Here is a 57671-nt window from a genome sequence, read left to right on the forward strand (position 1 = left end):
GCGCTCATCCAGCTCCGGCCCGGCAGCCTGTGGCCGTTCGGCGAAGATCCCCCGAGCCGCCATGCCTGCAACCCCTGAGACCGGCACCCCAGAGCCCGGCGCCACCCCAGCTCTGCCCAAGTCAGGGGCAGCAACAGGCGATACCTTTAACACCCCGGGCCTGTCCAGAGCCTCCAGCAGGGCCTGATCCAGGGGCGCCTGCTGGCTGTGGCCCATAATTTCGGTCCCCGCCAGTCCCAGCTCGTCCAGATAGGCTTGCAGCTGCAGCAGTTCATCCCGGCAATAGAGATCTGTCTTGCTTGCCAGAATGAGATCCGCCGCCTGCAGCTGCTGCATGAAGTTGTCATTGCCGCGATAACGCTCATCGCTCACCTTGCGGGCATCTATGAGGCAGAGGGTGCTGCGCAGGGATAAGACATTGTGATAGTGGGGAGCGGACAAGAGCTTGATGATTTCCAGCGGATGCCCTAGCCCGGTAGGTTCGATCAGCAACCTGTCTGGCCTGGCCCTGGCGATCAGCTGATTGATGGCCACCTGGGTCGGTACCCCGGCGGCGCAGCAGATGCAGCCCCCTGCAACCTCGCGGATCTCTATGCCTGCGCCCCCGGCATCGAGCAGCCCGGCATCTATGCCCACCTCACCGAACTCATTGACCAGCACGGCCCAGCGTTCCCCACCCGGCTTGTTGGCCAGCAGCCGGGTGATGAGTGAGGTCTTGCCGACACCGAGGAAACCTGTGATCACATTGGTGGCTATGGCTTGAACTATCATGGTGCGCTTACTCGCTTGGGATCGCTAACAGAGCTCAGGATTGGGTTTTGTTGCCGCCTTTGGCGCCATTGCCTCTCTTGCCGGCGGCGCCCTTGGCTTTGGCATATTTGCCCGCCCGTGCCGGGGCCTTGGCATCCATCACCCCCTTTCGGCTCCTCTGGACGTAAGCATTGGGGCCGGCGTATTTCTTGGTCGGCGGTGCATCCCGGTAGCGGGCAGGCAGGGGGGCCCCTTCCTCGTAGCCCGGGATCACTGAGACCGGCAGAGGCATGCCTATCAGCGCCTCTATCTCGGCCAACATGGCATCATCCGAGGGCGAGACGAAGGAAATCGCCCGCCCCTCGAGGCCGGCGCGGCCGGTACGGCCTATCCTGTGGACATAATCTTCGGCGGCGAAGGGCAACTCCAGGTTGATCACCAAGGGCAGCGCCTGAATGTCCAGGCCACGGGCGGCGACATCTGTCGCCACCAGCAGGCGTATCTTGCCGCTCTTGAAATCCTCCAGCGCCCTGTTGCGGGCCCCCTGGGTCTTGTCGCCATGGAACACGGCGCACTTGATGCCATCGAGTTTCAATTCCTGCAGCAGGTGCTCGGCGCTTTCCTTGGTGCTGACAAACACCAGCAGCTGTTGCCAATTGTGTCGCCCCACCAGCTCGGATAACAACTCGGCCTTGCGGCGCTGATCCACCCGGTACACTTCCTGGGTCACGCCGCTGGCGGTGCTGCTCTGCGCCACATTCACCCACTGGGCCTGAACGAGCATTTTCTCCGCCAGGCGTTTGACCTCATCGCTATAGGTCGCGGAAAACAACAGGGTCTGGTGCTTGGCCGCGATCAGGCGTTTCACTTTTTCTATGTCGCGCACGAAGCCGAGATCCAGCATACGGTCGGCTTCATCTATCACCAGGGCCGTCACGCCGGACAGGTCCAGACCGAATTGCCCTATGATGTCGAACAGCCTTCCCGGGGTCGCCACCAGGATATCGACGCCTTGTTCGACGCCTTTGCGCTGGGGATTCATGTTGGCGCCGCCATACACAGCCAGGGTCTTGAACGGCAGAAATTGACTGTAGCGCTTGATATTGTCGGCCACCTGAATGGCGAGCTCCCGGGTCGGGGTCAACACCAGCACCCGCAAGCTGGCTGTCCTGGCATTCGCCCCGGACGACTCGTGCTCCGCCTCGAGCAACTGCTGCAGCAGAGGCAGGGCGAAGGCCGCGGTCTTGCCCGTTCCTGTCTGGGCGCAGGCCATGACATCCTTGGCATCCAGGGCCAGGGGGAGCACCTCCTGCTGCACCTGAGTCAGCTCCTGATAACCACACTCGGCTACCGCATTGAGGATAAGGGGAGACAGAGCGAGTGTTTCAAATTTCATAGTGGGCTCATAGGCTAATTGGCAGAGTATCGATAGTTGCCGGCTGTTGGCTTGGGTTACCGAGTCAGGGACGGGATCTGGGCTGCGGAGTCTATCAAAATAGCCCCCTGCTTTATAGGTAATTTTGTTGCTTGCAGTCCAGCGCCTGGGGCTGCAGATAGCTTTGTGCGAATACCGTTGCCGTCACCACCCGGGAAAACAGGTAGCCCTGGGCATAATCACAGCCGATGGCGACCAGCCGCTGGCGCTGGGCCTCTGTCTCGACCCCTTCGGCCGTGACCTTGATGTCCAGCTTATGGGCCATGAGGATGATGGCCTCGCAGAGCTTCATCTCATCGTCACTGCCGGTCAAGTTGTTGGTGAGGCACTTGTCTATCTTGAGGTAATCTATATGACACTGCTGCAGATAAGCCAGGGAAGAATAGCCAGTACCGAAATTATCCAGCGACAACTGAATGCCTGCATCCCGATACGCCTTCAGCTGAGCTCTTACCCCTATGTCGGCATCCTGCAACAGGCCTTCCGTGACCTCGATACAGAGGTCGGCCCCCTTCAGATTCAGCTCATGGAGCAGGGCTATGGCATCCTTGCAGCCATGTTTATTGTCGCGAAATTGCACCTGTGATTCGTTGATGCTGATCTGCACTTCCACCCCCAGGGTGTCCCGCCAGTAGGCACTCTGTTTCGCGGCCTGCTCGAATACCCAGTTGCCTATGTCGAGGATCAAGCCTGTGTCTTCGGCGATGGGAATGAATTCCGACGGCGATACCATGCCGCGCACCGGATGACACCAGCGCACCAGGGCTTCGGCCTTGGTGACCCTGCCTGTCTTCAGCTCGACTATGGGTTGATAGTGCAGCTCCAGCTCCTGGTTCTGCAATGCCTGGCGCAGGTCCTGGATCAAGCGCATGCGATACTTGGCATAGACCTGCATCGAAGGGGTGAAATAGTTGAAGCGATTGCGTCCCAGGTTCTTGGCGGCATACATGGCCTGATCCGCATGCTTGAGCAGCTCCTCCGTGCTGGTCGCATCGTCCGGATACAAGGTGATGCCTACGCTGGCACTGATATAGGCGGTCTCATCGTCCAGTATGTAGGGCGCGGCGATACAATTGAGCACCTGATTGGCGAGCCGCTCCAATCTGCCCTGGCTGTCGATATCCATCAGCACCAGGGTGAATTCATCTCCCCCGAGGCGGGCCACCATGTCAGATTCGCGCACACAGGATTTGAGTCGCTTGGCGGTTTCCACCAGCAACCTGTCGCCCATGTCATGCCCCAAGTTGTCGTTCACCTCCTTGAACAGGTCCAGATCCAGGAACAGCAGCGCAAATCCCTGCTGACTCAGCTGTGACGTGCGGATGCCGGCATCCAGGTATTCCAGCAGCATATGCCGGTTCGGCAGCCCGGTTAAGGCATCGTAATTGGCCTGGCGCCAGATCAGGCGCTCGTTTTCTTTCTGTGCCGTGATATCCGAGAAGAGTGCCACCCAAAGATAAGGCCTGCCCTCCTTGTCCCTGATGGTATTCACCGTCAGGCGGATCATATAAGCCTCGCCATTCTTGCGCGTCTGCCACAGCTCTCCCTGCCAATGGCCCGTCTGTTCTATGGTCGAGCCCATCTGCTGGTAGAATAGCTGACTGTTGAGATCGCATTGCAGGATCCGGATTGGCTTATTGCGCACCTCCTCGGCCGTATAACCTGTCATCTCACAGAAGGCCGCGTTGGTGGTGATTATGCTGCCGTTTTCGTCCAGCACGCTCATGGCTTCGCTGCTGTTGTTATACACAGAGGCCGCCAGGGAGAGGGATTCCTCGGCCAGTTTGCGCTCGGTAATATCCGAATGTATGCCACACATGCGCAGCGCCCGCCCCCTGGAGTCCCGTGCCACTATCCTGCCGGTATCCAGCACCCAGCGCACCGCGCCCGACTCGTGTCTCAGGCGGTATTCCACCTTGTATTGGCAGCTTCTGCCCTGCAGATGCGCCGCCAACGCCTCGAGGATCCGCGGCCTGTCGTCCGGGTGAATGGCATCAGTCCACAGACAGGCGTCGGCATTGAGGCTGTCGACTGGGACCCCGAGGATCTGGGCACTGCACTGATTGCGCTCTACCCTGTTGGACAGCACATCCCAGTCCCACAGGCCGAGATCGCTGCTGTTCAACACCAATGCCAGCTGCTGCTGGCTGGCCCTGAGCTCAGACTCGGCCTGCTTCTGACGGCCTATGTCCAGCAGGCCGGCAATCACCAGCTGCACCTTGCCATGGACACGCTTACAGGCCACAGTCAGATGAACGTAGACCAGACTGCCATCTTTGGCATGGAAGCGCTTGTCCAATTCATACTCATCTATCTCACCGGCCAGCATACGGTTGAATTCCACCAGCTCAGCCGCCAGATCTGCCTTATAGGTCATTTCCGTCCAGGTCATGCGCAGCAGGGCCTGCTCGTCATACTGCAGCATCTGGCACAGGCGCGGATTGACCTTGATCCAGCGCTGGGACACAGAGCTGATGGCCAGGCCCAGGTTGCCCGAGGTAAATTGATTGCGGAACAGGAAGTCATCCTGCAAACGTATCTGCTCGTCCCGCTCCAGATCGAAGCGCCGGGAAATCAACCTGCCTATGAGCACAGTGGCGCCCGGATAGATGAGCATCACAGGCAGCGCCACCTGACGCAAGAGGGTCAGGGCCTGCTCCAGGGGCAGCACAAATAGGCAGCTGAGCATCACCAGATGCACCGTCAGGCCGAAGAAAAACAATTCCTTGAAGCTGATATCCGTCAGTATGGCGCGCCGGTAATGGCGCCATAGGCCGCCGACGAAACCACTGGCGATGAGGATGCTCACGCCCAGCCAGAGGTGGTCTCCCCCCATGCCTATGCGGTAGGCCGAGGTCATCAGCACGGCGACCAGGGTCGGCAGCCCGCCGAAGAAGAGCCCGGAAATACTCAGCAATATGGAGGTCGAATCGAAAACAGCCCCGGGTTGGTATTCCCATGGGCTGCTCATTATGGTCATGCCTATGCCACCTATGATCAGCCCCAGGACCAGGCCCCATGGTGGAAAATAGCTTTGCTGTCGCTTGGGGATCGCATCGTAGAGCAGCACCAATGCCAGTAACAGCGCGGTGTTTTGGGCCAATGAGAAAAAAATGCTGTCAGTCATGATGAAGTTAACAGTCCCTTAGCTAGTCCCTTGAGCAATGCGTCATACCGCGACGACAAGCAGGTTAAGGATCCTCGGCCGACTCTGCTCGGCATTCCCAGACTAACAAAGTGTAGCAGAAGCCCTGTCGCCGTCGCCGTAAACTCACACAGACACAGAAATGGCCCAGGGCCCGCATTCATAGAGACAGGCAACAGCCTCAGTCGTTCGCGAGGCGATACAGCTCCCGACGGTAGATGCCGGCGATGGCATGCCAATCAAACCTCTGGCCGGCGGCGGCCTTGGCCAGCCTATGCCAGGCCGGGGAGCCAAACCCGGCCAGCGCCTGTTCCAGCTTGCCGAGCAGCTCCTGGCCCTGCTCCCTGAGATCCCTGCCGTTGAACACCAGACCAGTTTCGCCGTCCGTCACAGTATCCTTGAGGCCACCGACGCCATGCACCAGACACACCTGCCCCGCCCGCATCGCCAGCATCTGGCTGATGCCACAGGGTTCGAAGGAACTCGGCATCAGAAACAGATCTCCGGCCCGATAGAGGTGTTCCGCCAGCGCCTCGTCATAACCGTTGAGGAACAGGAAGTTGTCGAAACCGGCCGCCTGGCGGCGAAACTCGGCGGCGATGGCCGCATCGCCGCTGCCGAGCATGATGAACAGGGCGCCGGGCCTGAGCGCCCGCAGCCGGGTCAGCAGGCATTGCAGCAGGTTCTGCCCCTCCGCCCATGCCTGTCTGAGGATCAGCACCTTCTGATCCGTCAGGCGACCGACTGAGGTCAGCAGGAAGTCAGGGGCCCGGCCCCTGTCCAAGGCACGCCATAGGCCGGCGATGCGGCATAGGGCCAAGGTATCGAGTGCCGGCGTCAACTGGCGCGGCCCCTGCCACAGCATCAGCGCTTGCTCGGCGGCGCTCAATACCAGGCTTAAATCCCGGGAAGTGGCCGCGGCCGTCCCGCCATAGTGGCAGCCGTTGAGTATCCCCAGCAAACGCCCCTGCTGCGACTTGAGGCGCAGATCCGCCTCCAGGCCCTCGCCGCCAAAGAAACCTTTCTCGCTGCAGGAGGCCTGCAATACTTCCCTGGCATAGCTGGGCGAGACCAGATGTACCCTGTCGCTCAATACTATGCCGGCGCGCATGGGATTGACGCATTGGGGGTAGCGGGGATCCAGGATCTGCGCCAGCTGTTCGCTGTCAAGGTCTTGGAGTAACCCGGGGAACCAGGCCGCCAGTGAAGACGCCTCCTGGCGCACTGGCCTTATGCCCTGCAGCGCCAGATTATGTATGGTAAACACACAGGGGACGGCTCTCAGGCTGCGGTATTCGGGCGCAAATGCCCTGAGCATGGCAAAAAGCCCGGCGTGCCAGTCGTGCAGGTGCAGCACCTCGGGCATGGGGATGAGCCCATCCAGCAAGGCACCGGCGACGGCGGCGCACCAGAGGGCAAACTTGGTGGCATCTTCGGCGAAGGGCCTATCCGGACTGCCATCGCAGTAAATCCCGCCATGCTCGGTGACAAACAACCCATGTTCCAGCAGGTAGATATGCGCGCCTTCGAGCAGCGGATGCGCGGCGCGATAGACCTCGACCCTTTCCCGGCGGCCACCGAAGGCGACGCTCAGCTCGGCCATGAGCTCGGCCCCGGCCATGGCTGGCAGGAAACCATAACCCGGCATCACCACATCGACCAGCAGCCCCTGCTCCGCCAGCGCCGGCGGCAGGTCGCGGATCACATCCGCCATGCCGCCGACCTTGGCATGCTCCAGGGCGGCGTTCTCCGCCGCCAACATCAACACACGTTTAGGGCTCACTGTGACGCTTCTCCCATGTTGCTCTATTCCCATGATTCGCTCTTGGCTCAGGCCTGGCTCGGGCCGGCGCCTCATTCATAACCGACCGGCAAACCCAGCATGTCGCGGGTCACCAACACCACTCCCTTTTCAGAGACCCTGAAGCCCTTGGCCCTGTCATGCTCGTGGTTGTAGCCTATCTCCATGCCCTCGGGGATGATGCAGCCGCGATCCAGGATGGCGTTCCTGATGCGGCAATGGCGCAGCACCACCACATCGGGCAAGATCACCGAATCTTCCACCAGGGAATAGGAGCAGACCCTGACCTCGTTGAAGAGCACGCTGCGACGCACAGTGGCGCCGGAAATGATGCAGCCGCCCGAGACTATCGAGTCCAGCGCCATGCCGCGCCTGTCGTCATCGTCGAAGACGAACTTGGCCGGCGGCAATTGCTCCTGGAAGGTCCAGATGGGCCACTTGGCATCGTAGAGATTCAGTGCAGGGGTCGGCGACAAGAGTTCCATGTTGGCCAGCCAGAAGGAGTCCAGGGTCCCCACATCGCGCCAGTAGGCCTTCTCGTTGGCGAAGGCGCTCTTGAAGGGATAGGCGAACACCTTATGATGGGCGATGATCGACGGAATTATGTCCTTGCCGAAGTCGCGATCCGAGTCGGCATTCTGGGCGTCTTTCTTCAATTGATCGAACAGGAATTCGGTATTGAATACATAGTTGCCCATGGAGGCCAGGCACAGCTCGGGATCTTCGGGCAGGGGCTTGGGCAGGGCGGGTTTCTCCTCGAAACCGAGAATGCGCATGCTCTGATCCACTTCCATCACCCCGAAGGCACCGGCCGCCTCGGCCACAGGCACCTCGAGACAGGAAACCGTCATGTCGGCCCCGGACTCGGCATGGGCCGCCAACAGGCCGGCGTAGTCCATGCGGTAGACATGATCCCCGGACAGCACCATGACGTACTTGGGCAACTCGTGGCGTATTATGTCTATGTTCTGGAATACCGCATCCGCCGTGCCCTGATACCAGTTGTCCGAGAAGCGTTGCGAGGCGGGCAAGATTTCCACCGACTCTCCCAGCTCCTTCTTGAAATGACCCCAGCCGCGCATCACATGGCGGATCAGCGAGTGCGACTTGTACTGAGTCACCACCCCTACCCTGCGTATGCCCGAATTGATGCAGTTGGACAGGGGGAAATCTATGATGCGGAACTTGCCGCCGAAATAGAGTGCCGGCTTGGCGCGCCAGTCGGTCAGCTCATGCAGGCGTGAGCCCCGACCACCCGCCAAGATCAAGGCATAGGTTTCACGGGTTAAATTACTGATGTAACGTGGATTCTTGTTGGACATAGGCGCTGACTCCATAAAGATAACTTCCATTTAAGTGGGACTTCCATGCAATTTCTATAAGCCCTTTGGTACTCTGTGCTGCAGGCGACTCAGAGCCGCCATATTTCATCACGATAGCCGGCGATGGTGTTATCGCTGGAGAAGCGACCGCTGGCAGCCGTGTTGCGTATGCTCTTCTGGGTCCATTGGCGTTGATCCAGATACAGGCGGGCGACATTCTCCTGGGCCAGGCGATAGGCCTCGAAGTCGGCCGCCGTCATCCACTGATCGTCGCTGCTCTCGATAGCCGCAATTATGCTGTCGAAGATCCCCGGCTCCAGCAGGTTGAAATGGCCGCTCTTGAGCAAGGCCATCACCTGGGTCAATGCCGGCGACAGGGCGATGGCCTCCCCGGGGCGATAATGGTTACGCATGTCACTCACCTCTGCGGCGCTGAGGCCGAATAGAAAGATGTTGTCCTCGCCCACGGCCTCGAGCATCTCTATGTTGGCGCCGTCGTGGGTGCCTATGGTCAGGGCGCCGTTCATCATGAATTTCATGTTGCCCGTGCCCGAGGCTTCCTTGCCGGCGGTGGAGATCTGCTCCGACAGATCCGCCGCCGGGCAGATCTGCTCCATGGCGCTGACGTTGTAGTTGGGCAGGAAGGCGAAGCGCAGATAGGGGCTCACCAGGGGATCCGAATTGACCATGTGGGCCACATTGGCCGCCAGCTTGATGATGAGCTTGGCCATGGCATAGCCGGGGGCCGCCTTGCCGCCGATCAGCACACAGCGCGGCACCATGCCGGCCGTGTTGCCCGCCTGGATCTGATGGTAGAGATGGATCACATGCAGTATGTTCAGCAGCTGGCGCTTGTACTCGTGGATGCGTTTGACCTGCACATCGAACAGCATATCGACATCGAAGCTGACCCCGGATTCCCGCTTGACCAGGGCCACCAGCTCGGCCTTGTTGGCCTGCTTGACCTCGCGCCAGCGGCCGAGAAAGGGTTCGTCATGTATGAGGTCCTTCAAGCGGCTCAACTGGCTCAGATCCGTGATCCAACCCTCCCCCAGATGTTCGCTCAGGAGGCCGGTCAACCTGGGGTTGGCATGGGCCAGCCAGCGCCTGGGGGTCACGCCATTGGTTCTGTTGTTGAACTTATGGGGCCACAGGGAAAAGAAGTCCCTGAACAGGCCTTCCTTCAGCAGCTGGGTATGGAGCGCCGCCACGCCGTTCACCGAGAAGCTCGCCACTATCGCCAGATAGGCCATGCGCACATGGGCCACAGGCCCCTCTTCTATGATGGACATGGCGGCGAGCTTGGCGCCGTCACCCGGCCAGTGATGGGCCACCAGCTCCAGGTACCTGGCGTTGATCTCATAGATGATCTCCAGCAGGCGTGGCAGCATGTGGGCGAACAGGGGCACGGGCCAGCGCTCCAGCGCCTCGGGCAAGAGGGTATGATTCGTGTAGGCCAGGCTGTTGCAGGTGATATCCCAGGCGGCGTCCCACTCGAGTCCGTAATGATCCAGCAGCAGGCGCATCAACTCGGCCACGGCTATGCTGGGGTGAGTGTCGTTCAGTTGCAGCACATTCTTGGCGGCGAACTGGCTGAAGTCTTCGCCATGGTGCGCCACATAGCGCCTGAGCAAGTCCTGCAGACTGGCGGAGGAGAGAAAGTATTGCTGCCGCAGCCGCAGTTCCTTGCCATTTTCACTGGCATCGTTGGGATAGAGCACCATGGTGATCTGCTCGGCGAGGTTCTTACTCGCCACCGCCTCGCTGTAGTCGCCCTGGTTGAATTCATCCAGATCGAAATCATCTGTCGCCTCGGCCTTCCAGAGCCTCAGGGTATTGATGCGGCCATTGCGGTAACCTGGCACTGGCATGTCGTAGGCGACGGCGAGCACGTCGTGGGTATCGTTCCAGGTCATGTGTCTGCGGCCATGTTTGTCGACATGGGACTCGGTATGGCCGAAGAAAGGCACAGTCACATTGTGGCTCGGCAACCGCACTTCCCAGGGGTTGCCATCGCGCAGCCAGCGGTCCGGCCGCTCTATCTGGTAGCCATCGCTGATCTTCTGGGCGAACATGCCATATTCGTATCTGATGCCATAACCTGTGACCGCCAGATCCATGCTGGCGCAGCTGTCGAGGAAACAGGCCGCCAGGCGTCCCAAACCGCCATTCCCCAAGCCGGCGTCGTGCTCGGCCTCCTGCAGCTGCTCGAAGCTGACCGCATAGTCGCTCAACGCCTCACGGCTCTGGGCGGTGAGATCCAGGTTCAGCAAGGCATTGCCCAATGCCCGTCCCATGAGGAACTCCAGCGACAGATACGCCACCTGTTTGGTGTCGAAGCCATTGTCTTTGCTGCGGGTCGCCAGCCAAGCGTCCAGCATCTGCTCCTTGACGCTCAGGGCCAGGGCGTGAAACAGCTCACTCTCGGCGCCTTCTATGTAACTCAGACCGTAGCGTACATGGCGCTCGAAGGCCGCCGCCAGGGAATCACAGGGTTCACATGGGGGTAACTTACCGGCCGCTCGTTGCTGCGTAATCATATCTGTGGCTGCATCACTCATGGTTGGCTCCTGGCTGGCTCTGGGTTGACTCTGGGTTGGATAGTTCTGGATTGGTTAGCTCTGTGTGAAACAGGATCAGGCTGCGATCCAGCAATAGATAATCGCCGTCCCAGGCCGCATGTATCTGGGTGTCATCGCTATGCTGGGTATGCAGCAGGCAACGCCAGGCGCCCAGGCCTGCGGGCCTGGGGGGATGAAACCTCAGCTCTGTGTCGTCGGCATTGACCATCAGCAACAGAGCCTGCTGCTTACCGTCGCCGCACAGGTCCCCCTGCAGCACCAGGGAAAGGCTGCGGCTATGGACCTCGCTCCACAGGGACTTGGTCATTTCTTCCCCCTGGCGGTTGTACCACTTGAGGCCGGCACTGTCCGACGCCCTGGGCTCGTGGATGAAGCGGCTATGGCAGAGGAGCGGGAAGGCCCGGCGCAGGGCGATCAGCCTACGGGTAAAGTCCAACAACTCCCCATCCAGATGGCGCCAGTCACACCAGTTGAGTTCGTTATCCTGGCAATAGGCGTTGTTGTTGCCCTGCTGGCTGCGGCCCATCTCATCGCCGGCCAGCAGCATGGGCACTCCCTGGGACAGGAACAGACTGGTCAACAGGTTGCGGCACTGGCGCTGGCGCAGCGCCACTACGGCGCCGTCGTCGCTCGGGCCTTCGACGCCATGGTTATGGCTGAAATTTTCCTGATGGCCATCGCGATTATCTTCGCCATTGGCCAGGTTGTGGCGCTTGTCATAGCTGACCAGATCCCTGAGGCTGAAACCGTCATGACTCGTGATGAAATTGATGCTGGCGGCGGGAGTCCTGCCATTGTGCTCGAACAGGTCTCCCGAGCCATGGAAGCGTCTGGCAAACTCCGGCAATATGCCGTTGTCGCCACGCCAGAAGCGCCGCATAGTGTCCCTGTACCTGTCGTTCCACTCGCTGAAGGCCAGGGGGAAATTTCCCAGCTGATAGCCGCCCGGCCCTATGTCCCAGGGCTCGGCGATGAGCTTCACCTGGCAGAGCACAGGATCCTGCAACAGGGCATCGAAGAAGCCGGCACCGGCATCGAAACCATAACTTTCCCGCCCGAGACAGGAAGCCAGATCGAACCTGAAGCCATCTACCCCCATCACTTCGACCCAGTAGCGCAATGAGTCGAGCACCAGCTGCAGCACCCTGGGGTGGCTCAGGTTGAGGGTGTTGCCGCAACCGGTGTCGTTGATGTAATGGCGCTGGATGTTGGGGTGCAAGCGGTAATAGCTGACGTTGTCTATGCCACGAAAGCTCAGGGTCGGACCGAGCCGGTTGCCCTCGGCGCTGTGGTTATAGACCACATCCAGGATAACTTCGATACCGGCCGAGTGCAGGGTATCGACCATGTCACGGAATTCGCTCACGTCATCGCCCTGCAAGTAACTTGGATGGGGAGCGAAGAAACCTATGCTGTTATAGCCCCAGTAGTTGCTCAGCTGTTTTTCCGCCAGGAAAGGCTCGGTAACAAATGCCTGCACCGGCATCAGCTCGACACAGGTCACCCCCAGACGCTGCAGGTAGGAGACTATCTCCGCCGAAGCCAAGGCGGCGAAGCGGCCCCTGGCGGCGGGAGACACCCCTGGATGCAGCTGGGTGAATCCCTTGGGGTGCAGCTCATAGATGATGCTCTTCGCCATGGGATGACGGGGCGAGTTATTGGGTCTCCGGCGTAAGTGACGCACGTCCAGCACCCGGCACTTGGGCATGAAAGCGGCGTTATCCCGGATGTCGAACGACAGGTCCAGCTCCTCATGGCCCAGCTGGTAGCCGTAATGGGTCTCGCTGGGCACATAATTGCCCACCAGCTGGCGGGCATAGGGGTCGAGCAGCAGTTTGTTGGGATTAAACCTATGCCCCAGGTGCGGCAGATAGGGGCCATGGACCCGGTAGCCATAGAGCTGGCCTGCCCCTATTCCCGGCAGATAGCCATGCCAGACCTGCTGGGTCCTGTGGGTCAGCGGGATCCTCCGGCTCTCCCGGCCGGCCGCATCGAACAGACATAGCTCGACCCCAGTGGCGTTGGCAGAAAACAGGGCGAAATTCACCCCGCCATCGTCCGGCGTCGCCCCCAGGGGATAAGGCATACCCGCCAACGGCTCCATGCTAGGCCTCTGTGTCCGCAGCACAGGCCACACCGCCAGGCGTGGCACCGGCAATCACGGGCGTCAGCACTATGCAGGCCAGCGGCGGCACAGTGATCAGCGCGCTGCAGGCCTGCCCCTGCCAGGGCTCGGGCTCGGCAACGACCAGGCCGGCATTGCCCTGGTTGCTGCCGCCATAGCAGTGGCTGTCGCTGTTGAGGCATTCGCGATATTTCCCCGCCAGCGGCAGCCCCAGCCTGAAGCCCTGGTGCAACTGCGGGGTCATGTTGACGACGAAGATCAGGCTTGCATCCTCAGGGCCGCCCCGCCGCATGAAGGCAAACACGCTGCTCTGGCTGTTGTCGCAATCGAGCCAGACGAAGCCCCCCGGGACATGATCCGTTGCCGCCAATACCCGCTGCTGCCGATACAGGGCATTGAGATCCCGCACCCAGGCCTGCACCCCTTGATGGGGGGCATACTCCAACAGATGCCAGTCGAGGCTGCGGCCATGACGCCATTCGTCGCGCTGGGCAAACTCATTGCCCATGAACAGCAACTTCTTGCCCGGATGACCCCACATGAAGCCATAGTAGGCCCTCAGGGTCGCGAACTTCTGCCAGTCGTCGCCGGGGATCTTATGCAGCAGGGAGCCCTTGCCATGCACCACTTCGTCATGGCTCAGCGACAGGATAAATTGCTCCGTATGGGCGTACATAAGGCTGAAGGTCAGTTGATTGTGATGATGGCTGCGGTACAAGGGATCACGCCCGAGATAGCTCAGACTGTCGTTCATCCAGCCCATGTTCCACTTGAAGCCGAAGCCCAGGCCCTTATGCTCAGTTGCCTGGGTCACCCCGGGCCAGGCGGTAGATTCTTCCGCTATCATGCAGATACCGGGAAATGCCTGATACAGACGGCGGTTCAGGTTCTGCAGGAAGGCGATCGCCTCCAGGTTCTCACGCCCCCCCTCGGCGTTGGGCAGCCATTGATCCGCCTCACGGCTATAGTCCAGGTAGAGCATGGACGAGACGGCGTCGAGCCGCAGACCATCGAAATGAAACTCCCGCAACCAATAGCAGGCATTGCTGAGCAGCAAGCTCTGCACCTCGCCGCGGCCATAGTTGTAGATCAGGGTGTCCCAGTCCGGATGAGTGCCCTGCCGCGGATCTTCATGCTCATACAGGCAAGTGCCATCGAAGCGCGCCAGGCCATGACTGTCCTTGGGAAAATGGGCCACCACCCAGTCCAGCAGCACGGCGATGCCGGCGCCATGGCAGGCATCGACGAAGGCCTTGAGCCCCTTGGCATCCCCGAACCTGTGGCTGGGAGCGAACAGGCCTACGGGCTGATAGCCCCAGGAGCCGTCGAAGGGATACTCGCTGATGGGCATCAGCTCTATGTGGGTGAACCCCTGCTGCTGCACATAGGGAATGAGTTCGCGCACCAGATCTTGATAGTCCAGGTACGCCTGGCCGTCCTCCCCCTTGCGCCGCCAGGATCCCAAGTGCACCTCATAGATGGACATGGGCGCCTGATGCCAGTGGGTGTCGGCCCTGCGCTCGAGCCAGGCGGCATCCTGCCACTCATGGCTCGCCTCGGGCGGCACCAGGGAGGCATTATGGGGCGGGCACTCCATGACCTTGGCATAGGGATCGGCCTTGGTCTGGCATTCACCGCTTTGCCGCTGGATCTCAAACTTGTAATGGGCCCCCGCCTCGACACCCGGGAGGAAGATCTCCCATAGGCCGTTGGCCAGATGTTGCCGCATCACATGGCTGGCACTGTCCCAGTGATTGAAGTCGCCCACCAGGGATACCCTCCTGGCATTGGGCGCCCAGACACAGAAATGCACCCCAGTTACCCCTTGGTGGGTGCGCCAGTTGGCCCCGAGAAACTCGTAGGCCCGTTCGGCCGAGCCCTCGCCGAAGAGGAACAGGTCATCGGCATTGAGCAGGCTGGCGAATTGATAGGGATCTATGATCTCTTGCCGGCATAGGGGGTACTCGACCCTGAGCTTGTAGAGGAAAGGCTTGACCCTGCGGCCCAGGCTGCCGGCAAACAGCCCCTCGTCGTTGAGCTTCTCCAGGCTGGCAACCTTGCGGTTATCTTTCAGGCCAACCACATCGACACTCATGGCGCCGCGCAGGAAACAGCGCACACTCAGAGCCTTGCCTTGATTTATGCTATGCATCCCCAGCAGGGAAAACACATCTATATAGTCACCGTTGAGCAGCGCTATGTCGGCGCCATCATGAAAATAAGGAGCGTTATGTGTCATATCTCTCTCTTCCTTAAGTTGGGCCTTGGGTCGGCTGGGTGTATTTCAAGCGCCTCTTCCCCCCCTGAGTCTTGCTTGCGGGCCGGGTTTGAGCATTGGCTTAGGTTTTGATCTCGATGCTGGTTCTGACTCTGGTTCTGGAGCCGGCAGTGGCGACTGACGGCCAAGCGCTGCAGCCAGTCCGTCACCTCGGCACTGTTGAAGATCTGTTCGGTACTCAGGGGCAAACGTCGCTGCCAATTGGGGTATTGCTGCCAGGTCCCGGGAATATTGACAGGGTGCTTCTCCGCCAGCAGATCGGCCAGCTGCACGCTGAACAGGGCAGCGGCCCCGGAGGCCACCAGGTCTATCCACTCGGGCAACAGGGCGGAGAAACGTATCCCGGCCAGCGCCATGCCGCTCAATGCCCCGCTGCGCCGCCCTATGGCGGCTACGAGCGCCTGCTTATCCAGGTCGCGCTCCTGCAGCGCCTGGCCCAGCAATTCATCCGTCTCCAGCAAGCCCAGCTGCCGGCGCAGATGCAGGTCGCTGCCACACCACCAGGCGGCCAGGTTGGGCACATCGTGATTGGCCAGCATCATCAGGCTCTGTGGCTTATAGGCGGCCGGCGGCTTGAACCCCTGGGCATCGCGGCAGAAGTAGAAGAGTTCGTTGGAATAGATGCCGGCATCGGCCAGCGCCGAGATGATCTCCACAGGCACCAGCCCAAGATCTTCGCCTATCACCAGGCAGCGGGCCCTCTGGCTCTCGAGGCAGAGGATGGCGAGCAAAGTGGTCAGCGGATAATACACATAGGCGCCCTCACCCAGGCGCTTATCCAGTGGCCACCACCAGAGCCGCAGCAGGCCCATGATGTGATCCAGGCGCAAGGCGCCGCAGGACTTCATGTTGGCCCGCAACAGGGCGATGAAATGCCGGAAGTCATTCCGCTTGAGACCCAGGGGATCCAGGGGCGTCAGGCCCCAGTTCTGGCCCTGGGGGGCGAAGGGGTCCGGCGGCGCCCCTATGCTGGCGTTGACGCAAAACTCGTCGGCATGGGTCTGCACCTCGGCCCCATGGGACAGGGCGCCGACGGCCAGGTCACGCACCAGGCCTATGCCCATGCCCGCCTGTCTGGCCTCCAACTGGCATAGCTCCAGCTGGCCGGCGGCAACAAACTGCAGATAGAGGTAAAAATCCAGCTCCTGTGGCAGGGAGGCTGGCCCCCTGGCCAGCTCGAGCCGGGCGAAGGCCTGCAGGCCCTCCCCCTCCTTAGCAACGAAGGCATGAAACTTCTGCGCCCTGGCGCTGCAAAGCCTCAGGTGTTCATCACGAAATGCCGCATATAGGCATGCCAGGGCCTGGTATTTGAGGCGGCCGACGCCGCCGTAGTCGAGCCAGTTATCCCTGTTCAGCTCGGCTCTGGCCTGCTGCCACCTGGGGCGGGAAAATTCCTCCTGCAGGCCGGCATACTCGGGAACGGCTTGGAGACAGATATACAAGGGGTTGAGCCTGAGGCGATCGCAGGGGCTATAGGGGCTGGCCTGCTCGGGGGCGGCAATATCCAGCGCATGCAGGGGATTCAACAGGATAAAATCGGCGCCTCTGGCGGCGAGCCGGCGCAGCAAGTCTTGCAGATCGCCGAAGTCGCCTATGCCCCATTGCTCCTCACTGCGCAGGCTGTAGAGCTGGATGCTGATGCCCCAGGGGCGGCGCACGGGCCGCTCCTGGGGCGCCAGCATGCCCTGATAGGCCATTCTCGGGGCCACCATAAGAGTGCCCAGGTATTCACTTTCAGCCTCAGAGTCCGGACTCCCTGAAGGTGTCAGCAGCCGCAAGCGCACCTCATGGTAGCCAAGCCCGAGCACAGGCGGCACAGCCTCTTCGCCCGGCTCAGCCCGGGAGGCGTCGGCATTCTGCTCGGCATGAGTATCGACCGGGTGGGGACCGCCGAGATCTATGCGGTAATTCTGGTAACGCCTGTCGCCTATGCGGTAGTCACCTATGGGGCGCAGCGCACTTGCAGGCACGCAGAATAGCAGGCTCTCGCCGCTCTCTGTGGTCAATTGCAGCTGCAGATGACCGCAAAAGTCGTCGGCGAGATAACAACTTAGCCAGGCATCATCGACATGACACCAATGAAACCCGGGCAATACCCGGGTCCAGGGATGGGCATCCAGCTCATAGATGCGCTTGTCTATCCAGCTGTCCGGAGCCTGCTCCACCCTGAGCGGCGCCGCCATGAAGGCGAGTGAGTCATGCCCGGCCCCAAGGGGCTGCACCGGCGGCTCGGGTAAGGAGCCGCCGACCATGGCGCTCAGCACTCCCAGCCTGTCTTCCTGGGGGATCCGTATCTGCCGGCCAAAACAGTCGACAAACTCGGCTCCCACTCCGTGCAAATACAGTAACTGCTCCAGCCCCATATTCGTCGACCCCGCGACAGCTTACCCATGCCCTAGATAGGCAGTAACCATGCCAGCGGATCATAACAGGATGAAGACAGATTCATTTCAGCGCCATGACAGAGAACTTCCATTGCAGATCATTGGCTTGCGATAAGAGCATGGCGGGGGCGCAAGGGAAAAATGCCCCTTCGCCGACCGAGCCCCTCCGCCTTAGGGCACTAAGATGAAGCAAATATGCACAAAAAATGTGCATGCAAATGCATCCCAGGCAAGGGGGGAAGCGCGCACTCTGGTTCTGGGGCTCTGGTTCTGGAGATCTGGGCTGGGGCTCTGGTTCTGGGGATCTGGTTCTGGGCTGCAACCTCATGGGCCCATCCAAATCCATGAAACCAACTTGAGTGCAACACTTTGTATCTTATGCAGTTATAAACTTGTATTCCACTCATGCCCTTGCAAGAATGCCTTCCTTGACCGAGTCAATCCGTGCATTTTCGCAGCAGCTTCAGATTTAAGGACGTCACATGAAAAAACTCCTAGTACTGACACTCAGCAGCCTGGTCTTCGCCTGTGGCTCGGGCGAAGACGGCAATCCAGTCCCGCCGCCGATCACACCGCCTGAGACGCCCCCCAGCCTGGAGGCCGATATCTGCTACCTGATGAGCACCAGCATGGGGGATATTCGCCTGGCAATAGATCTCAGCAACACGCCGGTTACGGGCCAGAACTTCAAGCAGTATGCCGACAAGGGCTTCTACGATGGCACCCTGTTCCACAGAGCGATCGACAACTTCGTCATCCAGGGCGGCGGTTTCACCACAGGGCTGACGCCCAAGCCGGCCGATGCCCCGATCAAGAATGAAGCAAGCGTTGGCCTGAGCAACAAACGCGGCACCCTGGCGATGGCCCGCACCAACGATCCCGATTCAGCCACCTCGCAATTTTTCATCAACATACTCGACAATCCACAGCTGGACGCCTCCGCCAGCAGCTATGGCTATGCGGTATTCGGCGAGGTGACCCAAGGCATGGAGGTGGTGGATCAGATAAGCATAGTCGAGACTGCCACGGTCAAGGGCATGGCAGATGTGCCCAAGACGGAAGTGCTGATCGACAGCCTGACCGAAGTCGCCTGCAACTGAAGTCGCCTTCAATTGGAATAGCCTGTAACTGACATTGCCCACAATTAGAGTCGCCGGTGGCCACCAAGGGCAAATCACCACAGGCAAAATAATGGGGCAACAAGAGGAGCAGGTGGCGCGCCGGCAGCAAACAAAAAAGGTGTCCCCCGGGACACCTTTTGCACTATTTTCAACAGGCCAACAGGCTCAACCCTAATGCTGGGATTCATCGTCCTGGATCTGGCCCACCAGCAACACGGGCGCCGCATCGAGCTCCTCGGCATCCATCATGGAGGCGATACGCTCGACCGCCGACAGCAGCTGGCTCTGTTCCCAGGTTTCCAAGCCCTGGTAGCGCTTGATGAAATGTTCCTGCAACGGCTTGGGTGAGCTTTCGAGCAGGCTCTTGCCCGCCTCGCTCAGATACAGATGCACCTTGCGCTTATCCGACTCGCTGCGCCTGCGGATCACTAAGTCCCGGCTCTCGAGCCTGTCTATGATGTTAGTCACAGTCGCCGGACTCAGGGTGATTTCCTGAGCCACCTGCTTGGCCAGGGGCGCCTCCAGCTGAGCAATTTTTTGCATCACCATCAGCTGTGGCCCGGTCAGCCCCGACTGCTTATTCAGCTGACGAGAGTGTATGTCGATGGCGCGAATGATCCTGCGCAAGGAGATCAATAACTGTTCGTACTTTTCCATAATGCCCTTTCTCTATTATCGACTGCACAATAGCAGAAAATACGCCAACACTCATGCCTCAAATGCCACTCTAAGGCTAATTTTCTGAGATATCTGCAACAACCCGTGGCGACTGGCCCCGGCTGCATACATGGAGAAGAAAACAAGATGGCAGGGCAAGATGTTCATCTTGCCCTGCCATCCGGGTTTCCCTGGCCGGCTGCCGATTAGGCGCCCAGCCGACGCAGGGTTTTAGCTTAGAAGCTGAAATCTGGCCTAGAAGCTGAAACCGCTCGGCTTAGAAGCTGAAGGTGCGCGACACGGCCAACACCAGGCGTGCATCGGCCCTGTCGGTATTCATGCTGGTATCTTCGGCTGCCAGGTTGAAATCGAACCCACTCCAGCTGGTCATATAGGCCAGACGCACATGGTTATAGGCCTTATGCGTATCCCAGGCCCACTTGTCCGTGTTACCCGAAGTTGAGCGGTCGACGCTCAGGCGCAGTGTATGGCCTTCGGCCACTTCGAAGCTATGGGCCAACATGGCAATATAATGATCCGCCCCCATCCCGAAGTAGTCCCAGCTATACCAGAAGTTGGCTTCCGAATGCCCCAGAGAAGAGTCATAGCCAAACTTGGCATAGACTTCCGGGTAGTAATAGTCATCGGATGCGTCATCGCCATGATAGGTATAATAGGCGATACCCGTATCCAGGCTGACACGCTCGTTCAACTGTTGGTAGTAACCGCCATAGAAGTCCAGCTCCAGCCAGGTATCGTCGGCACTGCCGAAGTCTACGTTCGAGGCCCAGGATCCCAGATACCAGCCGTTGTCGGCGGCATAATCCAGGCTGGCCTGCAGCGCCGGGCCATTATCCGTCTGGCTGACACCGTTGAAGCTGTAATCAGAGGCGCCGGTCACAGTGGCGGACAGGCCGGCATGCGCCGCGCCGGACAAGGCTGCCAGGCCCGAAAAGGTCAGGGCCAATAACGTTTTTTTCATCATAATCTCACTGTTTTTATCTAGTTAGTTTTAAAAATATCGCTTCAAGTTCACAGACGGAGGCTAGTTGGCCATTTCTATCTTATTGAAATCTATTTTGTTATCCCGAGGCGAAGCCTCTATCTCACTCACAATCCTGAATTTTTTCGCCAGGATATAACCCAGGCAGGCAAATATCAGACCTATGGCCAGGGCCCCCACCCATTGGATCTGCAGGAAATCCAGCTTGAACAACAGGGTCAATGCCGACATGGCGGCAAGGTTGCCGAGGAAGTATTTAAGCTTGCCAAAGCGCGCCACCGTCAGCCCCAGGTTGTCCGTATAGAGACGGATCAAGGAGTCCAGCGAGTTGATCACGAACAACACTCCGACCAGCACCATGGCCAGGTTGTAGAAACCCGCAGTTTCCAAGCCATTGACGTTGTAGTAATAGAGCACGGTAAACCAGATGGCGATGGGGATGGAGGGGAACAGCATCATGGCCAGCAATACCTGATAGGTCTTGAGGCCACCGACGAAACGGGAAGTGAACTGGCCTATCATTATGCTCCAGGCGAACCACCAGAAGAGGTAGAACTCATGGTAATCGTTGATCGGCAACACGAAGTGGTGAATGTTGACGAAGTAATCCCCCAGCAGGGCGAAGCTGGTTAAAAACTCACCCGGATGGTTTCCTTCTCCCAGGAAGGCACCGCTCCACATCAGGGCGATCAAGCCGATGAATAACCAGGTGCTGCCCAGGCTGAGGATACGGACATATCTGAGGCTGGTGCTCGAATACACCGCCGCTGCTATGACCAGAAAGACGATCAAATAGAAACTGCCGACCAAGGTTTCACCGTCGCCGAGCTCGGGCAAGTACCAGGGCAAATTGGTCAGCAACAGATAGGCGGTGAAGGCACAGGTGCCTATGATCACCAGATTATTGATGAACTTGACCCAGGGGATGTCGAAGAAACGTACCCTGGGCTCAATGACACAGAAGTAGAAACAGGTCAGGAAGTAAAACGCCCAGATAAGGAAGGCCCAGAAGCCAAACTCTATCGCCAAAGGGTTACTGAAACCATATTCAGGACTGGCGGCAGTATTGGCATAACCGGCAAACTCTGTCAGGGGGAACATGATCAGCCCCACATCCAAACCCGAGGTAAATAGGATGGCGATAAAGGTAAAGGTACGTACAGGTGTCACCCCGACGCACTTGAGATTACCCCAGCGATATAGCACGAACGCGATTGCCGTGAAGGTGAATAGAATCCCCGCGGATAGCCAGCCGGTCATTTCAACCACCCCGCTGCATGAGGCAAATAAAACATAGTTATTGCTCCTTATTTTTATTTAAACGCTATTTCTCAATAGCTTGATTAAGGAACACAGAGCAATTCTTAAAGCCGTAAACGGCCTCAAGCCTTAAGTATCGCTTGCCGGGCAGTGCACACTGCCAACCTTGATAGCGATAGTTAAACCCTGATAGCTTGCGCTGTGTTCCAATGCTGGGCCTGGGCCCCTTGCTGAATTCAGCCGGACCCGACCGAGTCGGTCCGGCTGTTCACTGACAGGGCCCGCCTGGACGGGCCTCTATGTTGATGGCAGGCATCAAGCCGGCTGCCGCTTGGGCTCACCCTGGCGTTGCTGCCTCTGCCAATCCCTGTCCATGCCGACCTCGGCAGGGCTCGGCGCCAACACTTGATGGCCGAGGATGAGATCGGCGGCGCGCTCGGCGACCATGATGGTGGGCGCGTTCAGATTGCCATTGGGAATGGTGGGGAAAATCGATGAATCGACGACGCGCAACCCCTCCATGCCCCTGACCCGGGTCTGGGGATCCACCACAGCCATGGCATCCACGCCCATCTTGCAGGAGCATGAAGGGTGATAGGCACTCTCGACCGCTTGACGCACGAAGGCATCTATCTGTTCATCTGTCACCACTGAGGTTCCCGGCTGGATCTCTTCGCCGCGATAGGCGTCCAATGCCGGCTGATTGATGATCTCCCGGGTCAGACGCACACAAGCCCGAAAGCCTTCTCTGTCTGCTGCATGGGAAAGATAATTGAAGCGAATTTGTGGATGCGCCTTGGGATCGGCACTGACGGCCGTGACTGCGCCGCGGCTCTTGGGCTTGTTATGGCCAATATGCACCTGAAAACCATGACCGGCGAAGGCCTCACGACCATCGTAACGCATGGCGGCAGGCAGGAAATGGTACTGGAGATCCGGCCATTCCACCCCGGCCTTGGAGCGGATGAAACCACAGGACTCGAAATGGTTGGTCGCCCCCAACCCGCTGCGGTTGAGGATCCAGCGGGCGCCTATCAGCAACTTATTCCAGGGATCCAGCTTGCCGTTGAGCGAGATGGGCTGCTTGCATTTGAACTGGAAATAAAATTCCAGGTGATCCTGCAGGTTTTGGCCAACACCCGGCAATTCGTGGCTGAGCGGGATCCCCGCCCGTTCCAGGCTGTCGCGCTCACCTATGCCGGACAGCTGCAGTATATGAGGCGAACCTATGGAGCCGGCCGAGAGTATCACTTCCTTGCTGCAATGCAGCTCCTCGACCTTGCCCTTGCGCTCGAAACGCACCCCGACGGCACGCTTACCCTCCAACAGCACCTTATGCACCAGGGCATGGGTCAGCACAGTCAGATTGGGACGGGACATGGCGGGCCTGAGGTAGGCATTGGCCGTCGACCAGCGCACCCCATTCTTTACCGTCATGTGCATGGGGCCGAAGCCCTCCTGCTGGCGCGCGTTATAGTCCCGGGTGTGGAAATAGCCGGCATCGACACCCGCGTCGACGAAGGCCTGGTACAGGGGGTTCTGCATTTGGTTGCCGTTGTTGACCCCAAGGGGGCCTGTGCCGCCCCGGTAGTCATCGGCGCCGAAGGCCCAGGTTTCGGCCTTCTTGAAGTAAGGCAGGCAATGGGCGTAGTCCCAGCCCTCGGCTCCCGTCTGTTGCCACTCGTCGAAGTCCCTGGCATGACCACGGACATACACCATGCCATTGATGGAGGACGAGCCCCCCAGCACCTTGCCCCTGGGGCAATGCATGCGGCGGTTGTTTAGCTGTGGCTCAGGCTCGGTTTCAAACTGCCAGGCGTATTTCTTGCTGTTCATGGGGATCGACAGGGCGGTCGGCATCTGGATGAAGATGCTCTTGTCGCTGCCCCCGGTCTCGAGCAGCAGCACCCGGTTGGCGGCGTCGGCGCTGAGCCGGTTGGCCAACACACAGCCCGCCGACCCAGCGCCTACTATGATGTAATCAAACTTATGCTCAGGCATGGGGTCTCCTTAAAATGGACTCTCGAGTGGCGTCAATCCCACATACACTGCCTTGAGCTGGGTGTAATGCTTGAGGGTTTCGCTGCCATTCTCCCGCCCTATACCGGACAACTTGTAGCCACCGACCGGCATCTGCGCCGGTGAGGCGCCGTAGGCATTGATCCAGCAGATCCCCGCCTGCAACTTATGTATCACCCTATGGGCGCGGCTGATATCTTGGGTGAAGACCCCGGCCGCCAATCCCATCTGGGTATCGTTGGCGCGGCGTACCACTTCATCTTCATCGCTGAAGGTCAACACGGACATCACAGGGCCGAAGATCTCCTCACGGCAGATGCTCATCTCATCCCGGCAGCGGCCGAAAATGGTGGGGGCAACGAAGTAGCCACAGGGCGCATCGGCAGGACTCAGGGCCTCGCCGCCATGCAGCAGCTCGGCACCTTCGGCAATGCCCTTGGCTATGTAACCCAGCACCTTGTCTCTGTGGGACTCGGAGATCAGTGCACCGAAGTTGGTTTCGGGACGCATGGGATCCCCTATCACCAGGTTGTTGCGGGTGCGCTCGAGCAGCCTGTCGATGAAACTGGCATAGACAGCTTCATGCACGAACACCCGGGTGCCATTGGTACAGATTTCACCTTGGGTGTAGAAGTTGGCCAACATGGCGGCCGAGACCGCATTGTCCAGGTCGGCATCGTCGAAGATGATCAGCGGTGATTTTCCCCCCAGCTCCATGGTGACGTCCTTCAGGGAGCTGGCTGCCGCCGCCATCACCTTCTTGCCCGTGCCGACTTCCCCGGTGAAGGACACCTTGGCAATGTCGGCATTCAGGGTCAGCCAGGCACCGACGGCGCCATCACCCTGCACCACGTTGAAGACCCCATCCGGCACCCCAGCCTCGGTGAAGATCTCCGCCAGCTTCAACGCCCCCAGGGGGGTCTCCTCCGAAGGCTTGAAAATCATGACGTTGCCACAGGCCAATGCCGGCGCCGACTTCCAGCAGGCAATCTGCAGCGGGTAGTTCCAGGCACCGATACCGGCACAGATGCCCAGGGGTTCACGGCGGGTATAGTAAAAATCGCTGCCCACCTGTTGCTGATTGCCTTCAATCGACGGCGCAATCCCGGCGAAAAATTCGATGGCGTCGGCGCCCGTGACCACGTCGACAACCGAGGCCTCCTGCCAGGGCTTGCCTGTATCCCCGACTTCGATCGCCGCCAGCTCATCGTTGCGCTCACGCAGCAAGGCCACGGCTTTAAGCAGTATGCGACTGCGGTCGGTGGCACTCATGGCCGACCAGAGTGCAAAGCCCTGTTTGGCACTGGCGATGGCCGCCTGTTTGATCTTGTCATCTGCGACTTCGACCTCATAGGCCACCCGTCCCGTCGCCGGGTTGATGACCTCGAAGGTTTCACCCGTGGCGTTGGCCAGATACCGACCCGAAATAAAATTCTGATAGCACTTCAATGACATGTTACTGCTCCGTATTGGGCTAATTTGTCCGCAATAAACGCCTTACACAGGGCCTCGGCCCGCTCAAACTCGGGCGCCGGCTCGGCGCTCAGGGCGCTGCGCAACCAGAAGCCATCTATCATGGCGGCAGTCTGTTTGGCGGCCGGGTCCACCTGCTCAGGCGGCAGGCATTGCCTGTAGGAGTAGCGTAAATTGCGGTATAAACGCTCGCTGTTGATATTCTGTAATCTGCTCAGGGCGGGATCGTGCATCGCCTGGGACCAGAAGCTCAGCCAGGTCTTGGTGGCCGGGCTGGAACGCTGTAATTCGGTAAAGTTGGCCTCGACTATCATCATCAGCCGCTGCGGCGGCGATAAAGGCGCGCCGGCGACCCGTTCGAGCAATGCCAGCTTCAGCTGCGACAGCAGATGCCTGAGGGTCGCCTGGATCAGCCCCTGCTTACCGCCGAAATAATGGCTGATGATCCCGGATGACATGCCGGCGAGTCGGCTTATGCTGTTGATCGTGGTGTTCTGCAGGCCAAACTCCGCCACCGAAGCCAGGGTTGCATCGACCAACTGCTGCTTGCGCACTCTGGAGATGTCTGTTGTTTGCATAGCTGTGTGCCCCGTCGTTTGCCTGGCCCATTTTGCCGGGAAGCAAGCATTGATTGAACGTTCAATCAGCACAATACTAATGATTCGAACAGTAATCATCAAGTGGGGTGTCGGCCATGACCGGGATCAAACCTTAAGATCACTAGGCCTATGACAAGCTAGCCGGCCACAAAAAATTGAGATTATTAAGATTAAAAACAATCAAATAGCTGTTTTAAGATTGACTTTTAACAGTTGGAGCAATGGATAGTAATATTTATTGAAATAATTACTGTTGATATGATTTTTTAGTAATCCTAACCTAGCCAACCACCATTTAAGCCATGGAGGCGCCAGCCCCTGCCAGCAACGGCAGCGCGGATACCAGGCTTATGTGACTTGGGTGGCAAGCCGGGAACACAGGTCCCGCTTTAGGTCCTTTGGTTGACACAGATCAAGCCCGAGTCGGCAGCGCCTTGTTAGCTTAGCCCCAACACCTATTGACTCAAGCATTCGAGGTAAGGCTATGACTGCTAAATTTTTTATACCTTCGGTCAACCTGTTGGGCCAAGGCGCGCTGGATGATGCCATAGAGGACATTAAGACACTGGGATTCGAGCGTGCCCTGATAGTGACGGATAAACCCCTGGTCGAACTGGGCCTGGTGGCCAGAGTGGTCGATAAGCTGGCGACCCTGGGCATAGCCAGCCGTATTTTTGATGGGGTTCAGCCCAACCCAACGGTTGCCAACGTCGAGGCCGGCTTGGCCCTGCTGAGGGGCGCCGGCGATAGCCGGGACTGTGACTTTGTGCTCTCTCTGGGTGGCGGCTCGCCTCACGACTGCGCCAAGGGCATAGCCCTGGTCGCCAGCAACGGCGGCAGCATCAAGGACTATGAGGGCCTGGACAGATCTGCCAAGCCTCAGCTGCCCCTGGTGGCGATCAATACCACGGCCGGCACCGCCAGTGAGATGACGCGCTTCTGCATCATCACGGATGAGAGCCGCCACATCAAGATGGCGATAGTAGACAAGCACACCACCCCCATCATCTCGGTCAACGATCCCGAGCTGATGCTGGCCAAACCCGCGGCGCTGACGGCGGCAACCGGCATGGATGCCCTCACCCACGCCATCGAGGCCTATGTGTCGACGGCGGCCAACCCGATCACGGATGCCTGTGCCCTCAAGGCGATGGAACTGATCGCCGCGAATCTGGTGACCGCGGTCGAGCATGGCGAGGATATCCATGCCCGTGAACAGATGGCCTACGCCCAATTCATGGCGGGTATGGCGTTCAACAATGCCAGTCTGGGCTATGTTCATGCCATGGCCCACCAGTTAGGCGGCTTCTATGACTTGCCTCACGGCGTCTGCAACGCCCTGCTGTTGCCCCATGTGCAGCAGTATAACGCCGAGGTAGCGGCGCCGCGCCTCAAGGCCGTGGCCCAAGCCCTGGGGGTAGACGTCAGTCTGATGGATGATGAAGAAGGCGCAGCGGCGGCGATTTCGGCCATCAAACGCCTGTCTGTTGCCGTACATATCCCGGAAAACCTGAGCTTGCTTGGGGTCAAAGCCGAAGACATCCCGACACTGGCGACCAACGCCCTGAAAGATGCCTGCGGCTTCACCAACCCCAAACAGGCGACCCATGAGGAGATTTGCCGGATCTTTGCCAACGCCCTCTAGCGGTCTGCAACCAGGCCCGGTTCAGCACACTCGCTCCGGGCCGGGTTGGGCAAGATTAATTACCGCGAACACAGAGAGTTAGCAGGCTTAAACTAAACTTGAATAATGGTTGACCGAATAGAAAAACGGTGCCTATGATGACAAGAATCTCCCCGAACAGGTAGGTAAATTATGACAGCGATAACCCATGTATATAACTACACTGTAAGATGCCCACATTACAAAGATAACGAACAAACTGCCAGCTGGCTCAATCATATAGAGATCAATCAATCCTGCGAAATTGCCCTCAACCGCATGACCAAATGGCATGAGCAGGCGGGCAATAAAAGCTTCGAAATGAATAAGTTTGTGGTGCGCAAGGCTGACAATGAAGACGCCTATTTCTCGATGCAGAGCGACAGACTGAAAAACGATGGCCATGCCTTGGTCACCTTCAAGATACTGCTGGATAACTGCTGTCAGGACGCCTCGGCGGAGATGATAATGCAGCACCTCATTGAAGATTATCAACATAGGATCGCCAAGCTGGACTAAGGTATAGCCGAAACGCCGCATCCGTCCCGGCCTTGCTGCCGGCGACGGGCGCTTTTACCGGCTTCCTTTTACTGGCCATTGCTAATACTGGCCATAGCCAAGATTTACTGGCATATTCCCCTGCATTAATGCCTATCCATCATCAAGCCTGAGTGTCTATGCGTCTCTGCAACACCCTGATTATTTCAGCCTTAACATTGGCCAGCCTGGCCGCTTGTGCCGACCTCAAACAGGCAGGCAGCTCGATCGGCCATGCCGCCAAGGACACCACCAAGGCCATAGGTCATGCTACCCGGGATACCACCAAGGCCGTAGGCCATGCCTCCCGCGACGCCGTCATTTCGGTCAAGGAAGATCTCAGCAAAAAAGGCTGAGCCGCTTTGCGCCGTCTGCCAGCTCAGGCGGCGTTAGCCCGCATACCATGGGGCACGGGCTGGCCCTGCAGATCCACATTGACGAATACCATCTTCTCTATGCTCACCACTGGCACCTGGCTCAGCTTGTTTCTCACCTCGCACCTTACCGTGATGGAACTCTGCCCCAGACTCAGCAATTCCAGACCGAACTCGATCACATCCCCCTGGCGGGCCGGCATCATGAAATTGATTTCCGAGATGAGCTTGGTCACATGGCGCTGACTCTTCATCTGGCATCCGGCAAAGATGGCCGCCTCTTCATCTATCCAGCTCAATAATTGCCCGCCAAACAAGGTATTGGCCGGATTTAAATGTTCGGGTTTAATCAAGCGACGACTGTAGTATTTCATTGTTGCTGCCCTCCATAGGATAGAGTCAACTCAACAGCATTTTCTGCGCCACATCAATTTAAACCCATAAAAACAATAAGATACATAAAATCACGAATCGGATTCAGCCTAAGCTGCACCAAAGATAGTCTTTGTTGCACCCGAAAGATCCGCTCCCGAGTCACAATTAAGACATAAAAATGCAATCTCGATGACCTTGGAACGTCACATTCATCTCCGACAATCTTGGCGCGTTATGACAGGGACCTCCCCCACACTTCAAAAACAACAATGGTGATGAAAGTGATGAATATCAAAAAATTAGCTGCGCTTGTTTCCTGCAGTTTGATGTCTATGGCGGCCAACGCTGCAGTGCTGCCGACGACTCAGACCGACAGCCAGTGGTTCAAGGACAGTGCAGCCAACGTCGCTGCCAAGACGCAGCTGGAAACCAAGGAACACGCCAAAAATGTGATCCTGTTCGTCGGCGACGGCATGGGGATTTCCACCCTCACGGCGGCGCGTATTTATCAGGGCCAGCAGATGGCCGGTAATAAGGGCGGCGAGGAGAACTTCCTCAGCTTCGAGCAATTCCCCCATACGGCATTGGTCAAGACCTACAACACCAATCAGCAAACCCCTGACTCGGCCGGCACCATGACAGCCATGGCCACCGGGGTGAAATCCAAGGCCGGGGTTATTTCCGTTTCCGACGCCAGCCTGCGTGGTAACTGCCTGTCATCCAAGGGCAATGAACTCATCAGCCTGGTGGATCTGGCCAATGCCAAGGGCCTGTCCACAGGCATAGTCACTACCGCCAGATTGACCCATGCCACGCCGGCGGCGACCTATGCCCATACCCCGGAGCGCGACTGGGAGTCGGACGCCAACTTACCGGCTGAAGCCGTTGCCAACGGCTGTACCGACATCGCCAGCCAATTGGTGATGCGTGATGAAGCCAACGCCCTGAGCGTGGCCATGGGCGGTGGTCGCAGTTATTTCATCCCCAACGACGTCACGGATGGCGAGAACAAGAAAGGCAAGCGCAAAGACGGCCAGGATCTGACCAAGGCCTGGGTCGACAAGTTCAGCAACGCCGCCTATGTCTGGAACCAGGCAGGTTTCGATGCCATAGACACCACAGCCACGGATCACTTGCTCGGTCTGTTCAATCCGTCACACATGCAATATGAAACCGACAGGAGCGATGATGTCGGCGGCGAGCCATCACTGACGGAGATGACATCCAAGGCATTGGAAATATTGAAGAAGAATGACAAAGGCTATCTGCTCATAGTCGAAGCAGGCCGCATAGATCACGGTCACCATGCGGGTAACGCCAAGCGGGCACTGACCGACGCAGTGGAATTGTCCAATGCCGTCAAGGCCGCCGTCGCAGGCACAGATCCGGACGATACCCTGGTCATGGTCACGGCAGATCACAGCCATGTGTTTACCATTGCCGGCTATCCCAAGCGTGGTAACCCCATACTCGGGCTGGTGCATGGCGTTGATGGCAGCCTGGCCATCGCCGACGATAACAAGCCATACACCACCCTGGCCTACACCAATGGTCCAGGCGCAGTGGAAGGCGTCCGTGATGATCTCACCTCGGTCGACACCCAGGATAAAGACTTCATGCAACAGTCTCTCATCCCCCTGGGCAGCGAGACCCATGCCGGCGAAGACATAGCCCTGCATGCCACGGGTCCAGGCTCTCAGCTGGCTCAAGGCGTGATAGAGCAAAACGTTATTTTCCACATTATCAATCAGGCGCAGCAGCTTGGCGGCACTAAGTACTAATAACCAATTAACAGAGTGGGAATGAAAATGAACAAGAAATTACTGGTACTTTCGATAGCAGCGCTGCTGGGATTGGCGGCATGTGGCGACGGTGAAACGGGCGAGACGGGTGCCAATGGCACGGATGGTACCAACGGTGCCGATGGCAGCAAGGGCCAGGACTGGACCTCGGTCAACCAATGGTATGTCGATGGTCAGGCACGGGTGACCAAGGCGGCGGGTCTGTCTGCCAATGATGAAGCCGGCGCCGCCAAGAACGTCATACTCTTCGTCGGCGATGGCATGGGTGTCTCCACCATCACCGCGGCCCGCATTCTCGACGGTCAGCTCAAGGGGCAGACGGGCGAGGAAAACTCACTGTCGTTCGAGACCCTGCCCTATGTCGGTCTGTCCAAGACTTATAACGTAGATGGTCAGACACCCGACTCGGCCGGCACCATGAGCGCCATGATGACAGGGGTGAAAACCGATGTCGGCGTCATTTCCCAGGCCGAAGGCGTCGAGCGGGGGAATTGTGCTTCTGCCGATGGCCAAAACCTGGTGACCTCACTGGAACTGGCCGCCATGGCCGGCATGTCTACCGGCGTGGTCACCACGGCCCGTATCACCCATGCAACGCCGGCGGCAACCTATGCCCATGTTCCCGAACGCAACTGGGAAGCAGATTCAAACCTGCCCGCCGAAGCCGTAACCAATGGCTGTAAAGACATAGCAGCTCAATTGCTGGACTTCAGCTATGGCGACGGCCTCAACGTGGTCATGGGTGGCGGTCGCCGTGCCTTCATCCCCAAGACCATGACAGATCCCGAAGGCAAGGCGGGTAAGCGCAACGACGGTCGCGACCTGACCGCCGAATGGCAGACCAAGTACCCCAATGCCGCCTATGTGCAGGACAGGGACAGTTTCCTGGCGGTAAATCCCCAGGTCACAGATCACTTGCTGGGTTTGTTTAACTCTTCACACATGGAATACGATCTGGATCGTACCGAAGCCGGTGTGACGGGTGAACCTTCACTGGCGGAGATGACGGCCAAGTCCATAGATCTGCTGAAGAAGAACGACAAAGGTTTCGTGTTAATCGTCGAAGCCGGCCGCATAGACCATGCCCACCATGCGGGCAATGCGGCACGCGCCCTGCACGACACCATAGCCTTGTCTGAGGCAGTCCGTGTCGCCATGGAGAAAACCTCGGCAAACGACACCCTGGTGATGGTCACTGCGGATCACAGTCATGTGTTCACCATTGCCGGCTATCCGACCCGGGGCAACCCTATCCTGGGCCTGGTGAAGAGCAACGATGCCAATGGCTTGCCTGCAACGACCAACTCCACGGATAACAATGGCCTGCCATACACTACCGTAGGTTATGCCAACGGCATGGGTTACGCCTCATTGGCAACTGGGGGTGACGAGCGTTATGGCTTCCCTGTGGATAGCGGTCGCAAGGATCTCAACTATGTCGACACTCAGAGCCCTGGCTACCATCAGGAAGCGCTGATCCCTCTGGGTGACGAGACCCATGCAGGTGAAGACGTGGCTATCTTTGCCCGGGGTCCGAGTGCCGATCTGATCCAAGGCACAGTCGAGCAGAACCATATATTCCACGTCATCAATCATGCCGCCAACCTGGTGGCTAAAGCCGAAGCGGCGCAATAAGCGCAGCACCGGGCAAGCGCAGCACGGCTGCGCTTGCCTTTTGTTATTTTGATTTGGAGAGCCAAATGAAGTCTTGGTTACTGGCATTACCTCTTATCGGCCTGGGTTGCACTGCTGCAGCCCACCCCCTTGCCTACCCGGCATCGGTCGGCACCTCAATCGACACCCAGACAGCGGCTTCGCAGCTGTGCGCCCCACTGGATGCCGAACACCTCAGCGCCCGTTATCTCATCAAGAATGAGGCGGGCCAAAGCTGGCAGATCCGCTTGTTGCGCAAGGATCATAACCTGATAGTGCAGCGCCTGGCTCAGGCGGATGTCCAGAAGCAGGCCGGCCAACAGCAACTCCAGAGCTTCGAGTCCTGGACCCAGGACGGTGAATATGTGCGTTACTTTCCCAGGGAGAAACGCTCCATCACCTACAGGAAAGGCGATCTCCGCGCCCTGAATATCCAGTATGACGGCGACAGCCTCTACCATCTGGTGCCGAGCAAACTCACGACCGAACTTGAACCCGGGGCCCAGTCCCGCCAGGGCTGTTTCGCCACTCAAGCATATCGCGGCGAACGCCATGGTGCCAGCCTGGATCTCGCTTGGATCCCGGCATTGGCCTTGCCCTATGGCTTCAGCCATCATCAGGGACAAGATGGGTTGAGCTACCAGTTGGTCGACGCCAGCCCCCTGAGCGCGGCCGAATTCGACGCCATGATTGCAGATTATCAGGATCTGGATTTCGCCGATGTGGGTGACAGCGAGTCAGATCCTTTCATCGCCAAGATGATCCACCAGGGCTTCATCCAGCATGGCGGCTCAGGCTTCTACGACAGCGAAGGGCATCCACTGGACGATGGCGGCCATGGCCATTAACCGCCATTGACATGGCTCATGCCTGTCGCCCGGGTTAACTCAGCCTACGGACAAGCCCAATAAAACAGCCTGCAATCGCAGGCTGTTATCTTTATCCCTGTCTGAGCAGGGACTTGAGCTCCAGCACCAGCTTATCTATGTCGGCACGGCCGACATCCTTGTGGGTCACCAGACGCAGGGTGGGTGCCGGGCTGATGAGGACTCCCCTGGCCTTGAGCCCAACTGCCAACGCCCCTGTGTCGACCCCGGCGCCGACCTTGGCATACACCATATTTGTCTGTACCAGACTCATGTCTATGTCAAACTCGGCTATCTCGCTAAGGGCCCGCGCCAGGTAGGCGGCATTGGCATGGTCTTCACCCAGACGCTCGACCTGCTCCGTCAGTGCCAGCTTGGCCGCCGCGGCCAGGATCCCCGCCTGGCGCATGCCGCCACCCAGCATCTTGCGCCACCGAATGGCCTTGGCGATCAGCCGGCTATCGCCGAGCAGCAAAGAGCCCACAGGGGCACACAGGCCCTTGGAGAGACAGATGGACACAGAGTCGAAGTGTGAGGTGATGTCGCCGATGGCGATATTCTGCGCCACCGCGGCGTTGGCGACCCTGGCACCATCCAGATGGATCTTGAGTCCATGGTTGAAGGCCAAAGCCTGGGCCTGGGCGATATAGCTCTGGGGCAATACCTTACCCCCTATGGTGTTCTCCAGGCTCAGTAGCCGGGTGCGGGCAAAATGCACATCGTCGGGTTTGATCGCCGCCTGAATATCACTCAGCAATATGCTGCCATCGCTCTGGTTGGTCAGCGGCTGCGGCTGTATGCTGCCCAGCACAGCCGCACCGCCGCCTTCAAACTTGTAATTGTGGGCCTGCTGACCGCAGAGGTACTCATCACCCCGGTCGCAATGGGACATCAGCGCCAACAGGTTGGCCTGGGTGCCGGAGCTGGTAAAGAGCGCCGCATCGAAACCGAACATCTGTGCCGCCATCTGCTGCAGCTCGTTGACCGAAGGGTCGTCACCATAGACATCATCACCGACCTCGGCTCTGGACATGGCCAGGCGCATGGCCTGTGTGGGTTGAGTCACTGTATCACTGCGAAAATCTATCATCTTGGCCTCATCAGAATGGCTGGTGCCGGCAAATACCGGGCGGGTGCGGTTCGACTTTACCCATAGCGCGCCGCGCTGTACAGGCTTGTCATTTGAATTTAACGGCAATTTTGCTTAATAGACGCCATCATGCGCCCCCTCCCCTGGGGCCATCCCAACAAACAAGCGGGCGCCACCAAGCGAGCGTCAACATGAGCATAGGCCCGGAACAAGAGCTCCGCCCAGGGATTATCAATAAGTATTTATGATGCAAGCATTTAACATTGACGACCAAAATATCGACAAAAACCACAATATCAAGCACATCCACATAGAATCAAAGATTAATAAATCTAATGCCTGAGTGCATTTTTACTCATTGTATTTATCCGGCGGGATCAGGCAGAATTTGCCTCTTTACGATCAACAGCAGACACTATGCAAGAAGCTCAATTTATCGGTTTACTCTGGACTATCGGGATCCTGGCCGAGGCCATGACGGGCGCACTGGCCGCCGGTCGCAAACAGATGGATCTTTTCGGCGTCGTCATCATAGGCTGCGCCACCGCCATAGGCGGCGGTACCCTGAGGGACATACTGCTGGGGAATTACCCCTTGATCTGGGTCGAGAATTGGCATTACCTGCTGGCCATAGCCCTGGCTTCGCTGCTGACTGTGGTCATAGCCCCTGTGATGCGCTATCTCTCCAAGCTCTTTCTGGCGATCGATGCCCTGGGACTGGCGGTATTTTCCATTGTCGGCGCCCAGAAGAGTCTGATGCTGGGCTTCAGTCCGGTAGTGGCCGTAGTGATGGGACTGGTCACTGGGGTATTTGGCGGAGTGATCCGGGATATTCTCTGCAACCAGGTGCCGCTGATCTTCCAGAAGGAACTCTATGCGGTGATCTCCCTGCTGACGGCCGGACTCTATATCCTCCTGCTCCAGTATCAGGTTGAGGAATGGCTCAATCTGCTGGTCTGTCTGGCGACGGGTTTCAGCCTGCGGATGCTGGCACTCAAGTATCACTGGTCCATGCCGACCTTCGATTATCAGTCCGGCACAGATAGCCCAATGCACTAGGCTCTGGGCACCAGCGACTAAGGTTAAGGGGGAAGCTGAGTTCCCCCTTAACAGCATCAATCCCCTTGTTCACTTATCCGCTTCAGGGCCGCCAACGCCGCATCATAGTCCGGATGATGGCTGATTTCCCCCACCAGTTCACGATACTGCAAGCGCCCTGCGGCATCTATGATCAGGATAGCCCGCGCCAGCAAGCCTTTGTTCTCGATCAACAGGCCATATTTGTCACCGAAGTCACGCCAGACAGAATCGGATAACACTTTGATCTTGTCGACACTCTCCGCCTTGCAGAAACGCTTCTGGGCGAAGGGTAAGTCTGTGCTTATGGTCAGCATCACCACGTCGTCCGGATAATGGCCCACCTCTTTGTTGAAACGTTTGGTCTGCAAGGCACAAACCCCGGTATCCAGGCTGGGAACGGCGCTGATCAGCACTGTCTTGCCCTTGAAGTCGCTCAGGGTGACAGGGTTGAACTTGTCGTCGACCAGCCTGAATCCAGGCGCCATCTGCTGCAACCCGGGTTGTGTACCCAACAGGGTCACGGGCTTATTGCCCATGGTAACCAAGGTATTATCCTTGGCCATGGCGGGCCCAAGCAGGCTCAGTCCCAACACTGTGGCCAGCACGGCGCTCATCGTCATTCTCATGGTCATTCCTCTCCTAGTCTTGCTCACAGTCTTGCTCACAGTCTTGCTCACAGTCTTGCTCATAATAGTGCTCATAGTCGTGCTCATAGCCGCGTCACAGTATTGTCTGTATTTGCAATACTGCCACTTGGGCACTCAGGCTACAGCGGTCGATAACAAATCACGGGCATAAAAAAGGTCGGCAACTGCCGACCTGGAGTTCCAAGCGAGCCATTATCTGGCCGCAGCAACTTCTTTAACATGCAAGTCCATTTGTGGAAATGGAATCGAAATGTTGGCGGCATCCAGGGCATTCTTGATCTGCTCCAGCAGCTCGAAACGGCCGGACCAGTAATCGGCTGTCTTGACCCAAGGGCGAACCACGAAGTTGATCGATGAATCCCCCAACTCAGCCAGACCGACAGTATAGCCGGGATCTTTCAGCACATACTGATTATTGTCCAATACGCTCTTCAGCACTTCCTTGGTCTTGGCTATGTCCGAATCATAGGCCACCCCTATGACGAGATCGACGCGGCGTTCGCCCAGGGCAGAAAAGTTGGTGATTGTGCCGTTCATCATGGCAGAGTTTGGCGCCACTATGACTTTGTTGTCCGGGGTACGCAACTTGGTCGAGAAGATGGTGATCTCATCTATGGTGCCGGCAATCCCGGCGGCCTCGACATAATCACCGACCCGGCAAGGGCGGAACATCACCATGAGGACACCCGAGGCGAAGTTAGACAAAGATCCCTGTAATGCCAGACCAACAGCTAAGCCGGCGGCACCCAGCACGGCAATCAGGGAAGCCGTCTGTACGCCAATTTGCCCCAGGGTGGCGATGACGGTAAACACCAGGACCACGGCCCAGACGAGATTCGCCACGAATGAAACGACAGTTTTGTCGACTTTACGGTTATGCAAGACTTTCGTCGTCACTTTCTTGGTGATATGGGCCAGGTAGCGACCAACCAAAAATATGACTATGGCAAAAAAGACTTTCAAGCCATAGGTCATCAAGAGTTCAGGCGCTTGCTCCAACAATCCATCCAGGTTTTCCATTGGTTCACTCCATTATTAATGACACTGATAAAGTTATTTTATTCCGGCGATAAACTCGAGCCGACACCTTAATCCATCTCTAACTGGCAAGCGGGTAACTATGCTGAGTCAGCAATCTCAGCGACGGCGCCGGCCCGAATGGCCCGGCGCTCATAAGCCTGGCCCTGCCGCAGCGGCAGAGGCTAACCGACACTATCACTGGCTTATCTCGCTGATTGTAAGATTGTATATTCAAATATAGCCAAGATAAAGCCACTAAATTCGCCCCCGGCCATGGGCCCCAATAACAAGGAAGCGGCTATTGCCGCTTCCTGGTTCGTCCTATGTCACCCTGGGGTTATTTCATCGCCGCCTTGGGGGGATAATTCTGCATTATGCTGGCTACCGCAGCATTGATGATCTGGACCTTTTCCTGGGGGCTCTTCTTATTGCGCACTGTGTCTGCCAGTGAGCCACGCCAAACCAGCTTATTGGTCTTGTGATCTACTATATCCAAGATCAGAGTCCCGACTTCGTATTCACGCACGCTGGTCTGGGTCTGCATGCCGGCGCCCCATCCCCAGGCAGGGCCATAATAAGGGTTGTAACCGAAGTTACTGCTGAAGGTATCGACATCGATCTTCTTGTCTATCTTGGTCAGGTAATTCACCAGCACATCTGCATTGGCCATATCCACTTGTTTGAAGCCCTTCATGGCAAGCTCGGCATTCATCGCATCCCTGACCCGCTCATCCATCAAACCATCCAGTTGGTAACTGGCGCCATCCATCTGCTTGGCGACCCAGGCATAGGTCTTATACTGAGTGAAATTTACCCCTGGGTCGTAATCCCAGCTCGTCTTGGTCGAACTACAGGCACTCAGTGCCAGCACGGCTACAGCCAACAGTAGTTTTTTCATATCGTCTCCAGGTTAGGAACCTATTGCACCCAGTGCATCTTGCCTCAGCTTACCTACTAGTCCCATGATCTACAAATGAATTTCATTTCATGTCAGCCGAGGTTAAGTTTGCACCGCCCCACTCTCACCTGCACAAGTGGCATGGTCCACTACCTTTACTGATCATAGCCCATCCCTGGCGCTGTTGCCTCTGGACGGGCCGGCAATGGTGAGCTCCGGACCCATTCCATGCATCTGCATAAAGCTGTCAGAGTTCAAGATTTTAACTGCCAGAGACAGCGCTATTTTGGTAGACTGAACCGAGTTCAGGAAAAGGTTTAAGACAGATGAAAGCAGATCCCAACGTATCCTTGGTCTACAGTACAGATATAGGCCGCATTACCCAAGAAGCTGCGCCGCAGCAAGCGCCCGAAACCGACGGTATAGTGCGCATTCATAAGGACAGCAAGGGCCGCAAGGGCAAAGGCGTCTCCTTGATCAAGGGCCTGCCGCTCGATGATGCGGGGCTGAAGGCGCTGGCTCAGAAACTCAAGAAACAATGTGGTTGTGGCGGAACGGTCAAAGATTTCGTCATTGAAGTCCAGACAGATAACAGAGAGCAACTCAAGACCTTGTTGGAAAAGCTCAATTATAAGGTCAAACTCGCCGGCGGATAAGATTGCCAGCTTAACTCTGCTATGGAGCCAGTTAATGGATAGCCTGCAAAACCATTTGTTGATCGCCATGCCGTCGCTGCAAGAAACCTTCTTCGAGCGCGCGGTCATCTATGTCTGTGAGCATGATGCCAGGGGGGCCATGGGACTGATCATCAACCGGCCATTAGGCATAGAGATAGATGAATTGTTGCGGCAGATGGAGCTGCCCGAACAGCCCAAGGTAGCGACAGAGCTGCATGCCCAGGTGCTGATAGGCGGCCCAGTGACCCCGGACCGGGGGTTCGTGCTCCACGACGCCCAACCCCATTGGAGCAATAGTCAGACCTTGACCGACGAACTCATGCTCACCAGCTCCAGAGACATATTGTCGGCATTGGGCACGGATAAGGCCCCGAAGCAGTTCATGGTCGCCCTGGGTTATGCCGGCTGGAGCAAAGATCAGCTGGAACAAGAAGTTGCCGACAACGTCTGGTTGACTATTCCCGCAACCAGGGCCCTGTTGTTCGAGGTGCCCTATGACGAACGCTGGCAGCAGGCTTGCCGTGCCTTGGGTTTCGATACCTGGCAGATATCCCACCAAACCGGCCATGCATAGTCGCCGGTCATAATAGACACATAAAATGAATTCCAGAACCGTATTAGGCTTCGATTTCGGCACCAAGAGCATAGGTGTCGCCATAGGCCAGGAAATTACCGCCAGCGCCGCCCCACTCTTATCCCTCAAGGCCGTCGACGGGATCCCCAACTGGGATGAGGTAGGCCAACTCATCAAGGAGTGGCAGCCGGACCTGGTGGTGGTCGGCTTGCCGCTCAACATGGACGGCACAGAGCAGGACATGACCCACAGGGCGCGTAAATTTGCCAATCGCATCAATGCCCGCTTCGGCGTCAAGATAGCCACCCAGGATGAGCGGCTCACCACCACAGATGCCAAGGCCAGGCTGTTCGAACTGGGGGGCTATAAGTCGCTCTCCAAGGGCCAGGTGGATGCCGTCTCGGCTGTGCTCATCATAGAGAGTTATTTCGAGAATCAATACGGCTAGTGCCAATGCCAGCCGCCGGGGATGGAGACAGGGATTAGATACTGGGATTAGAAGTGCAGAGGGGTAGAAGTACAGAGGGAGCCATGGGCTCCCTCTGTGTTCTAGCTGCCCGTATCTGCGCTATGCATGAGCTTGCTTCGGCACTTGCTTCGGGCATGGCCTGCCGTCATTTAGAGGTAGGGGCGTACCAGATTGGCCATCATCTTGATATGCAACTCATCATCGTTCAATGCAGGTATGTAACGGAATGCCTGGCCACCGGCCTGTTCGAAGATCTCGCGATTCTCGCCCACTATTTCTTCCAGCGTCTCCAAACAATCGGCACTGAAGGCCGGACAGAGTATGGCCACATTCGTGACCCCGCCCGCAGCCAAGGCCTTCATGGTCGCATCCGTGTAGGGCTGCAGCCATTTGGCCTTGCCGAAACGGGACTGGAAGGTCATCACATAGTCGCTATCCGTCAGCCCCAGCTTTTCGACCACCAATGCAGTGGTCCTGGCACAGAAACAATAATAAGGGTCGCCCAGATGCAGATTGCGCTCCGGCATGCCATGGTAGGACAACACAAGTTTCTGCGGCTTGCCATGGCGCTCAAAGTCCTGCCGAATAGAGGCTGCCAGCGCCTCTATATAGTCGGGGTTATCATGATAGCTATTGATGAAATGCAGTGCCGGCAGGTAACGCCACGAAGACAGCTCGGAGGCGATCGCATCGAAGGCCGAAGCAGTGGTAGGTGCGGCATACTGGGGATACAAGGGCAACACCACCAGCTTATCCACCCCGTCCCTATGCATAGTCCGCAGTTCGTTGGCAATCGAAGGTTCACCGTAACGCATGCCTAAGCCGACGGCAGCCTGACAGCCTTCCTGTTGCAGCAGCGTCGCCAGCTTGGCCTGTTGCCGGCGACTGATGGCCAGCAAGGGTGAGCCATCGGCACGCCACACCTTGCGATACAGGGCAGCCGATTTTGCCGGTCGAATCCGCAATATGATGCCATGCAGTATCAGCAGCCATAAGAATCTGGGGATCTCCACCACCCTGGGATCGGCCAAAAATTCGGCCAAATAACGCCGAACCGCCCCAGTGGTTGGCGCCTCCGGGGTACCCAAATTCAACAACAACACCCCGGTTTTGCCACGCTCGGCGTGACCCGTATTTTTCGATAAGCCTAAATATTTAGCCAAAACAGCCTCTTGATAATGGATAATGCAAAAATACTAGAAGAGCGCCTCTATGGCCTGCTTCAGCTCCGCACTGTCGGGTTTGACTCTGGAATTAAACCTCTGCACCTGCTCGCCATCGGCACTGACCAGATACTTGAAGAAATTCCATTTGGGCGAGCCGGCCTTGTCGCCAAGATAGTCGAACACGGGATTCACATCCGAGCCACGCACCGCAGATGTCGCCAGCATGGTGAAGGTGACCCCATAATTGATGTAACAAATCTTGGCCGTCTTGGCCTCCTCGTTTTCCTCCTGGAAGAAGTCATCCGATGGAAAACCTATCACCACCAAGCCTTTATCCCTGTATTGTTCATGCAGGGCTTCCAATGCCTTGAACTGGGGCGTGAAACCACAATGACTGGCGGTGTTGACTATCAACACAGGCTTGCCCTGGGTCAGCTCGCACAGATCAACCGTCTCCTTGGAATGCAGCTTGCGCATCTGATGCTCCAGGTAGGCAGGACAGGTCGCCGCCAAGGCCACCGTGCTGGAACTGCCCAACAACAGCAGGGCCAGACCGAGTTTATGAAGCATATGTTCTCCTCCCATGAGGACTATTGGTCGCCGAATGTTTAGGGATCATATTGAAGTTAGAAATAAAAGCCAATATTGATGTTCAAACGTGAATGCCAGGCGCTGTCGGCTGCGGCTATGCCGACACCCGGACCATCGACAAACCACATGTTCTTGCCCGCAATCCAATCCAGGTAAGAATAGAATTTCCCGGCGGTGATGGCACAGCCGGTGACATTCTGAGTCGATGTGCTGCGACCGGCCCCAGACACTAACACCTGACTGAAGTCATTGTAACAATTCAAGTTCGAAATAGGGCCCCAGCTCACATCTATACTGCGGGAAAGGTTGGCAGTGACCACATCCGCCCTGGAAGCCACTTCGAAGGGAAAGCCGAAGGCCGACAACCCCAGGCGGTTGGCCGCCGCTACCCGGTAGTCATAGTGCAGGTATTGCAACTGCGCCTGCCACTGTTGCCAGTCGGTCTGCCAATGTGCGGCCAGGGCATAGGCTGTGGCATCCTCTCCCTGGGAATTATCGGTTGCACCGACATAATCCAACTTGGCATATTGCAGGGAGACGCCGAATCTATGGCTCGGCTCTCCCTTTGCCATTCCCCCTGGGTTGAGCCGATATTCAATTCTGGCATTGAGTTGCCCCGCCTCCTCATAGGGTGAGCCCTCGGTGGTGGCCACATCAAAGGAATATCTGTCATAACGCGTGCCATTTGCGTATTCATCGTTGGCAAAATAGGCCAGATCCAGCCTCAGGTTTTCATCTTTATATTGCCAATGCACGCCGGCATCATAGTCATCTTCGAACCCCAGATAGTAGGTGGCGCCGAACCAGAAAGAGTGGGAGGCATAGGGCAAGAGCCCAAAAGGCACTTGAGTCACCCCGGCTTGTACCTTTTGCTCCTCGGTCAACTGATAACCGAAATAAGCGTGATGGATCACGTCCATATCCTGATACCAGCGATATTGAGCCGAGGCAAACAAGCCGTCTTCCTGATAATTCACCTCGGCACGGAACAATTCGAAAGCCAGCTTGGGGTCATCATCATAGTCCTTCCAGGCATAATTGACCCGCACTGCGCCACCTAGGTCCAGGCCAGGCGTCACAGCCACGGCCTGGGCGTTGAATGCCAACGGCATGCATAGCAGTGGCATGCATGAGAGTGGCAGGGGTAAATAGCTCTTCATAAGCTTCCTCAGTAAATATCCATTGCAGTAATCAGTTAAGCCTAGTCGAAACAAAATCCGCTACCGCCTTGGGCGCCACCAATGGCTCATGGACCAGGGCATAGCCTGAAATATTGAGCATAAAAAAATGGCAGCCCAGGGCTGCCATCGACTTGAGTCAGGGCGTTAATCCATATCCAGGGTCACGCCATCCATCAGGCCTGAGTCGGCCGATTCCGAACTCTGCAGCTTGATCATCAGGCGCAGATCGTTGGGTGAGTCGGCGTGATGCAGCGCATCTTCGTAGGTGATCTCGCCTTCGAGATACAACTTGAACAAGGCCTGATCGAAGGTCTGCATCCCCTGCTCGTTGGACTTGGACATGGTTTCCTTCAGGCTATGCAGTTCGTTCTTGGCGATGAGCCCTGCGACCCTGGGGGTATTGATCAATATTTCGATGGCGGCGCGGCGGCCGCTGCCGTCGGCCTTGGGCACAAGTTGCTGCGCCACTATGCCGCGCAGATTGAGCGACAAGTCGAACAACAGCTGCTGATGCTTGCTCTCGGGCACCAGGTGCATGATCCTGTCCAGCGCCTGGTTGGCATTGTTGGCATGCAGGGTCGCCATGCACAGATGGCCCGTCTCGGCAAACGACAGGGCAAATTCCATGGTTTCCTGGGTACGGATCTCGCCTATGAGGATCACATCCGGCGCCTGGCGCAGTGAACTCTTGAGGGCGGCATCGAAGGACTCGGTATCTATGCCCACTTCCCTCTGGGTGATGATGCTCTTCCTATGGTCGTGAACGAATTCCACCGGATCTTCTATGGTCAATATGTGGCCGCGGGCATTGGCATTGCGATAGCCAACCAAGGCCGCCAGGGAGGTCGACTTACCCGTACCTGTGCCGCCGACCATGATGATCAGCCCGCGCTTGCTCATCACTAACTCCTTGAGTATCGGCGGCAGCTTGAGATCATCGACCTCGGGGATCTTGGTCTCGATGCGGCGCATCACGCAGCCGGGGGATTCACGTTGCCAGAAGGCACTGACCCGAAAACGCCCCAGCTCCTTGGCGGCGAAGGCGAAGTTGCATTCCCTGGAGTCATGAAACTCCTGTTTCTGCGCTTCTGTCATCAGGGATTCGACAAAATCCAGCGCCTGAGCCGGGGTGAAGGAGGTCTCGCCCAGTGGACGCAGCTCACCGTCTATCTTGGCACTGGGCGGAAAACCTGCGGTGATGAACAAGTCAGAGGCCTTGCGCTCGACCATCACCTTCAAAAAGGGACGAACATCCATCATGGCTCCTTAAAAAGTCGCTTGTTTGTTGGAACTCTTGGACATGGCATCCTCACGGGTGATGAGTCCGCGGTTCACCAGGGTCTGCAGGCATTGCTCCAGGGTTTGCATCCCATGGGCCATGCCTGTCTGGATGGCGGAATACATCTGTGCCACCTTGTCTTCGCGGATCAGGTTGCGAATCGCCGGGGTGCCCATCATGATCTCATGGGCCGCCACCCGGCCACCGCCGACCTTCTTGATCAGCGTCTGGGAGATCACCGCCTGCAAGGATTCGGACAGCATGGTTCTGACCATGTCCTTCTCACCTGCGGGGAAAACATCCACCACCCTGTCTATGGTCTTGGCCGCCGAGGTGGTATGCAGGGTGCCGAACACCAGATGACCTGTTTCGGCCGCCGTCATCGCCAGGCGTATGGTTTCCAGATCGCGCATCTCGCCCACCAGGATCACATCGGGATCCTCACGCAATGCACTGCGCAGCGCCGCATTGAAACTATGGGTATGACGATGCACCTCACGTTGGTTGATCAGACATTGCTTGTTGGGATGGACAAATTCTATCGGGTCTTCGATGGTCAATATGTGGTCGTGACGGTTCTCGTTAACATAATCTATCATGGCCGCCAGGGTGGTACTCTTACCCGAGCCTGTTGGACCTGTCACCAGCACCAATCCCCGCGGAAAGCTGGCGATTTTCTTGAAGATCTCCGGGGCGCCCAACTGTTCCAGGGAGAGTATGTCGCTGGGAATGGTACGGAATACCGCCGCCGCACCTCGGGATTGATTGAAGGCGTTGACACGAAAACGCGCCAAATTAGGTACCTCGAAGGAAAAATCGATTTCCAGGTGTTCTTCGAAGTCCTTGCGCTGCTTGTCGTTCATTATGTCATACACAAGCCTGTGTACGCCCTGGTGGTCCAGCGCGGGTAAGTTAATCTTTCTCACTTCACCGTCCACACGTATCATAGGGGGTATCCCGGCCGACAGGTGTAGATCCGAGGCTTTGTGTTTTACACTAAAGGCTAATAACTCAGTGATTTCCATAGTTAGGGACATCCATTCAAGCAGATAATAACATCATGACAACAATAACAGACAGACTAGCCCAGGCCCAGCACAGGATTGCGCTCGCGGCGCAAAAATGCGCCAGGGATCCCGCAGATATCACCCTGTTGGCCGTCAGTAAAACCAAGCCGCTGGCCCAGATCATAGCAGCCTATGAGGCGGGGCAACGGCGTTTTGGTGAAAACTATGTTCAGGAAGGCGAAAGTAAGATAATTGCACTGAAAGCCGACTATCCGGATATAGAGTGGCATTTTATCGGACCGCTGCAATCGAACAAGAGCCGCATCGTCGCCGAGCACTTCGATTGGATGCATACCCTGAGTCGGGAGAAGATAGCCCAGCGCCTGAGCGAACAAAGGCCGGCCGGCATGGCGCCACTCAATGTCTGCATCCAGATCAATGTCAGTCAGGAAGAGAGCAAGTCCGGGGTCGCGCCGGAACATATGTTGCCACTGGCCGCCGCCATTGCCGGGCTGTCCGGTCTATGCCTCAGGGGGCTGATGGCCATTCCGACCGCAACCTATGATTATGAATTGCAACGCAGGGAGTTTGCCCAGCTGCAGCAATTGTTTCAGCAGTTGCAGGCCCATTACCCCGAGGTAGATACCCTGTCCATGGGCATGAGTAACGATCTGGAGACCGCCATAGCGCAGGGCTCGACCCTGGTGCGCATCGGCAGCGCCATCTTCGGTGAGCGCGACTAGTCACTGTTCCCCTTGTTTTTCAGCGATAAAGCCCAAATAATGTTAGGGTTTAGCGCTCAGGACTCATAGAGATCAGGTCACAGACATTCTGGCCGCCAGTAGACACGGTCAACCAACAGCAGAGAATATCATGACTCATCATAAGGTATGTTTTATCGGCGCCGGCAATATGCCGCGCAGCATCATCAGCGGACTGGTAAAGAGTGGCTATCCGGCAACACTCATTCAGGCAAGCAACCCAAGTACCCCCAAGCTCGAGGCGCTCGCGGCCGATTTCGGCATCCGGGTGACCCAGGATAACAGGGCCGCCGCCCAAGAAGCCGATGTGGTGGTGCTCAGCGTAAAACCCCAGTTGATGCAGGCCGTATGCGAAGAGCTGAGCGACATAGATTTCAGCAACAAGCTGGTCGTCACCATCGCCGCAGGCGTCACGGCCGAACGCTACGGCGACTATTTCAAGCAGCCCATTAAACTCATACGCACCATGCCCAACACTCCGACCCAGATAGGCGTCGGCATGACGGGCCTGTATGCCGCCGAGGATGTATCTGCCGCAGACAGAAGCCTCTGCGAACGCCTGATGGCCAGTGGCGGCGAAGTTGTCTGGGTCGATAAGGAAGCAGACTTGAATCAGGTAATCGCCCTGGCCGGCAGTTCTCCGGCGTATTTCTTTCTCTTCATGGAAGCCATGATGGATGCCGGCATGGAGATGGGCATGGATGAGGCCAAGGCGCGCCAGCTGGTACAGCAAGCGGCCTTGGGAACAGCGCAAATGCTCAAGCAAAATCCGCAGTTGAGCCCGGCCGAGCTGAGAAACAATGTCACCTCCAAGGGGGGCACCACTGCCGAGGCCATAGCCACCTTCGAGCGCGGCGATTTACGGGGTTTGGTCAAACAGGCGATGAGCAACTGTATCAAACGGGCCGAAGAAATGGCCAAGACGTTTTAATTCAGGCAATTTATCTCATGCCCGTCCAAGAGCATGACAACAAAAGGTAGTAGCTAGCGATGAATGCATTAACCTTCTTAATCAGTACCCTGTTCGATCTCTACCTCATGGTGGTGATACTGCGCATCTGGCTGCAACTGGCAAGGGCCGATTTCTACAATCCGTTCAGCCAGTTTATCGTCAAGGCGACACACCCGATACTGGCTCCCATGCGCCGGATATTGCCTTCCTTCGGCAGTCTGGACACAGCCTCCCTGGTGCTGGCCCTGTTGGTGGTGATAGTGAAGGTGCTGCTGCTCAGCCTGATCGCAGGCGCCGCCATAGACATAATCACCCTGCTGGTGTTTGCCGCCGTCACTGTGGCCAAGCAAGCCGGTGTCCTGCTGTTCTGGATGTTGCTCATCCGCGCCATTCTCAGCTGGTTCAACCAAGGTTATAACCCGATAGTCATGGTGATGGGTCAGCTCACAGAGCCCCTGTTGGCCCCTGTGCGTCGCATCATCCCGCCCATAGGTGGCCTGGATCTGTCCGTGCTCCTGGTCATAATTGCAATGAATTTCATCAACATCTTGCTGGCGCAATACCTGCCTTTCTGGGCCGTTATCTGATGCCAGCTGTCGTGGAGCAGCAGGATGCCCTGCTGCTGAATCTGTATATACAGCCCAAGGCCAGCCGGGATCAGATAGTGGGTCTGCATGGCGAGGAACTGAAGGTCGCCATCACGGCGCCGCCGGTCGACGGCAAGGCCAATGCGCATCTGAGCAAGTACCTGGCCAAGGCTTTCAAGGTGCCAAAGAGTGATATTCAGATCCTCAAAGGCGAGCTTGGGCGCCACAAACAAGTCAAGATAATCAATCCCAAAAACATCCCGCCGGAAATTGCGGCGCTTTTGTGAATGGCGATAAATTCCCTTGGTGCATCCCAAGACACAACACTATACTCAGCAGAAGAACCGAGAATAAGGTAGCTCACCATGTTACGTAACATACTTACCATGCTAGTCCTGACCGCCAGCCTATGTGGCGTGGCAAATGCCGAACAAAAAGAGCAAGTTGGCAACTATGATATCCACTATATGGCATTGAGCAGCACCTTCCTCACCCCGAGCATTGCCAAGACCTACGGCATAGAGCGCAGCCGTTACATGGGCATAATCAATATCGCTGTGCTCAATACCAGCGAGGAAGGCAGTCCCGCAGTGCCGGTGGAAATTTCCGGGATAGCCAATAACTTACTCGATGCCAGGATGGAACTGAAATTCAGGGAAATCCGTGAAGGCGATGCCATCTACTATATTGCCGAAGTGCCTTATCGTGACGATCAGGAGATTAACTTCCAGATAGCGATAAAACATGGCAATCAGTTGAATACCAATTTGAAATTCAAGCAAAAATTCTACGTCGAATAACACCTTTCCCCCATAGCCCCTGCAACGCCCCTGGGCATGGATATCCATGCCCTGCTCCGCCGCCTTATCGCACCTGCTCCCGCCGCCGCAAACGTTGACTCGCCTGTCCTTTAACGCCGGATTTAGGTATCATTGCCCCCAGGATTTCCCCGTAATTTTACAGGTAGCAGATGAAGCAAGTGGTACTCGCCAGCGGCAATAAAGGCAAATTAGCAGAATTCGATGAGATGCTGTCCCGCCACGGCATACAGATACTGGCACAGAGCCAATTTTCCGTGCCGGAAGTGGCAGAGACAGGCACCACCTTCGTCGAGAATGCCATCATCAAGGCCAGACATGCGGCAGAAATTACCGGTATGGCGGCCATAGCCGACGACTCAGGGCTGGAGGTGGATTGTCTGCAGGGGGCTCCCGGCATTTATTCGGCCCGCTATGCCGGGGATGGCGCCGACGAGCGTGACAACTATCTTAAACTGCTAAGCGCCCTCGGGGACGAGAGCCGCCGCAGCGCCCGCTTCCAGTGTGTACTGGTGTATATGCGCCACGCCAAAGATCCGACCCCCATCATCTGCCAAGCCAGCTGGGAGGGACAGATAAGCCATGCTCCCATGGGCGAGCAGGGGCACGGCTATGATCCCGTGTTCATTCCACAGGGACAGGACTGCACCGCGGCGCAGCTGAGCAGTGAACAGAAGAACGCCGCCAGTCATAGGGGCAAGGCGCTGGCCTTGCTGGTTGAAGCCATGAAGTCCAGAGGCATCTTCGCCGAGGAAAGCCAAAGCTGATGTTGACCTTGCCGCCGCTGAGCCTATACATACATATTCCCTGGTGTGTGCAGAAGTGCCCCTACTGTGACTTCAACTCCCACGGCCAGAATGGCGAGCTGCCACAGCAGGCCTATGTCGATGCCTTGCTGGCGGATCTGCGCCAGGATCTCGGCTATGTGCAGGGGCGCGAGATACATACCATCTTCATCGGCGGCGGCACCCCATCTCTGTTCGATGCCGGTCAGATTGAGCGTTTGTTGCAAGGGGTCAGGGCCATGGTCCCCTTCAGCGCCGACATAGAAATCACCATGGAAGCCAATCCCGGCACCCTGGAACACGACGATTTCGCCGCCTACCGTCAGGCCGGCGTCACCCGCCTGTCGATTGGGGTGCAGAGCTTTTCCAGAGACAAGCTCAACCTGCTGGGACGCATTCACGATCAGCATGAGGCCCAAACTGCCGGTTTGAAGGCGGCCGAAGCCGGCTACCAGAGCTTTAACCTGGATCTCATGCATGGCCTGCCCAACCAGAGCTTCGACGAAGCCATGGCAGATATAGACACGGCAGCGGCACTCTCGCCACCGCACCTGTCCTGGTATCAGCTGACCATAGAGCCCAATACCCTGTTTCACTCCAAGCCGCCACAGCTGCCGGATGACGAAGCACTGTGGCATATCTATGAGCAAGGGCAGCAGAAGCTGGCGGCTCTGGGCTATGAGCAGTATGAGATCTCCGCCTATGCCAAGCCGGGCTTTCAATGCCGCCACAATCTCAATTACTGGCAGTTCGGCGATTACCTCGGCATAGGCTGTGGGGCCCATGGCAAGATCACCCTGCCGGGGCAGGAACGCATCCTGCGTACCGTGAAGATAAAACATCCCAAGGGCTATCTGGCGGCCGATGATTACTGCTTCGAAACCACAGAGGTGGCCGAAGCCGACAGGGCATTGGAATACCTGATGAATAGGTTACGCCTGATGGCGCCTATTCCTAAACTTGAGTTCGAGCAACGCACAGGCCAGTCCAGGGATACCCTGAGCGAAGGCATGGAAAAGGGACGCCTGCGGGGCCTGCTGACGGAAACCCAGGACTTTTGGCAACTGACCCCCAAGGGGCATATGTTCGTCAACGATCTGCTGTCCCAATTCTGTTAACCAGGTTTTTGCTAACTAAGGTTTTGTTAACTAAGGTTTTGTTAACAAAGTTTTTGCTAACAAAGGGGCTGTAACCCAAGTCTCGGCAGCAAGGAGTTCTGTGCGAGAGACTCGGGTTTATGATACAAAGTCATTGCCGCCGGGGGATGTTTACCGCATCACGGGCGGCAATAGACACATTTTCTAACACTTATATCACCACTTTCCCGTCCGGCTTCTTTAGGATAGCAAGCACTATTCACAGGAAGCTTACCCAATGCAGATAACAACCAAAACCAGCATAATTGCATTAACCCTCTCGGCCCTGCTCAGCGGCCCCCTGTATGCCGCATCGACCACAGAGTCAGGTACCGAGGCCAAGACAGGGATCACGGCACAACAGAGCGAGTCGCAAAAAGCCAACGCCTTGTTCGAGCGCGTCTTCATGGACAATGTCATGGCCAGCCCCATATCCCAGACTTATATGGGGATAAAGCAAGATTATGATAAATGGGATGATATTGGCGAGGACGCGGATGCCAAGGCCCATGCCATGGCCGAGCGCCATCTGGCCGAGGTGAATCGCATAGATGCCAAGCAGCTCGACGCTCAAACCGGCCTCAGCCTCAAATTGCTGCAACAGTCGCTGCAAAACGAACTGGCAGACTATAAGTGGCGCTACCACAACTACCCGGTAAACCAGATGTACGGTGGCCACTCCATGATAGCCTCCTTCCTCATCAATCAACATCAGATCACGGATGTGAGCGATGCCAAGGCCTATATAAGCCGTCTCAAGGGGGTCACCAAACGTCTGGCGCAACTGCAGACGGCGTTGGAGATCCGCGCCAAGCAAGGCATCATAGCGCCTAAGTTTGTGTTTCCTTACGTTATTTCCGACAGCGAGAACATAATAACAGGCGCCCCCTTCGATAAGGGTGCAGACAGTGCCCTATGGGCCGATTTCAAGCGCAAGCTGGCGGCATTGAAACTGAGCGATGCCGAGTCTGAGCCTTTGCTGGAAGCCGCCAGCGAGGCGCTGACGACCCAGGTTGAGCCTGCTTATCGCAAGTTGATCGCCTATGTGAAGACCCTGGAGACCAAGGCGGATAACCGCGACGGTGTCTGGAAACTTCCCGAGGGGGCAGCCTTCTACAGGAATGCGCTGCAACGCACTACGACCACGAACATGACGGCGGAGGAGATCCATAAACTCGGACTCTCGGAAGTCAGCCGTATTCATGAGCAGATGCGCGGCATCATGAAGCAAGTGGGCTTCAAAGGAGATCTGCAGGCCTTCTTCAGCTTCATGCGTGACGATCCCCAATTCTACTATCCCGACACCCAGGAAGGTAAAGCCGCCTACCTGGCCGAGGCCAAACACCTGATAGGCACCATGAAGTCCAACCTGAGCCGGGTGTTCAAGGTCGAACCCAAGGCAGATCTGGTGGTCAAGGCTGTCGAGGCCTTCCGAGAACAGTCCGCAGGTAAGGCCTTCTACGAGCAACCTGCCCCGGACGGTTCCCGCCCAGGTTCTTACTACGCCAACCTCTACGACATGAAGGCCATGCCTAAGTATCAGATGGCGGCGCTGGCTTACCATGAAGGCATTCCCGGCCACCATATGCAGATTGCCATAGCCCAGGAACTGCAGGACATGCCCAAGTTCCGCAAGTTTGGCGGCTATACGGCTTATGTCGAAGGTTGGGGCCTGTACAGCGAGTACTTCCCCAAGGAGATGGGTTTCTACAGCGATCCATACTCAGACTTTGGCAGGCTGGCGATGGAATTATGGCGCGCCTGTCGCCTGGTGGTGGATACCGGCATTCACGCCAAGCAATGGACCCGGGAACAAGGCATAGCCTACTATGTCAACAATACCCCCAATGCCGAGTCGGACGCCAGGAAGATGGTCGAACGTCACATAGTCATGCCTGGCCAGGCGACGGCTTACAAGGTAGGCATGCTCAAGATACTGGAATTACGCCACAAGGCCCAGCAACAGCTGGGGGCCAAGTTTGACTTGCGGGACTTCCATACCTTGGTGCTGAAGAATGGTCCGCTGCCGCTGGATGTACTGAGCGAGCAGGTCGATGCCTGGATAGCCGGGCATAAGGCCTAGGCCGGCAAATAAGAGCCAATAAAAAAGCCACATTGAGTGGCTTTTTTATTGGAAGTAATTGGCGCTCCCAACGCATCATCTTACTGTGTATCGCTATTTTAGGTGCGATTTTAGGGTACAGAAAGATAGAATTTTTCCCCGACCGCCGGTTGAGCTTGGTGACTATTAGCTTCTGAGCCTTGAAAAATCACCCCGGCATGACTGCCGGGGTAAACCAAAAATAGGATGATGGTTTCAAAGCCAACATTGTATTAGTTCGTAAACTCTGTCGGCATCGATCCTCAGTTGCAACTTGCCGATCTGTACAACACAAACGAAAGGGGTCATTTCCATTTGCGCCGCAGGACTCAGATCCCTGAGGACCAACTGCACTCATTGTATTGAAAACAAAACAGACTGCAACAGGCATTCTAAAAAAGCCTGTGACGAGAGAGTTTAATCAGGCTGTTTAAATAACAATCAACACTTTTAATTCATTGATATTAAATAACTTTTAAACATCAGCACCCAACCGCACCGCTATTATCCACAATAAAGAACAATGTTTCCATTATCACTTACGTTCGCTGAAGAGTTCGACATAGGGTGCATCCCAATAAGGCGGCGTACCTATGTGGTTTTTAATGAAGTCGATAAAGGCACTGACCTTGGGTGCCAGGTGCTTGCGCCTCGGATAAACGGCCTGCAGCGGTAGGTTATGGGTCAACTGCCAGTCGCGCAGCAAAGGCACTAGGGTGCCCTTGGCTATCTCGTCTTCCATCAGATAACTGGCCAGATAGACCACCCCCAGGCCGCTGATCGCCGCCGACTTCAGCGCCGGCGCATTGTCGACCCTGAAGTTGCCCGAGACACCTATTTCACAATAGTCATCGCCTTTCTTGAACTGCCACATACTATGCTCATGCCACTCGCCCTGATAGACGAGACAGTTATGATCTACCAGCTGCTCAGGACGGCTTGGTTCCCCATGCCTGGCAACATAGCCGGGAGAGGCCACCAGCAGGAACTGACACTTCATCAGGGGCCGGGCCACCATCCCCAAGGGCAACTGCTCGGACATGGTCAACAAGAGATCCAGACCTTCGCTGACGACATCGACCTTATGATCCAGCAGGCTGACCTGTAGCTCCAATTCAGGATGTTTGGCCATGAATGCCGGCAAGGCTGGGATCAGGTGCATGGTACCGAAGGATTGCGAAATGCCGACCTTGAGCACCCCACGGGTGGCATCGTTGAGATTATGCACGCTGGCGATGGCCTGATCCGTATCGCGCAGAATTTCCTCCCCCTGGACATAGAGCAGGTGCCCGGCTTCGGTCAGACTCAGGCTGCGGGTGGTACGCTGTATCAGTTGCACCCCTAACTTATGTTCCAGATCGGCCACCTGAGTACTCACCTTGGACTTGGAGATCCCCAGCCTTCTGGCCGCCGCACTGAAACTGCCGGCTCTGGCCACATGAGTAAATATCGCAATAGGTTCTAACAGTTCTAACATGAAAGTTGCCTTAAGCTGGTTACGTCACTGAAGTAATAATTTTCGGCGGCCTAAAATCAGAGTATTCATCTTTTTCATACACCTTATCCAGCTATATCTGCTGATATTGGCGACATGGAAAGTCTGTCAGGCCGGGGAAAACAAAATAATGCAGGGCTTGCCATCTGAATCTAGCGTCAGATTTTTGTTATTTTTTAAGAGTATATCAAATATTGGCTTGCTGGCTGCATTTATCCTCGAACCTTGGGGTTAAAGCGGCTCTCCGCCTCAGCCAAGCAAGACAAGATTTCCCGGAAAGGCTGTGTTGCAAACGCCGGCGACCCGGGTGTGGCGGCCACTTTCCGGACGCCGGATAAGAAAAAACCCCTGCATCAAAGGGGAATGCAGGGGGCGCAAGTCATTATCGAGCAAGGGAGGTAACAGGCTAACTAATCTCTGATGACACTATTCACGCAGCGGCTGAGGCTCAGATTCTGCCAACACATAGGGAGCCAACTCGGGGATTTCCTGTCTCAGCTGCCCTTCGAGCACCAGCAACTGCTCGAAGCGATTGCACAGGCCTTCGGCCTTGGCTTCCAGGGCCGAAGATTGAGTTTCAACCTGGGTCTCTATATCATCGCCTATGGCCTCCATCTTGGCGGAAAATGTCTCCATTTTCTGCTCGAAGCTAACCCCATCTGAGGACATCAACTGGCTGCCGAGGCTCATCATCAGGCTGCCGATGGAGTTCTGCACCAGATCCTCGATTTCCTGTTCAAATTCATCACCGAAGGCCTCATCCAGCGACGAGTCGGTCGCGCCAAGATAGTAACGCTCACCATCCTGGTAGGCGATGCTGTCGAGACGCTGCTTAAGCCCGGATACGAGCTTGTCAAACTTATCCCCTGAATCTTCACCCAACAAAGGGGTCAATGCCATGGTGACGGCCTTGGATGCCAAAGACACAGCCTCGTTCACCAGGCCTATGACCTCGGGAACCTGTGCCGACACTTCGGTCGAATACTGGGTGAGTATTGCCTTCTGTTTGGCATTCAGGCTTACCTGCTTGCCTTCGACATAGAGGCGATCCAATTCGATACGATACTGCTCAACGCCTTTGTCGCTGACGGTGAGCTTCTTGGGTTCGACAGTCAGATCGTAATTCAAAGCGACCTTACAGCTATTCACTTCCACGCCATGGGATTGCGCCTCATGGGCCTGTGCCAGGCCGCCCAGGGCAAACAGTCCTGTGCTTATCACTAAACCTGTCATTAACTTGTTCATTTTCATCTCTAGCATCCTATTCCGTAAGGGTCCTGATGTGCTGCTTCTTGATACATAGATAGCACAACGCGTGCCAATCTTTCAATACATTGAAAACAAAGGGTTTTAAATGGGATGATACTCAAGCTGCGGCCCTGAGTTGGCAAATAACACCATTATCTGGTGTTATTTGCCAGGCGTTTTTCGCCGGGATTGGCGCCATGCGCCTGAGGATGAAGATTGAGAATATGAGTCGAGACTAGAAGATGCAACGTCCGAGCTCTTGGCTCAAATGCTCCAACATGGCGGTTCCGGCCAGGGAATTTCCCTGTTTATCCAATTCCGGCGACCAGACACAGATGGCCATGTCCCCAGGGATCACGGCAATGATGCCGCCACCTACGCCACTCTTGCCCGGCATGCCGACTCTATAGGCGAATTCACCGGCACCGTCATACAGGCCTGAAGTCGCCAACAGGGCATTCATCTGCCGGGTCTGCACCTGGGTAATCAAGCGCTCGCCGCTGAGAGATACACCGCGATTCGCCAGATATACCATGGCCCTGGAGAGATCGGCACAACTCATCTGCAGCGAGCAATAATGGAAATAGCTCTGGAGTACTGTGTTGACGTCACCATGGAAATTACCGAAGGATTTCATCAGGTAAGCAATCGCCGCATTGCGGGCACTGAACTGATACTCGGAATCGGCAACCAGCCTGTCATAGCTTATCCTCTCGTTGCCGCACAGCTTGCGGACCACTTCCAGCATCCTGTGTTTTGGGGCCCCCAGGCGTGCCTGCAGCAGATCGGCAATCACCAAGGCTCCGGCATTGATGAAGGGATTACGGGGTATGCCGCTCTCCAGCTCGACCTGCACCAGGGAGTTGAAGGAATGCCCCGACGGCTCCTTGCCTACCCTGGCCCAAATTTCGCTTTCTTCATAAAGCGTCAGGGCCAGGGTCAGGCTGAAGACCTTGGAAATACTCTGGATCGAGAAAGGCTCGAGATAGTCGCCGGCCCCCAGAGTCACACCTTCGACTGTGGTGATGGCGATCCCCAACTTACCCGCATCTACGCTGGCAAGCGCAGGGATATAATCTGCAACCTTTCCCAGCCCTAACAAGGGTCGAACCCGCTCGACCACTTGCTGCAACAAGGCAAGCTCCGGCATTAACCCCACCAGATATCGTACAGTTCACTCACTTCTACTTGGGATACTTTTTGCTTATCCCAGAATCCCTTGACCGCGGCTATGTCGTCGGCGGTGCACTTGCCTATGGTCTGGGTCGCAATTATGCCTTCCCATTCTTTATGACCACCGCCATGGAAACCCAGCTTACGGTTTTCGATCACTTCATCGATAAACTGATCCACCAATGCATCTATGTCCGTCTCGGACACCGAATCGTCGAAGGTCCAGCTGATATCGAAACCCAGCTCCTGAAACTCATCTACCCGCAATTTTTTACGCAAACGACGGCTACGGTTCGTGGCCATAAGATTTTCTCCCTAATATGAAATGAGTCACTCCCGGCCGCTGCGGCAAGGAGTGGTATTGTGTCAGGCTATGCGTTCAAACATCAGATCCCAAACCCCGTGGCCCAATCTATGGCCGCGGGCCTCAAACTTGGTCAAGGGTCTATGATCCGGACGTTCGACCACAGTGCCTGTCGCCGACTGGTTCTTGTAGCCGGGTGCGGCATTCATGACTTCCAGCATGTGCTCGCTGTAATCTTCCCAGTCTGTCGCCAGATGGAATACCCCGCCAACTTTCAGTTTACGGCGAATAAGCTCGGCGAACGCGCTCTGTACTATGCGGCGCTTATGATGACGCTTCTTATGCCAAGGGTCCGGGAAGAAGAGTTGTACCCGGGTCAGGGAGCCATCGGCTATGCTATGTTCCAGCACTTCCATGGCATCATGGTGATAGACTCTCAGGTTGGTGACCCCGGCCTCGCCGGCGGTACCCAGACAGGCACCTACGCCCGGCTTATGCACTTCTATGCCGATGAAGTTAAGCTCGGGAGCCGCGGCCGCCATCTCCACCAGAGATGCGCCCATGCCGAAGCCTATTTCCAGCACTGTATCTGCCTCACGGCCAAACACCCGGGACAAGTCCAAAGGCGCCGGGCTGTAATCCAGCCCCATGGCCGGCCAATGGGATTCCATCGCCTGTGCCTGGCCCTTGGTCAGACGCCCTTCTCTCAAGACAAAGCTTCTGATCTTACGCAGATACTTGCCTTCTTCATTAAATTCAGCGGTGGTAACGTCGCTCATGTTTGCCTAGCCTCGTGGACAGCACAGTATAAAAGAAGGGGCATTATCCAAAGTTCAACATACAGTGCAAGCCCTAATGCTGAAAAAGTATACCAAGAATCCCGGACAGTGCGAGCTTAGCGAGTTTACGGGGGATTTTCACCCTTGTTAAAGGCATTTCCAGTCGCTACACTGCGCCGATGAAATCGACTCCCTCTTTCGCCGAGCGCATCAATGCTTGGTATGACCAACATGGCCGCAAGAGCCTGCCATGGCAACAGGACAAGACCCCCTATAGCGTCTGGGTGTCGGAGATCATGCTGCAACAGACCCAGGTCGCGACCGTTATCCCCTACTACCTCAAGTTTATGGCGCGTTTTCCCGATGTCTGTGCCTTGGCCGACGCGCCCCAGGATGAGGTACTGCACCACTGGACAGGCCTGGGTTACTACGCCAGAGCCAGAAACCTGCATAAGGCGGCGCAACTGATAAGGGACGAGTTTGCCGGGAAGTTTCCCGAAGAATTCGAACAAGTACTGGCGCTGCCCGGCATAGGCCGCTCTACCGCCGGGGCCATCTTATCCCTGTCATTGGGGCAACATCACCCCATCTTGGACGGCAACGTCAAACGTGTGCTGGCCAGGCATGGC

The 57671-nt window shown here is 56.9% G+C and carries 50 protein-coding genes (2 of these 50 running past the window's edge); 20 read left to right on the top strand and 30 right to left on the bottom strand.

Features of this window, described 5'->3' with window-relative positions; genetic code table 11:
• The 9 genes from LZP73_RS03085 to malQ form a co-directional block, all read right to left on the bottom strand.
• Positions 1 to 771: the 5' portion of a CobW family GTP-binding protein gene (locus LZP73_RS03085; protein WP_234233008.1), read on the bottom strand. Its footprint begins 309 nt before the window's first position; 771 of the gene's 1080 nt are visible here — the first part of the coding sequence; it begins with the start codon at positions 769 to 771; its stop codon lies beyond the left edge, outside the window.
• A 34-nt stretch (positions 772 to 805) separates the two neighbouring features.
• On the bottom strand, positions 806 to 2146 hold the full coding sequence (locus LZP73_RS03090) for a DEAD/DEAH box helicase (RefSeq protein WP_234233009.1): 1341 nt from the start codon (positions 2144 to 2146) through the stop codon (positions 806 to 808).
• A 112-nt stretch (positions 2147 to 2258) separates the two neighbouring features.
• The gene (locus LZP73_RS03095; RefSeq protein ID WP_234233010.1) at positions 2259 to 5312 is read right to left on the bottom strand and encodes an EAL domain-containing protein; all 3054 of its coding nucleotides are present in this window, start codon (positions 5310 to 5312) and stop codon (positions 2259 to 2261) included.
• A 199-nt stretch (positions 5313 to 5511) separates the two neighbouring features.
• Entirely contained in the window at positions 5512 to 7092 is a 1581-nt protein-coding gene (locus LZP73_RS03100; protein WP_234233328.1) for a glycogen synthase, read from the bottom strand.
• Between the two features lie 92 nt (positions 7093 to 7184).
• Positions 7185 to 8453, bottom strand: a complete 1269-nt coding sequence (gene glgC, locus LZP73_RS03105; RefSeq protein WP_234233011.1) for a glucose-1-phosphate adenylyltransferase — start codon at positions 8451 to 8453, stop codon at positions 7185 to 7187.
• A gap of 89 nt (positions 8454 to 8542) precedes the next feature.
• On the bottom strand, positions 8543 to 11014 hold the full coding sequence (locus LZP73_RS03110) for a glycogen/starch/alpha-glucan phosphorylase (RefSeq protein ID WP_234233012.1): 2472 nt from the start codon (positions 11012 to 11014) through the stop codon (positions 8543 to 8545).
• Entirely contained in the window at positions 11007 to 13139 is a 2133-nt protein-coding gene (glgX, locus tag LZP73_RS03115) for a glycogen debranching protein GlgX (RefSeq protein WP_234233013.1), read from the bottom strand. Before glgX ends, LZP73_RS03110 begins: the two co-directional genes overlap by 8 nt.
• A gap of 1 nt (position 13140) precedes the next feature.
• On the bottom strand, positions 13141 to 15399 hold the full coding sequence (gene glgB / locus LZP73_RS03120; protein ID WP_234233014.1) for a 1,4-alpha-glucan branching protein GlgB: 2259 nt from the start codon (positions 15397 to 15399) through the stop codon (positions 13141 to 13143).
• Positions 15396 to 17801 (bottom strand): 4-alpha-glucanotransferase, encoded by a 2406-nt coding sequence (malQ, locus tag LZP73_RS03125; protein WP_234233015.1) that lies wholly within the window; start codon positions 17799 to 17801, stop codon positions 15396 to 15398. The genes glgB and malQ overlap by 4 nt, the downstream gene beginning before the upstream one ends.
• A gap of 503 nt (positions 17802 to 18304) precedes the next feature.
• Between malQ and LZP73_RS03130 the strand changes: the two genes are divergently transcribed.
• On the top strand, positions 18305 to 18922 hold the full coding sequence (locus tag LZP73_RS03130) for a peptidylprolyl isomerase (protein WP_234233016.1): 618 nt from the start codon (positions 18305 to 18307) through the stop codon (positions 18920 to 18922).
• A 192-nt stretch (positions 18923 to 19114) separates the two neighbouring features.
• Here the strand turns inward: LZP73_RS03130 and LZP73_RS03135 are convergent, their stop codons facing one another.
• The 6 genes from LZP73_RS03135 to betI form a co-directional block, all read right to left on the bottom strand.
• Positions 19115 to 19600, bottom strand: coding sequence for a MarR family winged helix-turn-helix transcriptional regulator (locus LZP73_RS03135; protein ID WP_169563367.1), 486 nt, complete (start codon positions 19598 to 19600; stop codon positions 19115 to 19117).
• Between the two features lie 277 nt (positions 19601 to 19877).
• Positions 19878 to 20582, bottom strand: a complete 705-nt coding sequence (locus tag LZP73_RS03140) for a TorF family putative porin (RefSeq protein WP_234233329.1) — start codon at positions 20580 to 20582, stop codon at positions 19878 to 19880.
• Positions 20583 to 20645: 63 nt separating this feature from the next.
• Entirely contained in the window at positions 20646 to 21863 is a 1218-nt protein-coding gene (locus tag LZP73_RS03145; RefSeq protein ID WP_234233017.1) for a BCCT family transporter, read from the bottom strand.
• A gap of 315 nt (positions 21864 to 22178) precedes the next feature.
• The gene (gene betA, locus LZP73_RS03150; RefSeq protein WP_234233018.1) at positions 22179 to 23864 is read right to left on the bottom strand and encodes a choline dehydrogenase; all 1686 of its coding nucleotides are present in this window, start codon (positions 23862 to 23864) and stop codon (positions 22179 to 22181) included.
• A gap of 9 nt (positions 23865 to 23873) precedes the next feature.
• Entirely contained in the window at positions 23874 to 25337 is a 1464-nt protein-coding gene (gene betB / locus LZP73_RS03155; RefSeq protein ID WP_234233019.1) for a betaine-aldehyde dehydrogenase, read from the bottom strand.
• Positions 25328 to 25933: a transcriptional regulator BetI gene (gene betI / locus LZP73_RS03160; protein ID WP_234233020.1), complete on the bottom strand. Its 606-nt coding sequence runs from the start codon at positions 25931 to 25933 to the stop codon at positions 25328 to 25330. The genes betB and betI overlap by 10 nt, the downstream gene beginning before the upstream one ends.
• Positions 25934 to 26438: 505 nt before the next feature.
• On the opposite strand from betI, the gene yiaY reads away from it, so the two are divergent.
• From yiaY to LZP73_RS03175, 3 genes are all read left to right on the top strand, one after another.
• Positions 26439 to 27599, top strand: a complete 1161-nt coding sequence (gene yiaY / locus LZP73_RS03165) for an L-threonine dehydrogenase (protein ID WP_234233021.1) — start codon at positions 26439 to 26441, stop codon at positions 27597 to 27599.
• Positions 27600 to 27770: 171 nt separating this feature from the next.
• Entirely contained in the window at positions 27771 to 28136 is a 366-nt protein-coding gene (locus LZP73_RS03170; protein ID WP_234233022.1) for a cytoplasmic protein, read from the top strand.
• Between the two features lie 158 nt (positions 28137 to 28294).
• Positions 28295 to 28510 (top strand): hypothetical protein, encoded by a 216-nt coding sequence (locus LZP73_RS03175; protein WP_234233023.1) that lies wholly within the window; start codon positions 28295 to 28297, stop codon positions 28508 to 28510.
• 23 nt (positions 28511 to 28533) lie between these two features.
• On the opposite strand, the gene LZP73_RS03180 is transcribed toward LZP73_RS03175, so the two are convergent.
• On the bottom strand, positions 28534 to 28902 hold the full coding sequence (locus LZP73_RS03180; protein WP_169563375.1) for an acyl-CoA thioesterase: 369 nt from the start codon (positions 28900 to 28902) through the stop codon (positions 28534 to 28536).
• A 285-nt stretch (positions 28903 to 29187) separates the two neighbouring features.
• Here LZP73_RS03180 and LZP73_RS03185 point away from each other — a divergent pair, with 285 nt between their 5' ends.
• The 3 genes from LZP73_RS03185 (at position 29188) to LZP73_RS03195 (ending at position 33206) form a co-directional block, all read left to right on the top strand.
• The gene (locus LZP73_RS03185) at positions 29188 to 30684 is read left to right on the top strand and encodes an alkaline phosphatase (protein WP_234233330.1); all 1497 of its coding nucleotides are present in this window, start codon (positions 29188 to 29190) and stop codon (positions 30682 to 30684) included.
• A 27-nt stretch (positions 30685 to 30711) separates the two neighbouring features.
• Positions 30712 to 32340 carry an alkaline phosphatase gene (locus LZP73_RS03190; protein ID WP_234233024.1) on the top strand — a complete coding sequence of 543 codons (1629 nt, stop codon included), beginning with the start codon at positions 30712 to 30714 and terminating at the stop codon, positions 32338 to 32340.
• 65 nt (positions 32341 to 32405) lie between these two features.
• Entirely contained in the window at positions 32406 to 33206 is an 801-nt protein-coding gene (locus LZP73_RS03195) for a hypothetical protein (protein WP_234233025.1), read from the top strand.
• Positions 33207 to 33297: 91 nt separating this feature from the next.
• Here the strand turns inward: LZP73_RS03195 and ltaE are convergent, their stop codons facing one another.
• Complete coding sequence (gene ltaE / locus LZP73_RS03200; protein ID WP_234233331.1) at positions 33298 to 34314, bottom strand: low-specificity L-threonine aldolase; 1017 nt, start codon at positions 34312 to 34314, stop codon at positions 33298 to 33300.
• A 417-nt stretch (positions 34315 to 34731) separates the two neighbouring features.
• On the opposite strand from ltaE, the gene LZP73_RS03205 reads away from it, so the two are divergent.
• A complete protein-coding gene (locus LZP73_RS03205; protein ID WP_234233026.1) occupies positions 34732 to 35373 on the top strand; it encodes a trimeric intracellular cation channel family protein in 642 nt (213 codons plus the stop codon).
• Between the two features lie 56 nt (positions 35374 to 35429).
• On the opposite strand, the gene tpx is transcribed toward LZP73_RS03205, so the two are convergent.
• From tpx to LZP73_RS03220, 3 genes are all read right to left on the bottom strand, one after another.
• Positions 35430 to 36020 (bottom strand): thiol peroxidase, encoded by a 591-nt coding sequence (gene tpx, locus LZP73_RS03210; RefSeq protein ID WP_234233027.1) that lies wholly within the window; start codon positions 36018 to 36020, stop codon positions 35430 to 35432.
• A 213-nt stretch (positions 36021 to 36233) separates the two neighbouring features.
• Positions 36234 to 37061, bottom strand: a complete 828-nt coding sequence (locus tag LZP73_RS03215) for a mechanosensitive ion channel family protein (protein WP_234233028.1) — start codon at positions 37059 to 37061, stop codon at positions 36234 to 36236.
• A 337-nt stretch (positions 37062 to 37398) separates the two neighbouring features.
• The gene (locus LZP73_RS03220) at positions 37399 to 37959 is read right to left on the bottom strand and encodes a DUF4136 domain-containing protein (protein WP_234233029.1); all 561 of its coding nucleotides are present in this window, start codon (positions 37957 to 37959) and stop codon (positions 37399 to 37401) included.
• A 326-nt stretch (positions 37960 to 38285) separates the two neighbouring features.
• Here LZP73_RS03220 and yciH point away from each other — a divergent pair, with 326 nt between their 5' ends.
• Genes yciH through ruvX form a run of 3 tightly spaced genes read left to right on the top strand, consistent with a single transcriptional unit; the run spans position 38286 to position 39658 of the window.
• On the top strand, positions 38286 to 38615 hold the full coding sequence (gene yciH, locus LZP73_RS03225; protein ID WP_169563381.1) for a stress response translation initiation inhibitor YciH: 330 nt from the start codon (positions 38286 to 38288) through the stop codon (positions 38613 to 38615).
• 34 nt (positions 38616 to 38649) lie between these two features.
• Complete coding sequence (locus LZP73_RS03230) at positions 38650 to 39210, top strand: YqgE/AlgH family protein (RefSeq protein ID WP_234233030.1); 561 nt, start codon at positions 38650 to 38652, stop codon at positions 39208 to 39210.
• A gap of 25 nt (positions 39211 to 39235) precedes the next feature.
• Positions 39236 to 39658, top strand: coding sequence for a Holliday junction resolvase RuvX (gene ruvX, locus LZP73_RS03235; RefSeq protein WP_234233031.1), 423 nt, complete (start codon positions 39236 to 39238; stop codon positions 39656 to 39658).
• 170 nt (positions 39659 to 39828) lie between these two features.
• Here ruvX and hemH read toward each other — a convergent pair whose 3' ends face one another.
• The 5 genes from hemH to LZP73_RS03260 all read right to left on the bottom strand — a co-directional run bounded on the left by hemH (position 39829) and on the right by LZP73_RS03260 (position 44921).
• A complete protein-coding gene (gene hemH / locus LZP73_RS03240; protein ID WP_234233032.1) occupies positions 39829 to 40842 on the bottom strand; it encodes a ferrochelatase in 1014 nt (337 codons plus the stop codon).
• Positions 40843 to 40875: 33 nt separating this feature from the next.
• Positions 40876 to 41415 carry a glutathione peroxidase gene (locus LZP73_RS03245; RefSeq protein WP_234233033.1) on the bottom strand — a complete coding sequence of 180 codons (540 nt, stop codon included), beginning with the start codon at positions 41413 to 41415 and terminating at the stop codon, positions 40876 to 40878.
• 56 nt (positions 41416 to 41471) lie between these two features.
• Positions 41472 to 42596 (bottom strand): hypothetical protein, encoded by a 1125-nt coding sequence (locus LZP73_RS03250; protein WP_234233034.1) that lies wholly within the window; start codon positions 42594 to 42596, stop codon positions 41472 to 41474.
• Between the two features lie 165 nt (positions 42597 to 42761).
• The gene (locus tag LZP73_RS03255; RefSeq protein WP_234233332.1) at positions 42762 to 43874 is read right to left on the bottom strand and encodes a PilT/PilU family type 4a pilus ATPase; all 1113 of its coding nucleotides are present in this window, start codon (positions 43872 to 43874) and stop codon (positions 42762 to 42764) included.
• Positions 43875 to 43883: 9 nt separating this feature from the next.
• Positions 43884 to 44921, bottom strand: coding sequence for a type IV pilus twitching motility protein PilT (locus tag LZP73_RS03260; RefSeq protein ID WP_169563387.1), 1038 nt, complete (start codon positions 44919 to 44921; stop codon positions 43884 to 43886).
• Between the two features lie 35 nt (positions 44922 to 44956).
• On the opposite strand from LZP73_RS03260, the gene LZP73_RS03265 reads away from it, so the two are divergent.
• From LZP73_RS03265 to LZP73_RS03300, 8 genes are all read left to right on the top strand, one after another.
• Positions 44957 to 45646: a YggS family pyridoxal phosphate-dependent enzyme gene (locus LZP73_RS03265; protein WP_234233035.1), complete on the top strand. Its 690-nt coding sequence runs from the start codon at positions 44957 to 44959 to the stop codon at positions 45644 to 45646.
• 130 nt (positions 45647 to 45776) lie between these two features.
• A complete protein-coding gene (gene proC, locus LZP73_RS03270) occupies positions 45777 to 46595 on the top strand; it encodes a pyrroline-5-carboxylate reductase (RefSeq protein ID WP_234233036.1) in 819 nt (272 codons plus the stop codon).
• Positions 46596 to 46654: 59 nt separating this feature from the next.
• Entirely contained in the window at positions 46655 to 47203 is a 549-nt protein-coding gene (locus LZP73_RS03275; protein WP_234233037.1) for a YggT family protein, read from the top strand.
• Entirely contained in the window at positions 47203 to 47490 is a 288-nt protein-coding gene (yggU, locus tag LZP73_RS03280) for a DUF167 family protein YggU (RefSeq protein WP_234233038.1), read from the top strand. The genes LZP73_RS03275 and yggU overlap by 1 nt, the downstream gene beginning before the upstream one ends.
• A 78-nt stretch (positions 47491 to 47568) precedes the next feature.
• Positions 47569 to 48003: a DUF4426 domain-containing protein gene (locus tag LZP73_RS03285; RefSeq protein ID WP_234233039.1), complete on the top strand. Its 435-nt coding sequence runs from the start codon at positions 47569 to 47571 to the stop codon at positions 48001 to 48003.
• A 170-nt stretch (positions 48004 to 48173) separates the two neighbouring features.
• A complete protein-coding gene (gene rdgB, locus LZP73_RS03290; protein ID WP_234233040.1) occupies positions 48174 to 48788 on the top strand; it encodes an RdgB/HAM1 family non-canonical purine NTP pyrophosphatase in 615 nt (204 codons plus the stop codon).
• On the top strand, positions 48788 to 49924 hold the full coding sequence (gene hemW, locus LZP73_RS03295) for a radical SAM family heme chaperone HemW (protein ID WP_234233041.1): 1137 nt from the start codon (positions 48788 to 48790) through the stop codon (positions 49922 to 49924). The genes rdgB and hemW overlap by 1 nt, the downstream gene beginning before the upstream one ends.
• A 256-nt stretch (positions 49925 to 50180) precedes the next feature.
• Positions 50181 to 52025, top strand: a complete 1845-nt coding sequence (locus LZP73_RS03300; RefSeq protein ID WP_234233042.1) for a DUF885 domain-containing protein — start codon at positions 50181 to 50183, stop codon at positions 52023 to 52025.
• Between the two features lie 553 nt (positions 52026 to 52578).
• Here the strand turns inward: LZP73_RS03300 and LZP73_RS03305 are convergent.
• From LZP73_RS03305 to trmB, 5 genes are all read right to left on the bottom strand, one after another.
• The gene (locus tag LZP73_RS03305; RefSeq protein WP_169563396.1) at positions 52579 to 53520 is read right to left on the bottom strand and encodes a LysR family transcriptional regulator; all 942 of its coding nucleotides are present in this window, start codon (positions 53518 to 53520) and stop codon (positions 52579 to 52581) included.
• 444 nt (positions 53521 to 53964) lie between these two features.
• Positions 53965 to 54789, bottom strand: a complete 825-nt coding sequence (locus LZP73_RS03310; RefSeq protein WP_234233043.1) for a YggN family protein — start codon at positions 54787 to 54789, stop codon at positions 53965 to 53967.
• 232 nt (positions 54790 to 55021) lie between these two features.
• Positions 55022 to 55936 carry a glutaminase B gene (gene glsB, locus LZP73_RS03315; RefSeq protein ID WP_234233044.1) on the bottom strand — a complete coding sequence of 305 codons (915 nt, stop codon included), beginning with the start codon at positions 55934 to 55936 and terminating at the stop codon, positions 55022 to 55024.
• Positions 55936 to 56262 carry a 50S ribosome-binding protein YggL gene (locus LZP73_RS03320; protein WP_169563399.1) on the bottom strand — a complete coding sequence of 109 codons (327 nt, stop codon included), beginning with the start codon at positions 56260 to 56262 and terminating at the stop codon, positions 55936 to 55938. The genes glsB and LZP73_RS03320 overlap by 1 nt, the downstream gene beginning before the upstream one ends.
• 63 nt (positions 56263 to 56325) lie before the next feature.
• The gene (trmB, locus tag LZP73_RS03325) at positions 56326 to 57042 is read right to left on the bottom strand and encodes a tRNA (guanosine(46)-N7)-methyltransferase TrmB (RefSeq protein WP_234233045.1); all 717 of its coding nucleotides are present in this window, start codon (positions 57040 to 57042) and stop codon (positions 56326 to 56328) included.
• A 179-nt stretch (positions 57043 to 57221) separates the two neighbouring features.
• Here trmB and mutY point away from each other — a divergent pair, with 179 nt between their 5' ends.
• Positions 57222 to 57671 carry the 5' end (the start) of an A/G-specific adenine glycosylase gene (mutY, locus tag LZP73_RS03330; protein WP_234233046.1) on the top strand. 642 nt of this gene lie beyond the right edge of the window, so only the first 450 of its 1092 coding nucleotides appear in the window; the start codon lies at positions 57222 to 57224; its stop codon lies beyond the right edge, outside the window.

The organism is Shewanella sp. AS16, from assembly GCF_021412365.1.
GTDB lineage: Bacteria > Pseudomonadota > Gammaproteobacteria > Enterobacterales > Shewanellaceae > Shewanella > Shewanella salipaludis.

What these genes read in the sequence shown, in the direction of transcription:
- LZP73_RS03090 (WP_234233009.1), bottom strand. Translation starts at nt 2,146, where the DNA reads ATGAAATTTGAAACACTCGCTCTGTCTCCCCTTATCCTCAATGCGGTA.
- LZP73_RS03095 (WP_234233010.1), bottom strand. Translation starts at nt 5,312, where the DNA reads ATGACTGACAGCATTTTTTTCTCATTGGCCCAAAACACCGCGCTGTTA.
- LZP73_RS03100 (WP_234233328.1), bottom strand. Translation starts at nt 7,092, where the DNA reads ATGTTGGCGGCGGAGAACGCCGCCCTGGAGCATGCCAAGGTCGGCGGC.
- glgC (WP_234233011.1), bottom strand. Translation starts at nt 8,453, where the DNA reads ATGTCCAACAAGAATCCACGTTACATCAGTAATTTAACCCGTGAAACC.
- LZP73_RS03110 (WP_234233012.1), bottom strand. Translation starts at nt 11,014, where the DNA reads ATGAGTGATGCAGCCACAGATATGATTACGCAGCAACGAGCGGCCGGT.
- glgX (WP_234233013.1), bottom strand. Translation starts at nt 13,139, where the DNA reads ATGGAGCCGTTGGCGGGTATGCCTTATCCCCTGGGGGCGACGCCGGAC.
- glgB (WP_234233014.1), bottom strand. Translation starts at nt 15,399, where the DNA reads ATGACACATAACGCTCCTTATTTTCATGATGGCGCCGACATAGCGCTG.
- malQ (WP_234233015.1), bottom strand. Translation starts at nt 17,801, where the DNA reads ATGGGGCTGGAGCAGTTACTGTATTTGCACGGAGTGGGAGCCGAGTTT.
- LZP73_RS03130 (WP_234233016.1), top strand. Translation starts at nt 18,305, where the DNA reads ATGAAAAAACTCCTAGTACTGACACTCAGCAGCCTGGTCTTCGCCTGT.
- LZP73_RS03135 (WP_169563367.1), bottom strand. Translation starts at nt 19,600, where the DNA reads ATGGAAAAGTACGAACAGTTATTGATCTCCTTGCGCAGGATCATTCGC.
- LZP73_RS03140 (WP_234233329.1), bottom strand. Translation starts at nt 20,582, where the DNA reads ATGAAAAAAACGTTATTGGCCCTGACCTTTTCGGGCCTGGCAGCCTTG.
- LZP73_RS03145 (WP_234233017.1), bottom strand. Translation starts at nt 21,863, where the DNA reads ATGACCGGCTGGCTATCCGCGGGGATTCTATTCACCTTCACGGCAATC.
- betA (WP_234233018.1), bottom strand. Translation starts at nt 23,864, where the DNA reads ATGCCTGAGCATAAGTTTGATTACATCATAGTAGGCGCTGGGTCGGCG.
- betB (WP_234233019.1), bottom strand. Translation starts at nt 25,337, where the DNA reads ATGTCATTGAAGTGCTATCAGAATTTTATTTCGGGTCGGTATCTGGCC.
- betI (WP_234233020.1), bottom strand. Translation starts at nt 25,933, where the DNA reads ATGCAAACAACAGACATCTCCAGAGTGCGCAAGCAGCAGTTGGTCGAT.
- yiaY (WP_234233021.1), top strand. Translation starts at nt 26,439, where the DNA reads ATGACTGCTAAATTTTTTATACCTTCGGTCAACCTGTTGGGCCAAGGC.
- LZP73_RS03170 (WP_234233022.1), top strand. Translation starts at nt 27,771, where the DNA reads ATGACAGCGATAACCCATGTATATAACTACACTGTAAGATGCCCACAT.
- LZP73_RS03175 (WP_234233023.1), top strand. Translation starts at nt 28,295, where the DNA reads ATGCGTCTCTGCAACACCCTGATTATTTCAGCCTTAACATTGGCCAGC.
- LZP73_RS03180 (WP_169563375.1), bottom strand. Translation starts at nt 28,902, where the DNA reads ATGAAATACTACAGTCGTCGCTTGATTAAACCCGAACATTTAAATCCG.
- LZP73_RS03185 (WP_234233330.1), top strand. Translation starts at nt 29,188, where the DNA reads ATGAATATCAAAAAATTAGCTGCGCTTGTTTCCTGCAGTTTGATGTCT.
- LZP73_RS03190 (WP_234233024.1), top strand. Translation starts at nt 30,712, where the DNA reads ATGAACAAGAAATTACTGGTACTTTCGATAGCAGCGCTGCTGGGATTG.
- LZP73_RS03195 (WP_234233025.1), top strand. Translation starts at nt 32,406, where the DNA reads ATGAAGTCTTGGTTACTGGCATTACCTCTTATCGGCCTGGGTTGCACT.
- ltaE (WP_234233331.1), bottom strand. Translation starts at nt 34,314, where the DNA reads ATGATAGATTTTCGCAGTGATACAGTGACTCAACCCACACAGGCCATG.
- LZP73_RS03205 (WP_234233026.1), top strand. Translation starts at nt 34,732, where the DNA reads ATGCAAGAAGCTCAATTTATCGGTTTACTCTGGACTATCGGGATCCTG.
- tpx (WP_234233027.1), bottom strand. Translation starts at nt 36,020, where the DNA reads ATGAGAATGACGATGAGCGCCGTGCTGGCCACAGTGTTGGGACTGAGC.
- LZP73_RS03215 (WP_234233028.1), bottom strand. Translation starts at nt 37,061, where the DNA reads ATGGAAAACCTGGATGGATTGTTGGAGCAAGCGCCTGAACTCTTGATG.
- LZP73_RS03220 (WP_234233029.1), bottom strand. Translation starts at nt 37,959, where the DNA reads ATGAAAAAACTACTGTTGGCTGTAGCCGTGCTGGCACTGAGTGCCTGT.
- yciH (WP_169563381.1), top strand. Translation starts at nt 38,286, where the DNA reads ATGAAAGCAGATCCCAACGTATCCTTGGTCTACAGTACAGATATAGGC.
- LZP73_RS03230 (WP_234233030.1), top strand. Translation starts at nt 38,650, where the DNA reads ATGGATAGCCTGCAAAACCATTTGTTGATCGCCATGCCGTCGCTGCAA.
- ruvX (WP_234233031.1), top strand. Translation starts at nt 39,236, where the DNA reads ATGAATTCCAGAACCGTATTAGGCTTCGATTTCGGCACCAAGAGCATA.
- LZP73_RS03245 (WP_234233033.1), bottom strand. Translation starts at nt 41,415, where the DNA reads ATGCTTCATAAACTCGGTCTGGCCCTGCTGTTGTTGGGCAGTTCCAGC.
- LZP73_RS03250 (WP_234233034.1), bottom strand. Translation starts at nt 42,596, where the DNA reads ATGAAGAGCTATTTACCCCTGCCACTCTCATGCATGCCACTGCTATGC.
- LZP73_RS03255 (WP_234233332.1), bottom strand. Translation starts at nt 43,874, where the DNA reads ATGGATGTTCGTCCCTTTTTGAAGGTGATGGTCGAGCGCAAGGCCTCT.
- LZP73_RS03260 (WP_169563387.1), bottom strand. Translation starts at nt 44,921, where the DNA reads ATGGAAATCACTGAGTTATTAGCCTTTAGTGTAAAACACAAAGCCTCG.
- LZP73_RS03265 (WP_234233035.1), top strand. Translation starts at nt 44,957, where the DNA reads ATGACAACAATAACAGACAGACTAGCCCAGGCCCAGCACAGGATTGCG.
- proC (WP_234233036.1), top strand. Translation starts at nt 45,777, where the DNA reads ATGACTCATCATAAGGTATGTTTTATCGGCGCCGGCAATATGCCGCGC.
- LZP73_RS03275 (WP_234233037.1), top strand. Translation starts at nt 46,655, where the DNA reads ATGAATGCATTAACCTTCTTAATCAGTACCCTGTTCGATCTCTACCTC.
- yggU (WP_234233038.1), top strand. Translation starts at nt 47,203, where the DNA reads ATGCCAGCTGTCGTGGAGCAGCAGGATGCCCTGCTGCTGAATCTGTAT.
- LZP73_RS03285 (WP_234233039.1), top strand. Translation starts at nt 47,569, where the DNA reads ATGTTACGTAACATACTTACCATGCTAGTCCTGACCGCCAGCCTATGT.
- rdgB (WP_234233040.1), top strand. Translation starts at nt 48,174, where the DNA reads ATGAAGCAAGTGGTACTCGCCAGCGGCAATAAAGGCAAATTAGCAGAA.
- hemW (WP_234233041.1), top strand. Translation starts at nt 48,788, where the DNA reads ATGTTGACCTTGCCGCCGCTGAGCCTATACATACATATTCCCTGGTGT.
- LZP73_RS03300 (WP_234233042.1), top strand. Translation starts at nt 50,181, where the DNA reads ATGCAGATAACAACCAAAACCAGCATAATTGCATTAACCCTCTCGGCC.
- LZP73_RS03305 (WP_169563396.1), bottom strand. Translation starts at nt 53,520, where the DNA reads ATGTTAGAACTGTTAGAACCTATTGCGATATTTACTCATGTGGCCAGA.
- LZP73_RS03310 (WP_234233043.1), bottom strand. Translation starts at nt 54,789, where the DNA reads ATGAAAATGAACAAGTTAATGACAGGTTTAGTGATAAGCACAGGACTG.
- glsB (WP_234233044.1), bottom strand. Translation starts at nt 55,936, where the DNA reads ATGCCGGAGCTTGCCTTGTTGCAGCAAGTGGTCGAGCGGGTTCGACCC.
- LZP73_RS03320 (WP_169563399.1), bottom strand. Translation starts at nt 56,262, where the DNA reads ATGGCCACGAACCGTAGCCGTCGTTTGCGTAAAAAATTGCGGGTAGAT.
- trmB (WP_234233045.1), bottom strand. Translation starts at nt 57,042, where the DNA reads ATGAGCGACGTTACCACCGCTGAATTTAATGAAGAAGGCAAGTATCTG.